At 72.6% G+C, this 54894-nt stretch carries 58 protein-coding genes (1 of these 58 cut by a window edge); 35 read left to right on the forward strand and 23 right to left on the reverse strand.

Features of this window, described 5'->3' with window-relative positions; all coding sequences use genetic code 11:
• On the reverse strand, nt 1–251 hold the start of the coding sequence (locus tag DDJ31_RS21435; RefSeq protein WP_127178715.1) for a bifunctional 3'-5' exonuclease/DNA polymerase. It extends 1462 nt beyond the left edge of the window; only the first 251 of its 1713 coding nucleotides appear in the window; its start codon is at nt 249–251; its stop codon lies off the left edge, out of view.
• Between the two features lie 52 nt (nt 252–303).
• Complete coding sequence (locus DDJ31_RS21440; RefSeq protein WP_127178714.1) at nt 304–1035, reverse strand: Clp protease N-terminal domain-containing protein; 732 nt, start codon at nt 1033–1035, stop codon at nt 304–306.
• 106 nt (nt 1036–1141) lie between these two features.
• Here DDJ31_RS21440 and DDJ31_RS21445 point away from each other — a divergent pair, with 106 nt between their 5' ends.
• Nucleotides 1142–2359 (forward strand): DUF2786 domain-containing protein, encoded by a 1218-nt coding sequence (locus DDJ31_RS21445; protein ID WP_127178713.1) that lies wholly within the window; start codon nt 1142–1144, stop codon nt 2357–2359.
• A 156-nt stretch (nt 2360–2515) separates the two neighbouring features.
• Here DDJ31_RS21445 and DDJ31_RS21450 read toward each other — a convergent pair whose 3' ends face one another.
• Together DDJ31_RS21450 and DDJ31_RS21455 are read right to left on the reverse strand one after the other, a co-directional pair.
• Nucleotides 2516–3034, reverse strand: a complete 519-nt coding sequence (locus DDJ31_RS21450; RefSeq protein ID WP_127178712.1) for a DUF4232 domain-containing protein — start codon at nt 3032–3034, stop codon at nt 2516–2518.
• A gap of 294 nt (nt 3035–3328) precedes the next feature.
• Nucleotides 3329–3865 carry a hypothetical protein gene (locus DDJ31_RS21455; RefSeq protein ID WP_171480867.1) on the reverse strand — a complete coding sequence of 179 codons (537 nt, stop codon included), beginning with the start codon at nt 3863–3865 and terminating at the stop codon, nt 3329–3331.
• A 251-nt stretch (nt 3866–4116) separates the two neighbouring features.
• On the opposite strand from DDJ31_RS21455, the gene DDJ31_RS21465 reads away from it, so the two are divergent.
• Nucleotides 4117–5697 carry a hypothetical protein gene (locus DDJ31_RS21465; protein WP_164784918.1) on the forward strand — a complete coding sequence of 527 codons (1581 nt, stop codon included), beginning with the start codon at nt 4117–4119 and terminating at the stop codon, nt 5695–5697.
• Between the two features lie 163 nt (nt 5698–5860).
• Here DDJ31_RS21465 and rpsN read toward each other — a convergent pair whose 3' ends face one another.
• Together rpsN and rpmB are read right to left on the reverse strand one after the other, a co-directional pair.
• Nucleotides 5861–6166: a 30S ribosomal protein S14 gene (gene rpsN, locus DDJ31_RS21470; protein WP_127178710.1), complete on the reverse strand. Its 306-nt coding sequence runs from the start codon at nt 6164–6166 to the stop codon at nt 5861–5863.
• A complete protein-coding gene (rpmB, locus tag DDJ31_RS21475) occupies nt 6166–6402 on the reverse strand; it encodes a 50S ribosomal protein L28 (RefSeq protein ID WP_127178709.1) in 237 nt (78 codons plus the stop codon). The genes rpsN and rpmB overlap by 1 nt, the downstream gene beginning before the upstream one ends.
• Before the next feature lie 63 nt (nt 6403–6465).
• On the opposite strand from rpmB, the gene rpmG reads away from it, so the two are divergent.
• The 5 genes from rpmG to DDJ31_RS21500 all read left to right on the forward strand — a co-directional run bounded on the left by rpmG (nt 6466) and on the right by DDJ31_RS21500 (nt 8947).
• Nucleotides 6466–6630 carry a 50S ribosomal protein L33 gene (gene rpmG / locus DDJ31_RS21480; RefSeq protein ID WP_127178708.1) on the forward strand — a complete coding sequence of 55 codons (165 nt, stop codon included), beginning with the start codon at nt 6466–6468 and terminating at the stop codon, nt 6628–6630.
• 9 nt (nt 6631–6639) lie between these two features.
• Nucleotides 6640–6894, forward strand: a complete 255-nt coding sequence (locus DDJ31_RS21485; protein WP_127178707.1) for a type B 50S ribosomal protein L31 — start codon at nt 6640–6642, stop codon at nt 6892–6894.
• Entirely contained in the window at nt 6891–8024 is a 1134-nt protein-coding gene (locus DDJ31_RS21490; protein WP_127178706.1) for a CobW family GTP-binding protein, read from the forward strand. Before DDJ31_RS21485 ends, DDJ31_RS21490 begins: the two co-directional genes overlap by 4 nt.
• Entirely contained in the window at nt 8024–8260 is a 237-nt protein-coding gene (rpsR, locus tag DDJ31_RS21495; RefSeq protein ID WP_127178705.1) for a 30S ribosomal protein S18, read from the forward strand. The genes DDJ31_RS21490 and rpsR overlap by 1 nt, the downstream gene beginning before the upstream one ends.
• Before the next feature lie 414 nt (nt 8261–8674).
• Nucleotides 8675–8947 (forward strand): DUF397 domain-containing protein, encoded by a 273-nt coding sequence (locus DDJ31_RS21500; RefSeq protein WP_127178704.1) that lies wholly within the window; start codon nt 8675–8677, stop codon nt 8945–8947.
• Between the two features lie 125 nt (nt 8948–9072).
• Here DDJ31_RS21500 and DDJ31_RS21505 read toward each other — a convergent pair whose 3' ends face one another.
• Complete coding sequence (locus DDJ31_RS21505; RefSeq protein WP_127178703.1) at nt 9073–9588, reverse strand: ATP-binding protein; 516 nt, start codon at nt 9586–9588, stop codon at nt 9073–9075.
• Nucleotides 9589–9918: 330 nt separating this feature from the next.
• Here DDJ31_RS21505 and DDJ31_RS21510 point away from each other — a divergent pair, with 330 nt between their 5' ends.
• The 5 genes from DDJ31_RS21510 to DDJ31_RS21530 all read left to right on the forward strand — a co-directional run bounded on the left by DDJ31_RS21510 (nt 9919) and on the right by DDJ31_RS21530 (nt 14199).
• Nucleotides 9919–10743 (forward strand): helix-turn-helix domain-containing protein, encoded by an 825-nt coding sequence (locus DDJ31_RS21510; protein ID WP_127182665.1) that lies wholly within the window; start codon nt 9919–9921, stop codon nt 10741–10743.
• Nucleotides 10744–10823: 80 nt separating this feature from the next.
• Nucleotides 10824–12284 (forward strand): aldehyde dehydrogenase family protein, encoded by a 1461-nt coding sequence (locus tag DDJ31_RS21515; protein WP_127178702.1) that lies wholly within the window; start codon nt 10824–10826, stop codon nt 12282–12284.
• Between the two features lie 135 nt (nt 12285–12419).
• On the forward strand, nt 12420–12968 hold the full coding sequence (locus DDJ31_RS21520) for a DinB family protein (RefSeq protein WP_127178701.1): 549 nt from the start codon (nt 12420–12422) through the stop codon (nt 12966–12968).
• A 119-nt stretch (nt 12969–13087) separates the two neighbouring features.
• Nucleotides 13088–13933, forward strand: a complete 846-nt coding sequence (locus DDJ31_RS21525) for a helix-turn-helix domain-containing protein (protein ID WP_127178700.1) — start codon at nt 13088–13090, stop codon at nt 13931–13933.
• A complete protein-coding gene (locus DDJ31_RS21530) occupies nt 13915–14199 on the forward strand; it encodes a DUF397 domain-containing protein (protein ID WP_127178699.1) in 285 nt (94 codons plus the stop codon). The genes DDJ31_RS21525 and DDJ31_RS21530 overlap by 19 nt, the downstream gene beginning before the upstream one ends.
• An 8-nt stretch (nt 14200–14207) precedes the next feature.
• On the opposite strand, the gene DDJ31_RS21535 is transcribed toward DDJ31_RS21530, so the two are convergent.
• From DDJ31_RS21535 to DDJ31_RS21545, 3 genes are all read right to left on the reverse strand, one after another.
• Complete coding sequence (locus DDJ31_RS21535) at nt 14208–15620, reverse strand: glutamate decarboxylase (RefSeq protein ID WP_127178698.1); 1413 nt, start codon at nt 15618–15620, stop codon at nt 14208–14210.
• 67 nt (nt 15621–15687) lie between these two features.
• Nucleotides 15688–16998 (reverse strand): ion channel protein, encoded by a 1311-nt coding sequence (locus DDJ31_RS21540; protein ID WP_240678118.1) that lies wholly within the window; start codon nt 16996–16998, stop codon nt 15688–15690.
• A 175-nt stretch (nt 16999–17173) separates the two neighbouring features.
• A complete protein-coding gene (locus DDJ31_RS21545) occupies nt 17174–17539 on the reverse strand; it encodes a YbjQ family protein (RefSeq protein ID WP_127178696.1) in 366 nt (121 codons plus the stop codon).
• Between the two features lie 140 nt (nt 17540–17679).
• Here DDJ31_RS21545 and DDJ31_RS21550 point away from each other — a divergent pair, with 140 nt between their 5' ends.
• Nucleotides 17680–18603 (forward strand): DedA family protein, encoded by a 924-nt coding sequence (locus DDJ31_RS21550; protein ID WP_127178695.1) that lies wholly within the window; start codon nt 17680–17682, stop codon nt 18601–18603.
• A 49-nt stretch (nt 18604–18652) separates the two neighbouring features.
• Here the strand turns inward: DDJ31_RS21550 and DDJ31_RS21555 are convergent, their stop codons facing one another.
• A complete protein-coding gene (locus DDJ31_RS21555) occupies nt 18653–20320 on the reverse strand; it encodes a threonine/serine ThrE exporter family protein (protein ID WP_127178694.1) in 1668 nt (555 codons plus the stop codon).
• Nucleotides 20321–20426: 106 nt separating this feature from the next.
• On the reverse strand, nt 20427–20918 hold the full coding sequence (locus DDJ31_RS21560) for an inorganic diphosphatase (RefSeq protein ID WP_093835817.1): 492 nt from the start codon (nt 20916–20918) through the stop codon (nt 20427–20429).
• A gap of 79 nt (nt 20919–20997) precedes the next feature.
• Here DDJ31_RS21560 and dacB point away from each other — a divergent pair, with 79 nt between their 5' ends.
• The 6 genes from dacB (at nt 20998) to folE (ending at nt 28632) form a co-directional block, all read left to right on the forward strand.
• Nucleotides 20998–22623 (forward strand): D-alanyl-D-alanine carboxypeptidase/D-alanyl-D-alanine endopeptidase, encoded by a 1626-nt coding sequence (gene dacB / locus DDJ31_RS21565; protein ID WP_164784917.1) that lies wholly within the window; start codon nt 20998–21000, stop codon nt 22621–22623.
• 65 nt (nt 22624–22688) lie between these two features.
• Nucleotides 22689–23813 carry a zinc-dependent metalloprotease gene (locus DDJ31_RS21570; protein WP_127178693.1) on the forward strand — a complete coding sequence of 375 codons (1125 nt, stop codon included), beginning with the start codon at nt 22689–22691 and terminating at the stop codon, nt 23811–23813.
• Between the two features lie 192 nt (nt 23814–24005).
• Nucleotides 24006–25028: a tRNA lysidine(34) synthetase TilS gene (tilS, locus tag DDJ31_RS21575; RefSeq protein WP_127178692.1), complete on the forward strand. Its 1023-nt coding sequence runs from the start codon at nt 24006–24008 to the stop codon at nt 25026–25028.
• Between the two features lie 65 nt (nt 25029–25093).
• Nucleotides 25094–25654, forward strand: coding sequence for a hypoxanthine phosphoribosyltransferase (hpt, locus tag DDJ31_RS21580; RefSeq protein ID WP_127178691.1), 561 nt, complete (start codon nt 25094–25096; stop codon nt 25652–25654).
• Between the two features lie 196 nt (nt 25655–25850).
• Nucleotides 25851–27890, forward strand: coding sequence for an ATP-dependent zinc metalloprotease FtsH (ftsH, locus tag DDJ31_RS21585; RefSeq protein ID WP_127178690.1), 2040 nt, complete (start codon nt 25851–25853; stop codon nt 27888–27890).
• A gap of 136 nt (nt 27891–28026) precedes the next feature.
• Complete coding sequence (folE, locus tag DDJ31_RS21590) at nt 28027–28632, forward strand: GTP cyclohydrolase I FolE (RefSeq protein WP_127178689.1); 606 nt, start codon at nt 28027–28029, stop codon at nt 28630–28632.
• A 54-nt stretch (nt 28633–28686) separates the two neighbouring features.
• Here the strand turns inward: folE and DDJ31_RS21595 are convergent, their stop codons facing one another.
• The 6 genes from DDJ31_RS21595 to DDJ31_RS21620 form a co-directional block, all read right to left on the reverse strand.
• A complete protein-coding gene (locus DDJ31_RS21595; RefSeq protein WP_127178688.1) occupies nt 28687–29175 on the reverse strand; it encodes a DUF3180 domain-containing protein in 489 nt (162 codons plus the stop codon).
• A 53-nt stretch (nt 29176–29228) separates the two neighbouring features.
• Complete coding sequence (gene folK, locus DDJ31_RS21600) at nt 29229–29837, reverse strand: 2-amino-4-hydroxy-6-hydroxymethyldihydropteridine diphosphokinase (protein WP_127178687.1); 609 nt, start codon at nt 29835–29837, stop codon at nt 29229–29231.
• Nucleotides 29834–30193, reverse strand: coding sequence for a dihydroneopterin aldolase (gene folB / locus DDJ31_RS21605; RefSeq protein ID WP_127178686.1), 360 nt, complete (start codon nt 30191–30193; stop codon nt 29834–29836). The genes folK and folB overlap by 4 nt, the downstream gene beginning before the upstream one ends.
• A 267-nt stretch (nt 30194–30460) precedes the next feature.
• The gene (locus tag DDJ31_RS21610; RefSeq protein WP_127178685.1) at nt 30461–30982 is read right to left on the reverse strand and encodes a nuclear transport factor 2 family protein; all 522 of its coding nucleotides are present in this window, start codon (nt 30980–30982) and stop codon (nt 30461–30463) included.
• Nucleotides 30979–31875 (reverse strand): dihydropteroate synthase, encoded by an 897-nt coding sequence (folP, locus tag DDJ31_RS21615; protein WP_127178684.1) that lies wholly within the window; start codon nt 31873–31875, stop codon nt 30979–30981. The genes DDJ31_RS21610 and folP overlap by 4 nt, the downstream gene beginning before the upstream one ends.
• 59 nt (nt 31876–31934) lie before the next feature.
• On the reverse strand, nt 31935–33746 hold the full coding sequence (locus DDJ31_RS21620; protein ID WP_127178683.1) for a phosphatidylglycerol lysyltransferase domain-containing protein: 1812 nt from the start codon (nt 33744–33746) through the stop codon (nt 31935–31937).
• A gap of 223 nt (nt 33747–33969) precedes the next feature.
• Here DDJ31_RS21620 and DDJ31_RS21625 point away from each other — a divergent pair, with 223 nt between their 5' ends.
• Both DDJ31_RS21625 and DDJ31_RS21630 read left to right on the forward strand, forming a co-directional pair.
• Entirely contained in the window at nt 33970–35097 is a 1128-nt protein-coding gene (locus tag DDJ31_RS21625) for an alpha/beta hydrolase (RefSeq protein WP_127178682.1), read from the forward strand.
• Between the two features lie 244 nt (nt 35098–35341).
• Nucleotides 35342–36940, forward strand: coding sequence for a hypothetical protein (locus DDJ31_RS21630; RefSeq protein ID WP_127178681.1), 1599 nt, complete (start codon nt 35342–35344; stop codon nt 36938–36940).
• Between the two features lie 114 nt (nt 36941–37054).
• Here the strand turns inward: DDJ31_RS21630 and DDJ31_RS21635 are convergent, their stop codons facing one another.
• Complete coding sequence (locus DDJ31_RS21635; protein ID WP_127178680.1) at nt 37055–38392, reverse strand: PH domain-containing protein; 1338 nt, start codon at nt 38390–38392, stop codon at nt 37055–37057.
• Entirely contained in the window at nt 38389–38919 is a 531-nt protein-coding gene (locus tag DDJ31_RS21640) for a PH domain-containing protein (RefSeq protein ID WP_127178679.1), read from the reverse strand. The genes DDJ31_RS21635 and DDJ31_RS21640 overlap by 4 nt, the downstream gene beginning before the upstream one ends.
• Before the next feature lie 31 nt (nt 38920–38950).
• Between DDJ31_RS21640 and DDJ31_RS21645 the strand changes: the two genes are divergently transcribed.
• A complete protein-coding gene (locus DDJ31_RS21645) occupies nt 38951–40102 on the forward strand; it encodes an NADH-quinone oxidoreductase subunit D (protein ID WP_127178678.1) in 1152 nt (383 codons plus the stop codon).
• Between the two features lie 16 nt (nt 40103–40118).
• On the opposite strand, the gene DDJ31_RS21650 is transcribed toward DDJ31_RS21645, so the two are convergent.
• Nucleotides 40119–41162 carry an SAM-dependent methyltransferase gene (locus tag DDJ31_RS21650; RefSeq protein ID WP_127178677.1) on the reverse strand — a complete coding sequence of 348 codons (1044 nt, stop codon included), beginning with the start codon at nt 41160–41162 and terminating at the stop codon, nt 40119–40121.
• Between the two features lie 154 nt (nt 41163–41316).
• Between DDJ31_RS21650 and DDJ31_RS21655 the strand changes: the two genes are divergently transcribed.
• Nucleotides 41317–42519: a sensor histidine kinase gene (locus tag DDJ31_RS21655; RefSeq protein WP_127178676.1), complete on the forward strand. Its 1203-nt coding sequence runs from the start codon at nt 41317–41319 to the stop codon at nt 42517–42519.
• An 84-nt stretch (nt 42520–42603) separates the two neighbouring features.
• Nucleotides 42604–43275, forward strand: coding sequence for a response regulator (locus tag DDJ31_RS21660; RefSeq protein ID WP_127178675.1), 672 nt, complete (start codon nt 42604–42606; stop codon nt 43273–43275).
• A 127-nt stretch (nt 43276–43402) separates the two neighbouring features.
• On the opposite strand, the gene DDJ31_RS21665 is transcribed toward DDJ31_RS21660, so the two are convergent.
• Nucleotides 43403–44509, reverse strand: a complete 1107-nt coding sequence (locus DDJ31_RS21665) for a DUF5937 family protein (RefSeq protein ID WP_127178674.1) — start codon at nt 44507–44509, stop codon at nt 43403–43405.
• Between the two features lie 249 nt (nt 44510–44758).
• On the opposite strand from DDJ31_RS21665, the gene DDJ31_RS21675 reads away from it, so the two are divergent.
• Complete coding sequence (locus DDJ31_RS21675; protein ID WP_127178673.1) at nt 44759–44980, forward strand: hypothetical protein; 222 nt, start codon at nt 44759–44761, stop codon at nt 44978–44980.
• Here the strand turns inward: DDJ31_RS21675 and DDJ31_RS21680 are convergent.
• On the reverse strand, nt 44949–46247 hold the full coding sequence (locus DDJ31_RS21680; RefSeq protein ID WP_127178672.1) for a threonine aldolase family protein: 1299 nt from the start codon (nt 46245–46247) through the stop codon (nt 44949–44951). The genes DDJ31_RS21675 and DDJ31_RS21680 overlap by 32 nt on opposite strands.
• Nucleotides 46248–46414: 167 nt before the next feature.
• Between DDJ31_RS21680 and DDJ31_RS21685 the strand changes: the two genes are divergently transcribed.
• The 10 genes from DDJ31_RS21685 to DDJ31_RS21730 all read left to right on the forward strand — a co-directional run bounded on the left by DDJ31_RS21685 (nt 46415) and on the right by DDJ31_RS21730 (nt 54868).
• The gene (locus DDJ31_RS21685) at nt 46415–47359 is read left to right on the forward strand and encodes a Rossmann-like and DUF2520 domain-containing protein (protein ID WP_127178671.1); all 945 of its coding nucleotides are present in this window, start codon (nt 46415–46417) and stop codon (nt 47357–47359) included.
• Nucleotides 47356–48348, forward strand: a complete 993-nt coding sequence (panC, locus tag DDJ31_RS21690) for a pantoate--beta-alanine ligase (protein ID WP_127178670.1) — start codon at nt 47356–47358, stop codon at nt 48346–48348. Before DDJ31_RS21685 ends, panC begins: the two co-directional genes overlap by 4 nt.
• Entirely contained in the window at nt 48345–50123 is a 1779-nt protein-coding gene (locus tag DDJ31_RS21695) for an L-aspartate oxidase (protein WP_127178669.1), read from the forward strand. The genes panC and DDJ31_RS21695 overlap by 4 nt, the downstream gene beginning before the upstream one ends.
• Nucleotides 50124–50128: 5 nt before the next feature.
• The gene (gene nadC / locus DDJ31_RS21700; RefSeq protein WP_127178668.1) at nt 50129–51121 is read left to right on the forward strand and encodes a carboxylating nicotinate-nucleotide diphosphorylase; all 993 of its coding nucleotides are present in this window, start codon (nt 50129–50131) and stop codon (nt 51119–51121) included.
• Between the two features lie 6 nt (nt 51122–51127).
• Nucleotides 51128–51925: a type III pantothenate kinase gene (locus DDJ31_RS21705; protein ID WP_127178667.1), complete on the forward strand. Its 798-nt coding sequence runs from the start codon at nt 51128–51130 to the stop codon at nt 51923–51925.
• A 122-nt stretch (nt 51926–52047) separates the two neighbouring features.
• Nucleotides 52048–52800 (forward strand): hypothetical protein, encoded by a 753-nt coding sequence (locus DDJ31_RS21710; protein ID WP_127182663.1) that lies wholly within the window; start codon nt 52048–52050, stop codon nt 52798–52800.
• Between the two features lie 201 nt (nt 52801–53001).
• A complete protein-coding gene (locus DDJ31_RS21715) occupies nt 53002–53184 on the forward strand; it encodes a hypothetical protein (RefSeq protein ID WP_127178666.1) in 183 nt (60 codons plus the stop codon).
• A gap of 163 nt (nt 53185–53347) precedes the next feature.
• Nucleotides 53348–53755, forward strand: a complete 408-nt coding sequence (locus tag DDJ31_RS21720) for a BlaI/MecI/CopY family transcriptional regulator (protein WP_127182662.1) — start codon at nt 53348–53350, stop codon at nt 53753–53755.
• 9 nt (nt 53756–53764) lie between these two features.
• Nucleotides 53765–54307: an amino-acid N-acetyltransferase gene (locus DDJ31_RS21725; RefSeq protein ID WP_127178665.1), complete on the forward strand. Its 543-nt coding sequence runs from the start codon at nt 53765–53767 to the stop codon at nt 54305–54307.
• A 225-nt stretch (nt 54308–54532) separates the two neighbouring features.
• Nucleotides 54533–54868: a histone-like nucleoid-structuring protein Lsr2 gene (locus tag DDJ31_RS21730; protein ID WP_127178664.1), complete on the forward strand. Its 336-nt coding sequence runs from the start codon at nt 54533–54535 to the stop codon at nt 54866–54868.
• Nucleotides 54869–54894 lie beyond the last annotated feature (26 nt).

A 54894-nucleotide genomic window follows, 5' to 3' on the forward strand; every position in this document is an offset into this window, starting at 1 on the left:
TGGCCGAGCAGCAGGGTCTCGGCGTCCTCCAGGTCGTAGCACCGCTCCACCCGCACCCCCGAGGCGAGCAGGCGCGGGTAGACCTCGGCCGTCGACCGCCACACCCACCGGCCGACCTCGGGCCGCTTCCTGACGGCCGCCGCGAGGTCGGGCTCGTGCCGCACGGGCCCCGCGGGCAGCCCGTCCCCGCCGAGGGGGACGACCTCCGCGCCACCGCCCTCGGCCGGAGCGAGCGCCCACCTCTCGGCCATGCCCCCGAGTCTCGCACCGACCACTGACAACAGCCCGTGGCCCGCCCCCGGGCTACTCCTTCTCCTGCGTCCCGAGGTAGACGGCGAGCATCTCGACGACCTTGGCCTCCACCGGTTCCTTGGCGAGGCCGACGTCGGCGAGGACCCCGCTGCCGTGCTCGAACTCCAGCAGGGCCAGCAGGATGTGCTCGGTGCCGATGTAGTTGTGGCCCAGGCGCAGGGCCTCCCTGAAGGTCAGTTCGAGGACCTTCTTGGCGTCCGAGCCGTAGGGCACCAGCTCGGGAACGGTGTCGGCGGCGGCCGGCAGCGCGGCGGTGGCCGCCTCGCGCAGCGCGTCGAGGGTGACGCCCCGCGCGGCGACGGCGTGCGCGGCCAGTGCCTCAGGTTCGGACTCCAGGCCGAGCACCAGGTGCACGGGCTGGACCTCCGTGTTGCCCGCCGCCTTCGCCGCGTTGTGGGCGGCCGCCACCACGTTGCGGGCGCGCGGGGTGTAGCGGCTGAACCCCTGGCTGGGGTCGAGGTCGGCGGACTCCTTGGGCACGAACCGCTTCTGCGCGGCCTGCCGGGTGACGCCCATGCTCCTGCCGATGTCGGTCCAGGAGGCGCCGGAGCGCCTGGCCTGGTCGACGAAGTGGCCGATCAGATGGTCGGCCACCTCGTCGAGGTGGTCGGCGGCGATCACCGCGTCCTCCAGTTGGTCGAGAGGCTCGGCGTGCACCTTCTTGATGGCTTCGATGAGGTCGTCGAGACGTACCGGGGACGTCCCGGCCGGATTCTTCGTCATGTGTCAACCGTAGGTTGACAGTGGGAGGGTGTCAACCTCGCGTTGACACCTCGTCGTCGGGCGGTGGTGGCGTCGGACTGTCAGTGCCCCGTGTCACGATCGAAGGGTGAGCAGCACGCCCAGCGGCGGCGCGACCGTCGACCGCGCCTTCGAAGCCGCCCTCTACGCCGACTCGGGCCCCGCCCTGGACACGGGTGCCTCCGTGCTGGCCGCCGACCCCGCCGCCGACGGCGAACTGTCCCGCAGGGGAAGGGAGTTCGTGGCCGCGCTGTGGCGGCGCGGCTGGCAGCCCGCCGACGTCGTGCGGATCGTCCGGCGCGATCTGGACGACGTCCACGTGCGGCTGGCGGCCCGGCTGATCCGCGCGCAGGCGCCCGACGACCGTCCGCGCGGCCCCCGTTGGGCGGCGCAGATACAGGCGCTGCCCGGCGAACCCTCGTCAGGCAGCGGCGACGACGGCGGCGGCAGCGGCGGCGGCGGCACCGGACGCGCCGACCGGGCTGCCCGCGCCGATCGTGCCGCCCGCGCCGACCGTTCCGCCCGCACCGACCGCTTCTCGCACGCGACCGCCGTCCTTGAGCTGTACCGCCTGCTGCTGCGGCTCCCCGCGCTCGAACCCCTGGACGAGGAGCGGTCGGCCGGGCCGCCGAGACCGGCGTCCAAGATGCTCACCCGGATCAGGGCGCTGCTCGTGAAGGCGGAGGCCACGGGGTTCCCCGAGGAGGCGGAGGCGCTGACCGCCAAGGCGCAGGAGCTGATGGCCAGGCACAGTGTCGACGAGGCGCTGCTCGCCTCCCACGCGCCCGCGCCCGACGCCCCCGGGGCCTGCCGGATCGGCGTCGAGCCGCCGTACGAGCAGGCCAAGGCTGTGCTGCTGGACGCGGTGGCGGACGCCAACCACTGCCGGGCCGTGTGGAACGAGGCGTTCGGTTTCTCCACGGTCGTCGGGTTCGAGGCCGATCTGGAGGTCGTGGAGCTGCTGTTCACGTCCCTGCTGGTGCAGGCGACGACGGCGATGACGAAGGCGGAGGCGGCGCAGCGCGCGGGCGGGCGCAAGCGGACCAAGACGTTCCGGCAGTCGTTCCTGGCCGCCTACGCGCACCGGGTCGGCGCCCGCCTGGCGAAGGCCGCCGAGACGCAGGTGAGCGACGACCTGCTGCCGGTGCTCGCCTCCCGCGAGGTGGCGGTCGGTTCGGCGACGGACCGGATGTTCCCGCAGACGACCAGCACCCGGCTGCGCGGGGTGACGGACGAGGCGGGCTGGACGGAGGGAGCCGAGGCGGCGGACCGGGCCCAGGTCGCCCACCGCCCCCGTCTGCCCTGACCCGCGGAGAACCCCGCCGCCGGCCCTCGGTCCCCACTTGCCCTGACCCCCGACGTCCCGAGCCGCCTCCGACCCTCAGCCCCCGACGCTCAGCCCCCGACCTCAGCCCCCGACCTCAGCCCCCGACGCTCAGCCCCGACCCTCAGCCCCCGAACCTCAGTCCCCGGCCTGCTGGAACGGCGTCACCGAGGCGTCCGGCGTCTTCGCCCCGCCCTTCAGCGCGACATCGCCGTACGACCACGGGAAGGTGTGCTTCGCGGTGGCGCCCGGCAGCGAGAACTCCCCGTTGCGCACCGCCAGGCTGCCGGACCCGCCGGTCGCGCCCCTGACATAGGTGAGCGTGAAGGAGGCGGTCGCGTCCTTGGCGAGCGTCACCTTCTGCGGCTTGGCGGCCTTGTCCTCGGGGACGTCCGCGGTGGTGCCGCCCGCCTTCAGGTGGACGGCGGGGAAGCCGGTCACGGTGCACTCGGCGCCGTGGTTGGTGATCGTCACGGTGACGTTGCCGGTGTCGCCGGCCGCCGGCGCGGCGCTGGCGTCGACCTGGACGCCGACGCCGGTCAGCGCGCAGGCGCCGCCGACCTCGCTCTTGGAGTCGTCGCCCGAGTCGTTGGCGTCGCAGGCGGTGAGCAGGAGGGCCGCGGCGAGGGCGGCGACGGTGAGGCGGGTGGCGCGCATGAGGGGTTCCTTGGGTGGTGCGGGGGAGGGACGCGGGTGCTCGTGTCCATGGATCATCACGCACGAACCCGTGGGCCGGTTGCCACCCCGGAGAAACCCCGAGAAGTCCCACCACCACGCGCCGCCCGCGAAGCCGCGCGCCCCCACGCCCCACCGAACCGAGCCCTGCCCGCGAAGCCACGCGCCCCAAATCCAGTTGAGCCGAGGTCACTCCCACCGAACCGAGCCGCGCCCGCGAAGCCACGCGCCCCCAAATCCAGTTGAGCCGAGGCCACTCCCGCAGGGGCGTGTCCGCTACTGCCCGAGTCCCGCCGTCGGCAGACCGCTCGGTAGTTTGCCGCCCTCCGCTCGGGTGTACGTCTCCGTCCCCAGCTTTCCCGACCAGGTCACCTTCAGGGCCGACTTGTCCACCGAGTCGACCATCCCGGTCGCCCGTGAGCCGTCGCCCTTCGTGCAGGTGAGGTGGATCATCCGCATGCCCGCCTCCTCGCCCGCGCTCCCGCTGCACACGGTTCCGCCGGTGACGAAGAGACCGGCCTGCTTGCCGGTGATGACCAGGGCCACGGCCTTGCCGTCGGTGGTGGCGAGCCAGCTCCCCTGGAGCCCGTCGGACGCGGTCGTCGTGCCGCCGCCCCCGCTGCCGCCGCCCCCGCTGCCGCCGTCGGCGCTCGCCGACGCGCTCGCGGCCGGGCTCGACGCCGAGCCCGAGGCGTCCCCGTCACCGCCCCCGCTCCCGCTCCCGCCTCCGTCGTCCCCGCCGCCACAGGCCGTCAGCACCAACGCGCCCACCAGCCCGGCGCCCGCCAGCACCACACGTCGTACTGGTCCCACGCACCCCACGCGCCCCACCCGTCGCGCCGGGTCCTCCCGGCCCGCCCGGTCCTCCCGGCCCGCCCGGTTCTCCGGGTCCTCCCGGTCCGCCGAGCCCGTCGAATCCGAATTCGCCCACGTCACCGGAAGCCCCCAAGCAGCTAGCTGTAGCGGGTTGGCCTGAACACGCCCGCAGCAAGCTACCAGGGACCCCCGTCACCGCCATGGGGGTCAGCTGTGAGACGTGGACGTCGTTCGGGCAAGGTGGTCCGATGAACGTCACTGGTTCCAGGGGCCGTTGGGCGGCCGTCGTGGTGGCCGCGGCCCTCGTCGCGCTGCTCGGCGGCTGCGGTGGCGCGTCCGGCGGATCGCGGTTGCGGCTGCACGTGCCCTCGGTCGTCTACGTCTCGACGGACCCGGACCGGGCCCTCAGTTCCGAGAACGATCTCGACGTCAGCCAGGAGCTGACCGGTGGCGGGCCGGCCGACGTCTCGGTCACGTTCGATGTCCGTGGCCTCGCGGGAGTCGCCGTGCTGAAGAGGGGCGCGGAGCGGTGCCACATCGAGCGGATCAGGCGACCGGTGTTCGGCTGCACCATGCGCACGGACCGGCAGAACTCCGCGTCGCAGAAGTTCCACGTCGTGCCGGCCGAGGGCAGCCGCGCCGGTGACTCCGGCGTCGTGCGCTACACGGTGCGCGCGCCTGGCGTCCGGGCGGTCACCGGCCGGACCACCGTCGTGGTGGGGACCCCGGAACTGGAGGTGGCGCGGTGGCCCGACCGTACGACCGTGGCCCCGGGCGGCACGGTCGGTGTCCGGGTCGTCGTGCGCAACACCGGGGAGGTGCCCGCGCGGGGTGTGGTCCTGCGGATGGCGGCGAGGGACGGATTCTCCTTCGACGGCACGCACCGCAACTGCCGTTATCACGGCGGGTCGGCGTGGTGCCCGCTGCCGGCCTCCGAAGCGGTCATCGCGCCCGGCGAGGCGTACGCGCTCGCCGCTCCCGAGCGGCTGCGCGCGTCGGCCGACGCGATGTACCCCGGCGTCGCCTACTCCGCCGACGCCCTCGCGGGGGAGTACGTGGAGCCGCCGGGGAGCGGGGCGCGCTCCACGGCGGGTTCCGGCCCCGCCCTACGGCTGGTCCCGACGACCCCGACCACTCCAACCACTCCGACCACCCCGACCACTCCGACCACCCCGACGACCCCGACCACTCCGACGACCCCGCCCGCCGATCCGCCGGGCCCCGACCTCCGGGTCGCCGTCGCCAACCACGCGGACCTCGCCGCCGTGGGCGCCACCGTCAAGGGCCCGGTCGGCAGTCGGCAGGAGCTGCGGATCGGCTTCCGCACCCGTGGCCCGGGGTCACCGCGCGGCGCGCGCGTCACCGTCGATCTCACCGTGCCGGCGGGCACGAGCGTCGTGCGGTCCCCGTACGACCCGGAACGGGACGAGGAAGTGCTCGACCAGGACTGCCGGGCCCTGCGCCCGGACGGCACCCCGCTGACCGAGTCGGCCGCCGACCGGCAGCCGTCCGCCCGCCGCTACGCGTGCTCGGCTCCGGGCGGCAGGGCCGGCGGACTGACCCTGTTCCCCTTCACCTTGCGCATCGACCGGGAGATGGCGGAGCGCGGCGGCGAGGTCACCGTGCGGGGCGCGGACCCGGGGCACCCCGGCCACGACGACCGGCCGGCGAACGACACGGCCGGTGTCGCCGTACGGGTCTGGCCGGGGCCCGCCTGGGCGACGGCGACGTTCTACGCCACGGCGACCGCCGGTCTCGTCCTGGTGCTGCTCCTGGCCGCCGCCGTCGTCCTACGCCGTCGCGCGCGGAGGGGCATGACGACGGGATGAGACGTCCCGGCCGGGGGAGAGGGTCGGCGGAGCCCCCGACCCGAGGCCGACGACAGGACGGCGCCCCCGCCACCACCCCCCGAAGGCCACTCCCCCCGGAGGGCCACCCCCATCACCGCCCCCGAAGGGCCGCTACCCCATCACCGCCCCCCGAAGGCCCCCGTCACCAAGACGACTTACGCACCCCCGGCAGGAAGCCCGCGTGTGCCTGGCCCCGGAGGGAGATGCGGGACAGGCCGAAGCGGCGGACGTAGCCGCGCGGGCGGCCGTCCACCTGGTCGCGGTTGCGTACCCGGGTGGCGCTCGCGTCGCGTGGCTGGCGTCCCAACTCCCGCTGCGCGCCCAGGCGTTCCGCCTCCGTCGAGGAGGGCCTGCGGATGATCTCCTTCAGTTCCGCGCGCCGTACGGCGTGCCGGGCCACGATCTCGCGGCGCCGTTCGTTCTTCGCGATCTTGCTCTTCTTCGCCATCAGACCCGCACCCCCCGCGCCCGGATGCGGGCCACGGCCGCCTCGACGCCGATCGTGTCGACGGTCCTGATCCCGCGCACGCTCAGCCGCAGCCTGACGTGCCGGTTCTCGCTCTCCAGCCAGTAGCGCCTGGACTGGATGTTGGGGTCGAAGCGGCGGGACGTGCGCCGGTGGGAGTGGGAGACGCGGTTGCCGAAGCCGGGCTTCGCGCCGGTCAGCATGCAGTGCGCGGACATGGGTGACGTACCTCTCTGGAAGCCATTGTCGCTAATGGATGTCATTTTCAGTAAGGTATCAGCATGGCACGCAACGAACTCCGTCCGGTCGTCAGGCTGCGGTCCACCGCGGGGACCGGTTTCACCTATGTGACCCGTAAGAACCGGCGCAACGACCCCGACCGGATGGTCCTGCGCAAGTACGACCCGGTCGCCCGCCGCCACGTCGACTTCCGAGAGGAGCGCTGAACCCCCGCCATGCGCAAGGAGATCCACCCGTCCTACGGCCCGGTCGTCTTCCGTGACCGGGCCGCGGGCCACGCCTTCCTGACCCGTTCGACGATGACCAGCGAGAAGACGATCGCCTGGGAGGACGGCGAGACCTACCCGGTGGTCGACGTCGAGATCTCGAACGTCAGCCACCCCTTCTACACCGGCACCGCCCGCGTCCTGGACACCGCCGGCCGCGTCGAGCGCTTCGAGCGCAGGTACGGCAAGCGGGGCGAGGCGTGAGCCTGTCCGTGGCGATCGTCGGCGGCCTGCACGCTGACGCCCGCCGCGCCACGGTCGCCGCCCTCCTCGCCGAGGTGCCCGGCAGCGTCGTCCTCCACCACGACCTCGCGACGGCGGTGGCGGGCACCGTCGTGCGGACGGTCAGGGACGCCGAGGGCGTCGTCTCGGCGGGCGAGGCGCCCCTGGTCAACGACTGCGCCTGCTGCGCCCTGCGCGAGGACCTGGTCCCCGAGCTGCGCCGGCTCGCCGATGCGGGGCTGACCCGGCTCGCCGTGGTCGAGCTGTGGGACTCGGTCGAGCCCAAGGCGATGGCGGAGGTGGTCGCGGCCGGCGGACTCACCGTCACCTCGGTGATCACCGCCGTCGATCCGGCCCTGCTGCTGCCGTACTTGGGCAACGGCGACGATCTCGCCGAGCGCGGTCTCGCCGCCGCCGCGACCGATCAGCGCACGGTCGCCGACACCTTCGCCAGGCAGTTGGAGTACGCCCCGGTGCTCGCGGTCGTCGACTCACCCGAGGCGGACGAGGAGGACCGCGAGCTGCTGGCCCAACTGCACCCCACGGCACGGCAGGTGCCGCTCGCGGGCGGCGGGTCCGCGCTGGCGCTCGCCGCGCTGGCCGGGTTCGACGTCGAGGCCGCCGCAGCCGCCCAGCACCCGGCGTGCGCGCTGCTGCCCGCCGAGGCCGACGCGCACGGCGTCGCCACCCTCGTCTGGCACCGCAGGCGGCCGTTCCACCCGGCGCGGCTGTACGCGGCGCTGGAGGATCTGACCTGCGCCGCCGCCCGCAGCCGGGGCCGGTTCTGGCTCGCCGACAAGCCGGACGCGCTGCTGCACTGGGACGCGGCGGGCGGCGCGCTGTGCGTGGAGAGCGCCGGGCCGTGGCTGGCCTCGCTGCCCGACGCGGCCTGGGAGATGGTGCCCCCGGTGCGCCGGGCCGCCGCCGCCCTCGACTGGCACGCGGTGCACGGCGACTGCTGCCAGCACCTGGTCTTCACCTCCCCGGGCCTGGACCGCGACGGGCTCGAACACCTGCTGGAGTCCTGCCTGTTGACCGACACCGAGTACGCCGCCGGGCGGGACGCCTGGGCCGGGCTCTCGTCCGACTTCGACACCCTTCTGGAGATCTGATGCCGCGCAGGAGCGACCCGAACAGGCCCGTCAAGAACCGGCCCAACCCGCTGCACCAGGCCCGCGTCGAGTACATCGACTACAAGGACACCGATCTGCTGCGGAAGTTCCTCTCCGACCGGGGCAAGATCCGCAGCCGCCGCGTCACCCGGGTCACTGCCCGGCAGCAGCGGCTGCTGGCCCGCGCGATCAAGAACGCCCGGGAGATGGCGCTGCTGCCCTACGCGAGCCGCTGAGAACCGCGAGCCAGATGGGAACCGCGAGCCGCTGAGAACCGCGAGCCAGATGAGAACCGCGTGCGCCGGGAACCGAGGGCGCCGGGAACCGAGGGCCATGAGAACCGCGAGCGTCGGGAACCGCGTGCGCGGAACTCCGCTTCGGTGACGCACAGTTGACCCCGCGGCCGGCCGAACTTTTCCGGGCCGCGGGCCGTGCAGGTTGATGACTACGTTGTCCGGCATGTTCGGGCAGGTCGGGGGCAGACGCGGAACCAGTTCCGGTAAAGGGAGCGTCAAAACTGTAACCGTGGGACCACTACGCGTGCACGTGCATCTGCTCACGCATCTGCACATGAACAGAGTTATGATCCGGGTCAGTTGACCACTGCATCAATGGCCACACCAGCCAGTTGCACCACCGGGGAGCTACCTGTGGACCACGACGTGTACGACCTGTACGGCGTTCAAGGCGCGTCCGGCCCCTACAACGGCATGGACGCCGCCGAGCTGTCCGTGGCGTGGCAGAAGAGTCGGCACAGCAACTCGCAGGGATCGTGCGTGGAGTTCGCCCGGCTGCCCGGCGGCGAGGTCGCCGTGCGCAACTCCCGGTTTCCCGACGGTCCCGCGCTCGTCTACACCCGCGCGGAGATCGAGGCGATGCTGCTGGGCGTCAAGGACGGCGAGTTCGACCACCTGGTCGGCTGACCGCCCCCTCGGCCTCTCCGCTCGGGCCACCTGGTCGGCCGACCGCCCGCCCCCGCCGGGAACGCCCGGTCAGGGGAGGGCGGTTACGCGCGTAGAAGGCACCTCTGAGAGCGCGCCCCCGGCGATCAGTCGGCGCAGGCCGGTGCGGTCATCGGCAGTCGGAAGAGGGCCCAGACCACCTTGCCGCCGAGTCCGCCGGCCAGCGGGTGCCACCCCCAGCTGTCGCTGAACGAGTCGACCAGGAACAGCCCGCGCCCCGACTCGGCGGAGAAGTCGTCCTCCGCGTCCCGGGTCACCGGTGTCTCCCTGCTGGGGTCGCGCACCGCGCACACCATCCGCTCCGCCCAGCGCAGCAGGTGCAGCCGCACGGGCGGGCAGTGCTCGGGGAGCAGGCCGTCCATCGGGGGCAGCGCGTGCCGCAGGGCGTTGGTCACCAGCTCCGAGACGACGAGGCAGACATCGTCGGTCCGCTCGCCCGTGTCCCATCCGTCCAGTGTCTTGCGCGTGAACCCCCGTGCCTCGCCGACCGCTTCGTAGTGGGCGGGAAGCGCACAGGAGGCGGCGTCGGACACGGCCGCGGGATCGAGCGGCGGAAGGCCCTGCCGTAACGGCTGGAGCATGGTCGATCCATTCGTCCCCATGCGAGGCACTCCCGGGAATTCGCGGTCGTTGCGATACAGCGGTTGCGCGGGACCATGGTTTCGGATGCGTTCGGCAGATGCAAGGGCAGATGCACGTGCACGTGACCGAATTGGACCCTCCCGTACCGCTTCCGCGCTATTTTTTCCGCCAACTTTCCGTCCGGCCCTTGCCAAGTCTCCGCGAAACCTGCGCGGAATCTTGGTTCTTTTCCGTATCTGTAATCGGACGAGTACTGCTCGAAGTGTTTTAGTGGCAGACTGCGGCGCCTGGAAACGTTGGGGAGGCTGGCGAACGTGAGTGCGGGAGAGCCAGGATCGGTGGTGCGGCGCATGCTGCTCGGCTCGCAACTCAGGCGGCTGCGCGAGGCTCGCGGCATCACGCGTGAGGCGGCGGGCTACTCGATCCGTGCGTCCGAGTCGAAGATCAGCCGGATGGAGCTGGGCCGGGTGAGCTTCAAGACGCGCGATGTCGAGGACCTGCTGACGCTGTACGGGATCACCGACGAGGCGGAGCGCACCTCGCTGCTCTCCCTCGCCCGTGAGGCCAACGTCGCGGGCTGGTGGCACAGTTACTCGGACGTCCTGCCGAGCTGGTTCCCCACCTATGTCGGTCTCGAGGGCGCGGCCTCGCTGATCCGCGTCTACGAGGTGCAGTTCGTGCACGGCCTGCTCCAGACCGAGGAGTACGCCCGCGCGGTGGTCGCGCGCGGGATGCGCGGCGCGAGCGCGGCCGACGTCGAGAAGCGGGTGGCGCTCCGGCTCGAACGGCAGAAGTACCTGCTGTCGGAGAACGCCCCCGAGTTCCACATCGTGCTGGACGAGGCCGCCCTGCGCCGGCCCTACGGCGACCGCGAGGTGATGCGAGGCCAGCTCCAGCACCTGATCGACGTCTCCGCGCGCCCCAACGTCCGGCTCCAGATCATGCCGTTCGGCTTCGGCGGGCACTCGGGGGAGAGCGGCGCGTTCACGATCCTCTCCTTCCCCGAGTCGGACCTCTCGGACGTGGTCTACCTGGAGCAGCTCTCCAGCGCGCTCTACCTCGACAAGGCCGAGGACGTGGCCCAGTACGAGAGCGCGCTCAAGGAGCTCCAGCAGGACAGTCCGGGGCCGGACGAGAGCCGCGATCTTCTCCGGGGACTCCTCCAACTCTCTTGAAACACCCGTACGATGACATGTGATCAGACCGTGACGCAGATCGAGAGATCTTGTGTGTCTGCTAGTGATTGAGGGATCACATGTCGCCGTATTTCACCGAACTGGCACAGCAGTACATCGACGGCGCATGGCGCCAGGGCACCGGCTCCTGGGACATCATCGACTTCAATCCGTACGACGGTGAGAAGCTCGCCTCGATCACGATCGCCACGGTCGACGAGGTCGACGAGGCGTACCGGGCGGCCGCCGCCGCGCAGCGCGCCTGGGCCGCCACCAACGCCTACGCCCGCCGCGCGGTCTTCGAGCGGGCGCTGCGGCTGGTCGAGGAGCGCGAGTCGGAGATCACCGACGTGATCATCGCCGAGCTGGGCGGCACCCATGTGAAGGCCGGTTTCGAGATCCACCTCGCCAAGGAGTTCCTGCGCGAGTCGATCCACCTGGCGCTGCGTCCCGAGGGCAAGATCCTGCCGTCGCCGATCGACGGCAAGGAGAACCGCGTCTACCGCGAGCCGGTCGGCGTGGTGGGCGTGATCAGCCCCTTCAACTTCCCGTTCCTGCTCTCCCTCAAGTCGGTCGCGCCGGCCCTCGCGCTCGGCAACGGCGTGGTCCTCAAGCCGCACCAGAACACCCCGATCGCGGGCGGTTCGCTGGTCGCGAAGATCTTCGAGGACGCGGGTCTGCCGGGCGGTCTGCTCAACGTCGTGATCACCGACATCGCGGAGATCGGCGACGCCTTCATCGAGCACCCGATCCCCAAGGTCATCTCCTTCACCGGCTCCGACAAGGTCGGCCGGCACGTCGCGACCGTCTGCGCCGGGCAGTTCAAGCGGACCGTCCTCGAACTCGGCGGCAACAGCGCGGTCGTGGTCCTGGACGACGCCGACATCGACTACGCGGTCGACGCGGCGGTCTTCAGCCGGTACGTGCACCAGGGCCAGGTCTGCATGGCCGCGAACCGGGTCCTCGTGGACCGCTCGATCGCCGACGAGTTCACCGAGAAGTTCGTCGCCAAGGTGAAGTCCCTCAAGGTCGGCGACCCGCGCGACCCGCGGACCATCATCGGCCCGGTCATCAACTCCTCGCAGGCGGAGTCGCTCTCGGCCGTCGTCGAGCAGGCCGTCGAGCAGGGCGCGACCGCCCTGGTGCGCGGCACGACCACCGACAACCTGGTCGAGCCCTCGGTCCTCGCCGGGGTCCCCGCGGACTCCGCGCTGCTGCGCCAGGAGGTCTTCGGACCGGTCGCCTTCCTGATCACCTTCGACGGCGAGGAGGAGGCCGTCCGCCTCGTCAACGACACCCCGTACGGGCTCAGCGGCGCCGTCCACACCGGGGACGTCGAGCGCGGGGTGGCCTTCGCGAAGCGCATCGACACCGGCATGTTCCACGTCAACGACGGCACCGTGCACGACGAGCCGCTGGTGCCCTTCGGCGGCGAGAAGAGTTCGGGGGTGGGCCGCCTCAACGGCGAGACGACCGCGGACGCCTTCACCACGCTGAAGTGGATCTCGGTGCAGCACGGCCGCAGCGGCTTCCCCTTCTAGCGGCGCCGCCGAGGCTCCGGATCTTCCTTCCCCGCCACGGGCCAATGAGGACATCCCCTGTCCTCGTTGGCCCGTAGTTTCGTCGGTGTCGGGCAGCGCGAGCTGGCCGGAAAGCACCGGTGAAAGGCGGCGGTCATGGTGGCACACGTAGGGGCGGAGGCACCCGGTGACGAGCGCGGGGCGCTGCTCTCCTTCATCGAGGAGCAGCGCGGCGGCGTCCGGCGGTCCCTGCTCGGACTGACCGACGAGCAGGCGGCGGCCCGCCCGAGCGCGAGCGAGCTGTCCCTCGGCGGGCTGCTCAAGCACGTCGCCGAGGTCGAGCAGAGCTGGCTGGCGCGCGCCAAGGGCGAGCCGCCCGCCGTCCGCCGCGACCAGTCGAACTGGCACGAGTCCTTCGTCCTCCTCGACGACGAGAGCGTCGCCTCGCAGTTCGCCTACTGGGAGAAGGTCGCGGCCGAGACCGAGCAGTACGTGAGGTCGGTGCCGAGCCTGGACGACACGTTCCCGCTGCCCCCCGACCCCTGGTTCCCGCCGGAGGGGCGGGTGTCGGTGCGCTGGCTCTGTCTGCACCTGATCAGGGAGACGGCCAGGCACGCCGGCCACGCCGACATCATCCGCGAGTCCCTCGACGGGAAGACCGCGTTCGAGCTGGTCGCGCTGGAGCGGGGCACGGGCTGGGGGTGACCCGCCAGGGTCCTGCGCGGGGCATACACGTTCGAGGGAGAGGGGAAGGCTTTTCGGGGCGTTCTCAACTGACCGTCATTACTCTCCGCGTTCATGGACCTCATGGAGGGAACGATGCGATGCCACGGAGAAGGGTGATCACGGGGCGGAGCCAGGAGCCACGACGGCGCTACGCCGAAGAGATCCGGTTGCTTCGTAATGAACGCGGTTTCAGCCTGCGGCAGTTGTCGGAGGAAGTGGGTTGGGACCCTTCTCTGTTCGGCAAGTTGGAGAGCGGGGCGACGCTGGGGAGCCCCGAGGTAGCGCAGGCTCTCGATCACTACTACGAGACGCCAGGGCTGCTACTGGCCTTGTGGGAACTGGCAGTTAGTGACCCCACGCAGTTCAAGGAGCAGTACCGGCGGTACATGATTTTGGAGAGTGAGGCAGCGAGCCTGTGGCAGTACTCCGTGAGCATCGTGCCGGGTCTGCTTCAGACAGACGCCTACGCCCGCGAAGTCCTCGCTCTGGGCGGCTGGAAGGGCAAGGACCTGGAGCGGCAGGTTGAGGCGCGCACCGGGCGACGGAAGCTGCTGGAGGGGTGTGAGGACGTCCCGCCATTCCGCGCGCTCCTCGCGGAAGCAGTGCTGCGTACACCGCTGCAAGACCGCCAGGCGTGGCGCGAACAACTGGAGTTCTTGGCGGAGGTGGGGGAGCGGAAGCACATCAAGCTTCAGGTGATGCCGCAAAGCGCCGGACTCGGCGGGCTGGTGAACACCGACGTGATGTTCCTGCGTCTGCTGGACGGTGTCACTGTGGCCTACACGGAGAACTCGCATCGCGGCGAACTGATCGAAGAATCAGCCTCAGTTGAGCCGCTGCTACTTGCGTACGATGCGATGCGGGACGCGGCCATGAACTTGGACGCGTCGCGGGCGTTCATCCTGCGGCTGTTGGAGGAAGTACCGTGCGAGCCATCGACCTGAATAACGTGACGTGGCGCAAGAGCAGCTACAGCAATCCGGACGGCGGCAACTGCATCGAGGTCTCCCACGACTTCCTGGGCGGCGCCGCCTGGCGTAAGAGCAGCCACAGCAACCCTGACGGCGGCCAGTGCCTGGAGTTCGCCGACAACCTGCCCGTCGTCCCCGTCCGGGACAGCAAGGACCCCGCCCGCACCCCCCTCGTCTTCGAAGCCGGCGCCTGGTCCGTCTTCGCCGACGCCGTCGCGCGGGGCGACCTCGGCCGCTGAGCGAGGCCCTAGTGGTGGAAGCCGGTCGCCGCACCCCTGTCACGCGTCAACGGGTGCGGCTGCCTGCGCAGTTCGGGCAGCAGACGGCTCAGATCCTCGATGAACAGGTCCGCCAGGTCCTCCGAGAAGCCGTTGCGGCACACCACCCGCACCACCGACAGATCCTCCCGGTTCGGCGGGAACGTGTACGCGGGCACCAGCCAGCCGTTCTCCCGCAGCCGCCTGGCGACGTCGAACACGTCGTAGGACGTCACGTCGTCGGCCGTGGTGAAGGCGAAGACGGGCAGCTCGTCCCCGCGGGTGAGGAGCCGGAAGTCGCCAAGGCCCTCCACCCGGGAGGCGAGTGAGCGGGCCACGTCCCTGGTCGACTGCTGCACGGCCCTGAAGCCCTCCCGGCCGAGCCGCAGCAGCGTGTAGTACTGCGCGACGACCTGCGCGCCCGGACGCGAGAAGTTCAGCGCGAACGTCGGCATGTCACCGCCCAAATAGTTGACGCGGAAGACGAGTTCCTCGGGCAGCGCGTCCTTGTCCCGCCACAGCGCCCAGCCGACGCCCGGGTAGACCAGGCCGTACTTGTGGCCCGACGTGTTGACGGACGCCACCCGGGGGAGCCTGAAGTCCCAGACCAGGTCGGGGTCGAGGAAGGGCGCGATCATCGCGCCGGACGCGCCGTCGACGTGCACCGGGATGTCGAGTCCGGTGCGCTCCTGGAGGGCGTCGAGGGCCGCGCACAGGTCGGCGACCGGCTCGTAGGACCCGTCGAAGGTGGAGCCGAGGATGCCGACGACCCCGATGGTGTTCTCGTCGCAGAGATCGGCGGCGGCCTGCGGATCGAGGTGGAAGCGGTCGCCCTCCATGGGCACCGTGCGGGCCTCCACCTCCCAGAAGTTGCAGAACTTCTCCCAGCACACCTGGACGTTGACGCCCATGACCAGGTTGGGCCGCACGTCGTGCGCCGGGTAGCGGTCGGCGTTGCGCTGCGCCCAGCGCCGCTTCATGGCGAGCCCGGCGAGCATGCACGCCTCGCTTGAGCCGGTCGTGGAACAGCCCACCGCGGCGGCCGGGTCGGGCGCGTTCCACAGGTCGGCGAGCATCGCCACACAGCGCCGCTCCAGCTCGGCGGTGCGCGGGTACTCGTCCTTGTCGATCATGTTCTTGTCCCGGCACTCCGCCATCAGCACCCCGGCCTGCGGCTCCATCCAGGTGGTGACGAACGTGGCGAGGTTGAGCCGCGAGTTGCCGTCCAGCATCAGCTCGTCGTGGACGAGCTGGTACGCCGTCGACGGCGGCAGCGGCTGGTCGGGCAGCCGGTGCTTGGGCGGCGCGTCGGTCATGCCCGCGACCGGGTTCGCCTCCCCGAAGAACGGATTGACGGAGAGCGCGTGCCCGTCGTCGTGCTCGGAACCCTTGTGCAGCGCCATGAACGATCTCTCCTCCTGGTCTCGTGCGCGGTCGTTGTCTCGTCCTCGGGAACCGGTGGTCGCACGGTCACACGACCGGGCTCCCGTCGTCGTGGAGCTGCATCTGGGGGCGGCCGGTCACCAGCAGCCAGGCGGGCAGTGACGCGAAGCACAGCAGGGCGAGGATCGCCGGGGAGTCCACCAGGACGGCGGCCGTGAACAGACTCACCCAGCCCTGCCGGGTGACGGCCAGCAGCATGCCGAGCACCCCGCACGCGACACCGAGCGACGGGTCGACGGCGGGCACCAGCTGGTGCGCGGCGAGACCGAAGGACGCGCCGACGAACACCGCGGGGAAGATCCGGCCGCCCCTGAACCCGCTGGACGCGGCGACCAGCAGCGCGGCCAGCTTCACCACCGCCATCGTCAGGAACTGCCCGGCCGTCCAGCCGTCCGGGTCCCGGGCCAGCTCCCCGACCTCGTCCAGGCCCTTGAACAACGTCAGATGGCCGCCCAGGGCCCCCAGCAGACCCAGCACGACCCCGCCCGCGGGCAGCATCAGCATCGGATGGCGCAGCCGCCTGAAGGCGCCGTGCACGAAGGGGAAGGCGTGCACGGCGGCCATCCCGAGGACCGCCGCGAGCGAGGCCACCACGAGCGAGGCCAGCAGATCGCCCCAGTGGGGTCCGCCGAACGGGGGCAGATGGAGATCGAACGTCGGATGCGCCACCAGGGTGGTGGTCAGCGCCCCCACCGCCGCCGCGGCCAGCGGCGCGAACAGGCTGTCCCACAGCCGCCCCTTCGCCCCCCGGCCGGCCAGCGCCTCGGAGATGACCAGGGCCGCCGCCACCGGCGTGCCGAACAGCGCGCCGATCGTCGCCGACTCCGCGAGCACCGGCCAGATCGCGCCGGGCGCCCGCGGCAGGAACCGGCTGCCCAGCCAGAACGCCAGCCCCACGTTGACCGCGATGATCGGGTTCTCCGGGCCGAGACTGGGACCGCCCGCCAGCATCAGCGCCGTCGCCAGCACCAGACCGGGCAGCACCCTGGGCGGCAGCACCGGCGCGTCCAGGCCGAGGGTGGCCGGATCGGGGCCCGCGTGCCCGGGGACCCTCCACACCACCAGGCCCACCGCGACGCCGGTCGCGGTGAGCATGACCATCATCCACAGCACCGAGTACCGGCCCACCCCGAGGGCGTCGGGCAGGTTCTTCCACAGCACGCCCTGCAACAGCTCGGCGGCCTCGCTCACCCCGACGAACAGCAGACTCGCCAGCACGCCCACGGCCACCGCGGGCAGCAGCGACGCGAGCAGCACCCGGGCCGAGGGCGCGGCGGGCGCCGACGGCGGGCCGGGCGCGGGCGGGCCGGCCGCCGGCCGGGCCGTGTCAGGGGGCACGCGATCACCACAAGCCGTCATAAGGGGCCGTCGAGGCCATGAGGGGCATGGGGGCAGGAGGGGCAGGAGGGGTATGGGGGGCAGGAAGGGTATGGGGGCACGAGGCGCAGCGGGGGTCTCGGCAAGCGCGGCATCCGGCTCGGGAGGCGCCGGCCGCCGTGGCGCGGGGCCGGGGTCACTCCCGGGCCAGCACCACCGCCGTCCCGTACGCGCACACCTCGGTGCCCAGGTCCGCCGCCTCCGTCACGTCGAAGCGGAACATCAGCACCGCGTTCGCGCCCCGCGCGCGTGCCTGCTCGACGAGCCGCTCCATCGCCTGGTTGCGGGTCTGCACCAGCGTCTTGGTCAGCCCCTTCAGCTCGCCGCCGACCATCGACTTCAGACCCGCGCCGATCTGGCTGCCCAGATGGCGCGAGCGCACCGTCAGACCGAAGACCTCACCGATGACCTCCTGGACGCGGTGGCCCGGGACGTCGTTCGTCGTGACGACCAGTACATCCGGCCGGGGCCCCTGGCCGCCGCCGTACTCTTCGATGCCCATGGGCCACAGCTTGCTCCCAGGGCCCGCACAGCGCATCCCGGAGCCACCCGTGGAACCTGGGACGGGCACATTCCGTTGATAGCTTTGTGCGGCCTCACACTGGACGCCGTATCCGCACCCACCCCCTGGAGCCCGGAACCGTGACGACGCTTGCCCTCGGCCCGAGCTGGCTCGATCCGAACTACCTCCTGGACACGTTCGGCATCTGGGGCCTGCTCCTCATCGTCTTCGCGGAATCGGGCCTGCTCATCGGCTTCTTCCTGCCCGGCGACTCGCTGCTGTTCACGGCCGGTCTGCTGATCACCTCCCACCAGCTGAACTTCCCGCTCTGGGGCGCCATCGCGCTGATCTGCGTCGCCGCGATCCTCGGCGACCAGGCGGGCTACATGTTCGGCAAGAAGGTCGGCCCCTCTCTCTTCAGCCGCCCCGACTCCCGCCTCTTCAAGCAGGAGAACGTGGTCAAGGCCCACGAGTTCTTCGAGAAGTACGGCCCCAAGTCGCTGGTCCTGGCCCGCTTCGTGCCGGTGGTGCGCACCTTCACGCCGATCATCGCGGGCGTCAGCGGCATGAAGTACCGCTCGTTCCTGATCTTCAATGTGATCGGCGGCGTCCTGTGGGGCGCGGGCGTCACCCTGCTCGGCTCGTGGCTCGGCAAGATCGACTTTGTCAAGCAGAACATCGAGGCGATCCTGATCCTGATCGTCCTCGTGTCGGTCGTGCCGATCATCATCGAGTTCCTGCGGGCCCGCTCGAAGAACAAGAAGGCCGCGGCCGAGGCCCCCGAGCAGCAGTACCCGCAGCCCCAGGAGTGGGCGCCCGCCCCGCCGATGGACGACGCCACGACCCAGCTGCGCCGCATCCCGCCGGCCGAGCACCAGCAGTCCTACCCCCCGCAGCACCAGCAGCCGCAGGCCCAGCCGCACCCCCAGCACCAGCAGCCGCAGCAGCCGTACGACCCGAACCAGGACTACTACGCCCCGCAGTACCCGCAGCAGCAGCCGTACCCGCCGCAGCAGCCGAACCAGCAGCAGTACCCGTACAACAACAACGGCGGCGGCTACTGAGGACCGCGGACCACGGGCGGGCCGGGGGGCGGACGGGTCGAGGGGCTCTCTAGAAGCCCCGGGTCCGCTTCGCCGCCCTGCGGCCCGCCGCGCTCTCGCCGCCCGGCAGCCGCAGGAACAGCCGCGAGATCTCCGACCCGAGGTTCACCCCGATCGCGATGGCCATCGCCAGCGCCGCCGCCTTAGACAGCGACACCAGACCGCTGTCGACGTCGTTCTGGGCGATGGCCAGCAGCCCGAAGTACGTCGCCGAACCGGGCAGCAGCGGCCCGATCGCGGCCGTCGTGTACGGCAGCGCCGACGCGAACCGGTACCGGGACAGCAACTGCCCGAACAGCCCCACGAGCCCCGCCGCGACGGCCGTGGACGCCACCGGCGAGATCTCGCCGGTGACATGCATCGCGCCGTACACCGACCAGGCCACCCCGCCGTTCAGGGTCACCGCGAGCACGGTGGATCGTTCCTGCTGGAGCAGGACCGCGAAGGTCAGCGACAGCAGCATCGAGGCGCCGATCTGCCACAGCGGCTGTTTCGAACTGCCCAGCGCCGCGTCCGGGTTGAGATGCGCGCCCAACTGCACCCCGACGTAGAGCATCACCAGCACGCCGATGACGATGCCCACGAAGAAGTACATGACTTCGAGGAGCCGCGCGGCGGCCGTGATGTAGAAGCCCGTCAGGCCGTCCTGCACCCCCGCCACCAGGGCCCGCCCCGGCAGCAGCGCGAACAGCCCACCGGTGATCACCGCGGACGCCTTCACGTCCACGTGCGCCAGCGTCAGCGCGACGCCCATCGCGGCCGGCGGCATCGCGGCCACCGTGAACTGGTAGAACTCCGGCAGCCCGCGCCCCGCGCACAGCCACGCCAGCCGGTCGCCGAGCATCGCGCCGAGCGCCGCCGCGACGAACACCACCAGGTCACCGCCGACCAGCACCGAGGCGCCGCCCGCGAGCAGCCCGCTCGCCAGCGTCAGCACCCAGGTCGGGTACGGGTGCCGGTTGCGCCGTATCTCCGCCAGCCGCCGGTAGGCGTCCTCGAGGGAGATGTGCGTCTCCGGGTCGCTCAGGTCGTCCACCAACTGGAACACGGACGCCAGCCGGGTGTAGTCGGTCACCCGCCGCCGTACCGTCCGCGACGCCGTCACCGGATCGTCCACCAGGGACGGCTGGTAGGAGATCGACAGCAGCGTGAAGGTGACGGTCGGCTCGCACCGGTCGAGGCCGTAGGAGCGGCACACCGCGAACATCGCGGCCTCCACGTCCTCCGCGCCCTCGCCGCCCGCGAGCAGCAACTCCCCGATGCGCAGCGTCAGGTCGAGCACCCGGGGGACGGCGGGACCCGAGTCGTCGGCCTTCTGCGCCTGCTCGGGCGCCGGCCGGTCGGCCACCGGCATCCGCAGCATCGTGCGCATCCGGTCCTGCCACGGCACGTTCTTGGTCAGACTGACCATCGGCACACCGGAGGCGGGCGTGAACGCGCTCGGCGCCTCCCTGGCGCTGTACGTGGCGGGCGTGTTGAACGCCGACCCCTCCGTCTCGGCCGCCGACTGCGCCACCTCGAGCCCGGCCGGGACCGTGAACTCCGACGTCGTCTCCGGCTCCGCCGCGGCTCCCCGCGCCAGGGCGAGCCCCGTCGGGATCGCGAACTCGGACGTGATCTCCGGGTCGTAGCCCCGCGCCTCGTCCGACCGCGGCTTTCGGTCCTCCGCCTCCGTCACTGACGCAACGCTCCTCGAACGACGCCTTCGGTCAGCCTCAGTATGCGCACAGACACGCCGACGGGCCGCACGCCCACGCGTACGGCCCGTCCGGAGAGCGGGGAGGTCAGTGGCCGCCCTGCTCCTTGAAGCGCTTGTAGGACTTCTCGATCTCCGCCTCGGCGTCCGTACGGCCCACCCAGTCGGCGCCCTCGACGGACTTGCCCGGCTCCAGGTCCTTGTAGACCTCGAAGAAGTGCTGGATCTCCAGGCGGTCGAACTCCGAGACGTGGTGGATGTCCCTGAGGTGCTCCACCCGCGGGTCGGTGGCCGGCACGCACAGCAGCTTGTCGTCGCCGCCCGCCTCGTCCGTCATGCGGAACATGCCGATCGCACGGCACTTGATGAGGCAGCCCGGGAACGTGGGCTCGTCCAGGATGACGAGCGCGTCCAACGGGTCGCCGTCCTCGCCGAGGGTGTTCTCGACGAAGCCGTAGTCGGTCGGGTAGGCGGTCGAGGTGAAGAGGCGACGGTCCAGGCGGATCCGACCGGTCTCGTGGTCCACCTCGTACTTGTTCCGCGAACCCTTCGGGATCTCGATCGTGACGTCGAACTCCACCGGTGGCTCCTCCATGATCAGCACATAGTTCTGGTGGTTAAGTGTCCCTCACGCCGCAGTGTGATCGCGAAAGGGGCTGGTGGTCGTGCCAGAACTGAGGCCGTGGCGGGCCGCGAGACCGCACCTGGTGCGGGCCGCGAACGCCGTTCGACCGCGTCTGGCGCGTGCCGAAGAGGCCGTACGACCACAGGTCGCACGCGCCGTGGAGGCCGTGAAGCCGCGTCTCGCACGGGCCGTCGACGTCACGAAACCGCAGCTCACACGGTTGGCGACGGTCAGGCCCCGCAAGACCTGGCAGTACACGGCGACCGCCGCCGGCGCCGGCCTGGCGCTGACCGCCGTCGTGGTGACCGCCGCGGGTCCCTGGGACTCCACGGGTCAGCGTACGGCCGAGCGGGACCGCGCGGTCGCCCTCCAGGGCACGGGTGGCGCAGATCACGGCGGCGCGCTCGGCGGATCGGGCGCCCCCGCGCCCGCGCCGAGCGCCGGGTCCGTCCTCGCCGGGCTCGGCACCGCGGCCGGCGCCGCGCGCGCCACCCCCACCACCGCCTCCCTCGCCGGTGTCCTCGGCCCGCTCCTGAAGAACCCCGCCCTCGGCTCCCGGCACACCGCCGTCGTCACCGACCTCGCCACCGGCGAACGCCTCTACGGCGCGGGGGCGGGCGAGGCCCTCACCCCGGCCTCCACCACCAAGATCGCCACCGCCGTCGCCGCGCTCTCCGCCCTCGGCGCCGACCACCGCTTCACCACCAGGACCGCCCTGGAACCCGACACCCGGGAACTCGTCCTGGTCGGCGGCGGCGACCCCACCCTCACCGCGCACGCCGACGCCGACGGCTGGGCGGACCTGCGCGACCTGGCCGAGCGGACCGCGAAAGCCCTCAAGAAACGCGGCCTCGACGACATCACCCTGTCCTACGACACCACCCTCTTCACCGGGTCCCAGGTTCACCCCATCGGGGTCAACGACAACCTCGCCCCCGTCACCGCCCTGACCGCCGACGAGGGCCGCACCGACGACTCCACCAGCGGCCCCGTCACCCGGGTGGCCGATCCGGCGGCCGACGCCACCAAGAAGTTCGCGTCGTTCCTGCGCGGACACGGCGTCAAGACCAGCGCGCCAGGACCCTCCAAGGCCACCGGCCGCTCCGAGAACCTCGCCGAGGTCACCTCCCCGCCGCTGTCCACCCTCGTCGAGCGGATGCTGACCAACAGCGACAACGACATCGCGGAGGCCCTCGCCCGCCAGGTCGCCGTCGCCACCGGCACCCGCGCCGACTTCGCGGGCGCCGGCCGGGCCGTCGCCGCCGCCCTCACCCGGCTCGGGCTGCCCCTCAAGGGCGCCAGGTTCCGGGACGGCAGCGGCCTCGACCGCGCCGACCGGCTCACCGCCGACCTCCTCACCGCCCTCCTCGTCAAGGCGGGCGACCCCGCCAGGCCCGAACTGCGCGCCGTCCTCACCGGCCTCCCGGTCGCGGGCTTCACCGGCACCCTGGCCGGCCGCTACAGCGACGGCGCCGCCGGTGTCGTCCGCGCCAAGACCGGCACCCTGACCGGCGTCAACACCCTCGCCGGTACCGTCGTCGACCGGGACGGCCGGATGCTGGCCTTCGCGTTCCTCACCGCCGACACCACCGACCCGGCCGAGGCCCAGGCCGCCCTCGACCGGGCGGCCACCGCGCTCGCCGGCTGCGGCTGCGGCTGACCTCCGGCCACCCGCCCGCCTCCCACGGCCTGCCCCAAGGGGGAACGCTCACGTACCGTTGACGCATGACGAGCATCGGTGGTGTCGAGATGGTCGACTGGAATCTCGCGGTCGCGACCGCGACCCGGCTCGCGCGGCCGGGCCCCGAGGTCAGCCGGGACGAGGCGCGCGCGGTCGTCGCCGAGCTGCGCAGGCACGCCAAGGCCGCCGAGGAGCACGTGCGCGGCTTCACCCTGATGGGCACCGAGGAGACCCACGACACCCCGGTCCTCGTGGTGGACAGGCCCGGCTGGGTCCGGGCCAACGTCGCCGGGTTCCGCGAGATCCTCAAACCCCTCCTGGAGAAGATGCAGGAACGCCGCGGCGGCGGCCCCGGCGGCGCGGTGCTCGGCGCCGTCGGCGGCAAGGTCACCGGCGTCGAACTGGGCATGCTGCTGTCGTTCCTGTCCTCCCGCGTCCTCGGCCAGTACGAGACGTTCGCCCCGCCCGCCCGCGACCTCCCGGCCGGCCAGGGCGGCGCGGGCAGGCTGCTCCTCGTCGCGCCGAACATCGTCCACGTGGAGCGCGAACTCGACGTCCAGCCGCACGACTTCCGCCTCTGGGTCTGCCTCCACGAGGAGACCCACCGCACCCAGTTCTCCGCCGTGCCCTGGCTGCGCGACCACCTGGAGGGCGAGATCCAGTCGTTCCTGGGGGAGACCGACGTCGACCCCATGACCGTCCTCGAACGCGTCCGCGAGGCCGCCCAGTCGCTCTCCGGTGCCCGCCCCGACTCCGAGGAGGACGACGGCGGCCGCTCCTTCGTGGAACTGGTGCAGACGCCGTCCCAGCGCGAGATCCTCGCCCGCCTCACCGCCGTGATGTCCCTCCTGGAGGGCCACGCCGACTTCGTCATGGACGGCGTCGGACCCGCCGTCGTGCCGTCCGTCGCCGAGATCCGCGAGAAGTTCCAGCAGCGCCGCGCCCAGGGCGCGTCCCGGCTCGACAGCGCCCTGCGCAAGCTCCTCGGCCTCGACGCCAAGCTCCGCCAGTACCGCGACGGCGAACGCTTCGTGCGGGCCGTCGTCGAGGAGGTCGGCATGGAGGGCTTCAACCGCGTCTGGACCTCGCCCAACACCCTCCCCACCAAGAAGGAGATCGCCAAACCGGCGGACTGGGTCGCGCGGGTGCACCGCAGGAGCGATTCGTGAAGACCGGGGCACGGTCGTGAAGGTATTCCGGCCGACGGCAGGCGAACGCCCCTGCAATCACCCGTCCGAGGGACCGTGAGCCAGGGGTAGGCGTGCAATGCTCGGGGAACGTCCCGGTTCTGTCACCATCTACACACTCTGCGTGACCGAACCGGGCTCACACCCCCGAAAACTTCATGAAGGGAACCGGACATGGGTCCCCATCCTGCGGTCGCGGCGATACGCCTGGCGGTACGCCGCGTCCTCCACGACATCCTCACCGGCCACCCGGCCCCCCCTGACCCCCCGCACGGGCGCACGCCGACGCCGCTCGTGCTCGTCGCGTGCTCCGGCGGCGCCGACTCCACCGCCCTCGCCTCCGCTCTCGCGTTCGAGGCCCCCAAGCTGGGCATCCGGGCCGGCGGTGTCACCGTCGACCACGGCCTCCAGCCGGGCTCCGATCTGCGCGCCGAGGAAGTCGTCCTGCGCATGCGGCGGTTGGGCCTCGACCCGGTCGAGGCCGTCGCCGTGACCGTCGGCCGCGAGGGCGGCCCCGAAGCGGCCGCCCGCGACGCCAGGTACGCCGCCCTCGACGACGCCGCCGCCCGGCACGGCGCCACCGCGGTCCTGCTCGGCCACACCCGCGACGACCAGGCCGAGACCGTCCTGCTCGGCCTCGCCCGCGGCTCGGGCATCCGCTCCCTCTCCGGAATGGCCGCGGTCTCGGGGGCCGACGGCCGTTACCGGCGCCCCTTCCTGAGCCTCGACCGGCAGACCGCCCGCAAGGCCTGCCTCGTCCAGTCGCTGCCCGTCTGGGACGACCCCCACAACGCCGACCCCGCCTACACCCGCTCCCGGCTGCGCCATGAAGGGCTGCCCGCGCTGGAGAAGGCGCTCGGCAGGGGGGTCGTGCAGGCACTGGCCCGCACCGCCCAGCTCTCCCGCGACGACGCGGACGCCCTCGACACCTGGGCCCGCCAGGCCGAGGCGTCCGTCCGTGACGCGACCGGCGTGCTGGAGTGCGCCAAGCTGTACGCCCTCCCGCCCGCCGTGCGCCGCCGGATCCTGCGCCGGGCGGCCATCGAGGCGGGCGCTCCCGCTGGTTCGCTGTTCGCCCGGCACATCGAGGAAGTCGACCGGCTGATCACCGGTTGGCGAGGTCAGAAGGCCATCAACCTGCCGGGCCGGGTCGTCGCCCAGCGGCAGGGTGGCAGACTGGTCATCCGGCAAGGCTGAGTCGCGGTGCCAGGAGCAACCCTCCGACGGCACGGGCAGGCCGGTGGGACGACCGACCGAAAGTGATGCGGGTGGACGCGAAAGACATGGGTGCCGACCTCGAGAAGGTACTCATCACGAAGGAAGAGATCGACGCCAAGCTCGCCGAGCTGGCCGCGAAGATCGACGCGGAGTACGCGGGCAAGGATCTGCTCATCGTCGGTGTCCTCAAGGGCGCGGTGATGGTCATGGCCGACCTCGCGCGGGCGCTGTCCACCCCCGTCACCATGGACTGGATGGCCGTGTCCTCGTACGGCGCGGGCACCCAGTCCTCCGGCGTGGTGCGGATCCTCAAGGACCTCGACACCGACATCAAGGGCCGCGACGTCCTGATCGTCGAGGACATCATCGACTCGGGACTGACCCTGTCCTGGCTGATCTCCAACCTCGGCTCCCGGGAGCCCGCCTCCCTCAAGGTGTGCACGCTGCTGCGCAAGCCCGAGGCCGCGAAGGTCGCCATCGACGTGGAATGGGTCGGCTTCGACATCCCCAGCGAGTTCGTCGTCGGCTACGGCCTCGACTACGCGGAGAAGTACCGCAACCTGCCGTTCGTGGGTACGCTCGCGCCCCACGTCTACGGCGGCTGAGCCCCCGGGGCAACCCGAAGGGCCCAAACCAGTAGGACGATCGGGAACCCCGGCGGGGTTCGCGCCGTTGGAGCATGCAGACGGGTCTGCCAGCCCGCCCGTGCGTCTTCGGGCGACGATGCTGGGGTACCGTCAGAAGAACTGTCTTATCAAACTCACTATGGCAGGAGGGACGGGGCGGATTCGCTCCGTATGGATGGACGTGAAGCGATACTTCCGTGGGCCGGTCATGTGGATCGTGCTGGCCGTCCTTGCCGTGGTCGTGTTGATGCAGGTCGTCGGCTCGTCCGGCGGCTACAAGACGGTGGACACCGGCCAGGTCGTCCAGGCGATCAATGACAACAAGGTCGAACAGGCCAAACTGACCACCGGTGACGAGCAGACCATCAAGGTCCAGCTCAAGTCCGGCGAAAAGGTCGAGGGCAGCTCGAAGATCCAGGCGAGCTACATCGGCGATCAGGGCGTGGCCCTCGCCAACACCCTTCAGACGAAGTTCCAGGACAAGCAGATCACCGACGGCTACACCGTCTCGCCGACCAAGCAGAACGCTTTCGTCGGCATCCTGCTCTCCCTGCTCCCCTTCGTCCTCATCGTCGTCGTGTTCCTGTTCCTGATGAATCAGATGCAGGGCGGCGGCTCCCGCGTCATGAACTTCGGCAAGTCCAAGGCGAAGCTCATCACCAAGGACACCCCCAAGACGACGTTCTCGGACGTCGCCGGGTGCGACGAGGCCGTCGAGGAACTCCACGAGATCAAGGAGTTCCTCCAGGAGCCGGCGAAGTTCCAGGCCGTCGGCGCCAAGATCCCCAAGGGCGTGCTCCTGTACGGCCGTCCCGGTACCGGCAAGACGCTCCTCGCGCGTGCCGTCGCCGGTGAGGCCGGAGTCCCCTTCTACTCGATCTCCGGTTCCGACTTCGTCGAGATGTTCGTCGGCGTCGGCGCCTCCCGGGTCCGCGACCTCTTCGAGCAGGCCAAGGCGAACGCCCCGGCGATCGTCTTCGTCGACGAGATCGACGCGGTCGGCCGCCACCGCGGCGCCGGCCTCGGCGGCGGACACGACGAGCGCGAGCAGACCCTCAACCAGCTGCTCGTCGAGATGGACGGCTTCGACGTCAAGGGCGGCGTGATCCTCATCGCCGCGACGAACCGGCCCGACATCCTCGACCCGGCGCTGCTGCGTCCCGGCCGCTTCGACCGGCAGATCGCGGTCGACCCGCCGGACCTCCAGGGCCGCCTGGAGATCCTGAAGGTCCACCAGAAGGGCAAGCCCGTCGCCCCGGACGTCGACCTCGCGGCCGTCGCCCGGCGCACCCCGGGCTTCACCGGCGCCGACCTGAGCAACGTGCTCAACGAGGCCGCCCTGCTGACCGCCCGCAGCGACAAGAAGCTGATCGACAACTCCATGCTGGACGAGGCGATCGACCGCGTGGTGGCGGGCCCGCAGAAGCGGACCCGGATCATGTCGGACAAGGAGAAGAAGATCACCGCGTACCACGAGGGCGGACACGCCCTGGTCGCGGCGGCCTCACCGAACTCCGACCCGGTCCACAAGATCACCATCCTGTCGCGCGGCCGTGCCCTCGGCTACACGATGGTCCTGCCGGACGAGGACAAGTACTCGACCACCCGCAACGAGATGCTGGACCAGCTCGCCTACATGCTGGGCGGGCGCGCGGCGGAGGAACTGGTCTTCCACGACCCGACCACCGGCGCGGCCAACGACATCGAGAAGGCCACCACCACGGCCCGCGCGATGGTCACCCAGTACGGCATGACCGAGCGGCTCGGCGCCATCAAGTTCGGCGGCGACAACACCGAGCCCTTCCTCGGCCGTGAGATGGCTCACCAGCGCGACTACTCGGAAGAGGTCGCCGCGCTGGTGGACGAGGAAGTCAAGAAGCTCATCGAGAACGCGCACAACGAGGCCTGGGAGATCCTGGTCGAGAACCGCGACGTCCTCGACAACCTGGTCCTCCAGCTGCTGGAGCGGGAGACGCTGGGCAAGGAGGAGATCGCCGAGGTCTTCGCCACCATCGTCAAGCGCCCGCCCCGGCCCGCCTGGACCGGCTCCTCGCGCCGCACGCCGTCCACCCGTCCGCCGGTCCTCTCCCCCAAGGAGCTGGCCCTGACGAACGGCGCCAACGGCACCGCCCCCGCGGTCAGCACCACCAAGGCCCCGGCCCCGGAAGCCGCTCCGGCACCCGAGGCCGCCCCGGAGGAGCGACCCGAGAGCTGACCCGCTCCCGACGCCCGCCAGGGCCCGGAATGGATGCCGCGCCCCCCAGGTTTTAGCCTGGGGGGCGCGGCGTTTGCGTAGGGCCGCAGATCAGAGGCGTGACGTCCACGCGACCCGTACAGGAACGAGGCACCAGATGACCGACCCCGTGATGCTCGGCGGAGAGGCATCGATCGGCGAGTTCGACGAGAAGCGCGCCGAGAACGCCGTCCGCGAGCTGCTGATAGCGGTCGGCGAGGACCCCGACCGCGAGGGTCTGCGGGAGACGCCCGGCCGGGTGGCCCGCGCCTACAAGGAGATCTTCGCCGGTCTGTGGCAGACCCCCGAGGACGTGCTGACGACGACGTTCGACCTCGGCCACGACGAGATGGTCCTGGTGAAGGACATCGAGGTCCTCAGCAGCTGCGAGCACCACTTGGTGCCGTTCGTCGGCGTCGCCCACGTCGGCTACATCCCGTCCGCCGACGGGAAGATCACCGGACTGTCCAAGCTGGCCAGGCTGGTGGACGTCTACGCCCGCAGGCCGCAGGTGCAGGAACGACTCACCACGCAGATCGCCGAGTCGCTGATGACGGTCCTCGAACCGCGCGGGGTGATCGTCGTCGTGGAGTGCGAGCACATGTGCATGTCGATGCGGGGGGTCCGCAAGCCGGGCGCCAAGACCATCACGTCGGCCGTCCGCGGCCAGCTGCGGGACCCGGCGACCCGCGCGGAGGCGATGAGCCTCATCATGGCGCGCTGAGCCGCCCCGGCAGGGCCCGCCGGGGCCCGCTGAGCGGCTCCCGGCCCCTCGGGGTCAGGCGGTGGGGGCCGCCGCGCCGTTGTTGTGGTCGTCGTCCTCGGGGAGCCGGCAGACCCGCTCCAGGAAGAGGGCGGCGACTATGACCGCGATGCCCGCCACCACCGAGAGGCCCGCCCAGACGGCCTGGTCGCGGCGGGGCGACATGTCGAGGATCTCCAGCAGGAACACGCCCGTGCCGCCGTACATCCCGGCGACCAGCGCGGCGACCAGGGCACTGGCCTGACCGAAGACGACCGCGCGGGCCGCCACCAGCGGATCGACGCCCTTGGCCCCCGGCTGCCGCTCGCGCTGCGCCTTGAGGCGGGCGCGCAGCGAGAGCGCCGTGGCGAACAGCACCACCGCGATCAGGGCCAGGACGACGGGGGCGGCCAGCGGGACGCTGGGCAGGGTCCCGACCGAGTTCCACAGGCGGGCCCCCGCCCAGGACAGGACACCCGCGACGACGAAGACGCCGACCAGCACCCTGATGCGCAGCTCTCTCACGGTCTTCCCTCAGCTCCCCCGGTCCCGGACAGTGGTCGTCTCGACCTTAACGACTACTCGGGCAGGTGAAGTTCCAGGTCCTTGCGGGCGGCGACGCCGTCGAGGGTGACGAGGTCGAGCAGCTCGGCGACCGTGCCGCGGCCCGGCACCTGGGCGTGCGGTTCCACGTCGTGCCAGGGGGCCAGCACGAAGGCCCGTTCGTGGGCGCGCGGGTGGGGGAGCGTCAACTGCGGGTCGTCGTCCACGACATCGGCGTACGCGACGATGTCGACGTCGAGGGTGCGGGCGCCCCACCGCTCGTCACGGACCCGGTAGAACGCCTCCTCGATGGCGTGCGCGCGCTCCAGCAGCGACGACGGCGGCAGCGTCGTCTTCAGCAGCACCACCGCGTTGAAGTACGCGGGCTGGCTGCCGGGCTCGACGCCCCACGGCTCGGTCTCGTACACCGGGGAGACGGCCTTGACGCGGACCCCCGGGGTGTCCTCCAGGGCGTCGATGGCGCCCTGGAGGGTCTCCAGGCGGTTGCCCAGGTTGGCGCCGAGGGCGACCACGGCCCGTTTCGGGTTGTGCAGGGTGGTGTCGGCCGCGTCCACCTGCTGGACGACGGAGGCGGGCACCGGCTGAACGGTCGGGTCGCTGTGACCCTGGGTGAACGCGGTCATACTCGGCTCCGGGTGATCGTGACGGTCACGTCGTCGAACGGGACGGTGATCGGCGCGTCCGGCTTGTGGACACAGACCTCGACCTCCTCGACCCCGTCGTGCTTCAGACAGGTCTGGGCGATGCGCTCGGCGAGGGTCTCGATGAGGTTCACCGCCTCGCCCTGGACGACGGCCACCACCTCCTCGGCGACGATGCCGTAGTGCGCCGTCTTCGTCAGGTCGTCGTCGACGGCGGCCGGCCGGGTGTCCAGGCCGAGGACGAGGTCCACGATGAAGGTCTGGCCCTCCTCGCGTTCCTTGGGGAACACCCCGTGGTGCCCGCGGGCCTTGAGGCCGCGCAGCGCGACACGATCCACGCGAATCACTCCTACGTCGTCGGTGGCGGCCGGTCGGTACCGGGTGCGGGCGGCACCCCGGCCTCGAACGAATCTACCTTCGGGCACCGACAGGGCCGGGCCTCGGGGGCGCGGCCCGTGCCGGGGCCAGGAGGTCTCATCGCGGGTCTTTGCTGGGGAACCCGGCGGCTCGCGGGTCGGTAGCCGCCCCTACCCACGGGTTCGTGATTCCAACCACTCTTTGGTCCCGACGGGGGCCGGGAGTCGTCCGTCCGGACGCCTACCCGCTCAGGCCGGAGTGCTGTCCCCGTCGGCCCCGCCGCCGTCGTCGTCCCCGTCGGTTTCGGTCAGTACCGGCGACGCGTGGTGCGACCACAGCTTCCAGCCCTGGCCGGTGCGCCTGAACACGTTGGTGGCGACGACCAGCTGGCCCACCAGCGGGCCGAGTTCCTCGTCGCCCTCGGGGGCCGGGCCGCCGCTGAGGATGTTCTCCGTGCAGGTCACCACGGCGGTGTCGCCGGTGACGGAGACATGCACGTCGGTCAGGAAGAACTGGATGTAGTCCGTGTTCGCCATGATCAGGGCGTACGACCTGAGCACCTCGCCGCGTCCGGTGAGCACCGGCCACCCCGGGTGCACGCAGGAGATCACCCCGGCGTCGGCCGGATCGTGGTACTCCTCGTCGACGCCCAGATCGGCCGGGACGAGCCAGAGCGAGGACACCGTCTCGAAGTCGCCGCGCTCCATCGCCTCGTAGAAGGCGGTGTTGGCGGCCTCCACCTGCTCGACGTCGAGGTGCGGGGCGCTCACGGGGTGACCTCCGTGCTTCCGGCGCCGCCGGCGTGGCGCGCGCCCTCCACGGCGCGCGCGACGCGCACCGCGTCCGCCGTCGCGCGGACCTCGTGCACGCGGACCGCCCACGCGCCGGCCCGCGCCGCGAGCGCGGAGACGGCGGCGGTGGCCGCGTCCCGCTCGCGGGCCGGCGGCGGCGCGCCCTGCGGACCCGCCAGGACATGGCCGAGGAACCTCTTGCGGGACGCGGCGACGAGCAGCGGGTGGCCGAGACCGAGCAGCCGGTCCAGATGGGCGAGGAGCACCAGGTCGTGCTCGGCGTCCTTGGAGAAGCCGAGCCCCGGGTCGACGACGATCCGGTCCGCTGCGACCCCGCCCGCCAGCACGGCGTCCACGCGCGCGTGCAGCTCGTCGACGACCTCGGTGACGACGTCGTCGTAGACCCCCCGGACGGTGGCGCCCGCCAGGAACCCGCGCCAGTGCATGACCACGAAGGGCGCGCCCGACGCGGCCACGACCGGGATCATCGCCGGGTCGGCGAGGCCGCCGCTGACGTCGTTGACCAGGGCCGCGCCGGCCGCGAGCGACTGCTCGGCGACCGAGGCGCGCATGGTGTCGACGGAGACGGTGACGCCCTCGGAGGCGAGGCCGCGGACGACCGGCACGACCCGCTTCAGCTCCTCCGCCTCGTCCACCCGGGCCGCGCCGGGCCGGGTGGACTCGCCGCCCACGTCGACCAGGTCCGCGCCCTGGGCGACCAGGTCGAGGCCGTGCTTGACGGCGGCCGTGGTGTCGAAGAAGCGGCCACCGTCGGAGAAGGAGTCCGGCGTGACGTTCACGACGCCCATGACCGCGCAGCGGTCCCACTCCGGAAGCCCGGCGACGCGCCCGCGTCCGCTCTGCTTGCTCATGCGTTCAGCCTAGGCCCCGTACCGGGGCGGGTCCGGCATCGCGGCGGTGACCGACGTGGTCAGGCGGCTCGCGCGCCGGGTTCCGCGACCGTGTGGGCGCAGGGCGCCGCCGTCCGGCCGCGGCGGCGCAGGAAGCGGGGGAGCGGGATCGCGACGTCGACGAACCCCTCCGCCTGCATCGCGGCGAAGCCGATGCGCGGCAGGTCGGACGAGGCCCGGTAGACGACGAACCGGGGCTCCCAGCGTGGCTGGAACTTGGCGTTGAACTTGTACAGCGACTCGATCTGGAACCAGCGGGACAGGAAGACCAGCAGCCCGCGCCAGGCGCGCAGCACCGGGCCCGCGCCGATCTTCTCCCCGCGCGCGAGGGCCGCGCGGAACATCGCGAAGTTGAGGGACACGCGCGTGACGCCCAGTTTCGGCGCGGCCTGGAGCGCGGCGACGATCAGCAGCTCGTTCATGCCGGGGTCGGCGGACCGGTCGCGGCGCATCAGGTCGAGGGAGACGCCGTCGGTGCCCCACGGCACGAAGTGCAGGACCGCCTTCAGGTCGCCGTAGGGGCCGCCGTGCTCGTCCGCCTTGTGCGCGGTGGCGATCAGGCAGTCGCCGTCGGAGGGGTCGCCGACCCGGCCGAGCGCCATCGAGAAGCCGCGCTCGGTGTCGGTGCCGCGCCAGTCGTCCGCGGCCTGCCTGATCCGCTCCAGCTCGGCGTCGCCGAGGTCACGGACACGTCGGACCCGGGTCTCGTAACCGGCGCGCTCGATGCGCTTGACCATCTGGCGCACGTTGCGCATCGCACGGCCGGCGAGAGAGAAATCCGCGACGTCCACCACCGCCTCGTCGCCCAGTTCGAGGGCGTCGAGTCCGGTCTCGCGGGTCCACACCTCGCCGCCCGTCTCCGAGCAGCCCATCACCGCGGGCGTCCAGGAGTGCGCCTTGGCCTCGTCCATGAACCGCTCGATCGCGCCCGGCCACGCCTCGACGTCGCCGATCGGGTCGCCGCTGGCCAGCATCACGCCGGACACCACACGGTAGGTGACGGCCGCCTTGCCGCTGGGCGAGAAGACCACGGCCTTGTCGCGGCGGAGCGCGAAGTGCCCCAGGGAGTCGCGTCCGCCGTGCTTGGCCAGCAGGGCGCGCAATCGCGTCTCGTCCTCCGCCGTGAGCCGCGCGGCCGGGTGCTCGGGCCGGAACGCGAGGTAGATCGTGGTGACCGCGGTGAGCAGCCCGAGGGCGCCCAGGGAGACGGCGACCGTCCACGACGTGGTGCCCTGGTAGTCGACCGGACCCTCGAATCCGAACAGTCCGTAGAGCACATGGGTAATGCGATCGGCCAGGCTCGGGTCGCCGACCATGCGTTTCGGGTGGACGCTGACGATGATCAGTCCGAGGACGAGGGAACCCGCTCCCATGAGGACGAAGTTGGCCAGCGCGCGCCACCGGCTGCGCGGATCGGGCAGGGCCGCGAACTGGTCGCGGTGGATGAGCAGCGGTGCGAGGAGGGCGAGCGAGATGACCACCCCGATGACGGAGTGGCGGTACGTGAACTGCGCGACCGCGCCCGCGGGCAGCAGCACGGCCGCCGCCCGCCAGGCCCGCCGCTTGCGGCGCCTGAGCCCGTGCGCCAGCAGCAGCAACAGCACCCCTGAGCTGAGCGACAGCGCGGCCGCGAACGGCCCGAGCGCTCCCGGCAGCACCTCCGCGAGGGTGTGCATACGGCTGTGACGGAAGCGCGGGAAGACGCCCGCGGCGATGTCCAGCAGGCTCACCAGCGCGGCGGCCCGTGCGACGAGGACGGGCACGGCCTCGGCGCGCGGCCCGCGCAGGACGCGCCGAGCCCTGCTTGTTCGAGGCGGAACCCCACCCGACATTTCCTCATCTGTCTTGACAGACATCGCATCCCGTAGTTCCGCGAGTGACCCTGGACCCGGGCCCGATTCGGGCATCCGGCGACATTGCGCCCTCTAGGACGTAGTCCTGGCGAGTGAGGTTCACTCTCCTCCTCAAAGCTGGTTCAAAGGCCCGGGAAAGTCCCGGGCAAGCCCTCGCGTCGAGCTGGGGGGCGACGGAGAAAGTACAGGCAGGAAACAGTCCATGGGTCTGACGAGCAACAAGGTGCTGGTACTGGCGATCTTGTTCGCCGTACTGCTGTTCGGTGGCACGGTGTGGCTGTGGCCGAGGCTGGCCGGGCGGACCTGGCGGTCCGTCAGCGGGCGCGTCGGCCTGCTGCTCGCCACCCAGTTGGCCCTCTTCATGTCGCTCGGCCTCGCCGCGAACCAGGCCTTCGGGTTCTACGCGAGCTGGGCGGACCTGTTCGGCCGCGAGAAGGACCAGGGCGTCGTCGTCAACCACACGGCGCTCGGCGGCTCCGGCGGTCCCCTCCAGGTCGTCGACACCACCCGGGTGGCCGGTCCCGACGGCTCCCGCCCGCAGGTCGGCGGCGAGATCCAGAAGGTCGACATCGTGGGCACCACCACCCACATCGCGACCCCCGCCTACGTGTACCTGCCCCCGGAGTACTTCCAGGCCCGCTTCCGCACCCGGACGTTCCCCGCGGCCGTCGTCCTCACCGGGTACCCGGGCACCGCGGAGGCCCTCTACAGCAAGCTGCACTACCCGCGCACCGCGCAGCAGCTCACCAAGGACGGCCGGATGCAGCCGATGATCCTGGTGATGATGCGGCCGACCGTGGCGCCGCCCCGGGACACCGAGTGCGTCGACATCCCCGGCGGCCCGCAGACCGAGACGTTCTTCGCCAAGGACCTCCCCGACGCCGTCCTCGCGCACTACCGGGTGGGCCGCGAGCCGGGCAGCTGGGGCATCATCGGCGACTCCACCGGCGGCTACTGCGCGCTGAAGCTCGCCATGCACCACCCGCGGGTGTACGCGGCGGGCGTCGGCCTCTCGCCGTACTACAAGGCGCCGATCGACCCCACCACGGGCGATCTGTTCCAGGGCGACAAGGGCGTGCGCGACCGCTCCGACCTCTGGTGGTGCCTCAAGCACATGCCGGCGCCGAACACTTCACTGCTCGTCAGCAGCAGCCGTATCGGGGAATCCAACTACGCGGACACGATGAAGTTCATAGGGCGTGTGGAGGCCACCGGCGTCACCCGGATCTCGTCGATCATCCTGGAAAGCGGCGGCCACAACTTCAACACCTGGCGGCGCGAGATTCCGCCCGCTCTCCAGTGGCTCAGCGGACGGCTCAGCGACCGCTGAGACCCGTACGGCGCGGGGGCTCCGGGGCCGGGCCCCGGCCCGCGCCGAACCCGTTCACCGGGCGTTGCGCGGCCCGCTCACCGCCGTCCGACTCGGCGAATTCGGCGGCCGGTAATTCCTGATGCCCCGTGAACGTTTCGTTATGGCTGTGTTTTGCGGGGCGGGGAGCCAACGTTCGCCTACGCGCGGTAAGTTTCTGGCCATGCCACGTGGACGTCATCGTCATTCCCCGCCCTTGCACCGGATGCTGCCACCGTCGGCGATAGCGGGCGTCTCCCTAGCCTGCGCGTTCGCCCCGTGGGTCTTCACCGCACCGGCCGTGCTGCGCGTCTTCGCCGCGCTCGCCGCCGCCGTCGCGATCGTCGGGGCGGCCGTCATGCGCCGCTGGGACATGTACGCCGGTAAACAGGTCGCCGACCTCGCACGCGCGCGGGCGAGCGACGAGTGGCGCAGCGAGGAGCGGATCGCCGAGCTGGAGTCCGACCTCGACGAATCACGGGACCTGCGCGGCAAGTTGGAGCAGCGACTTCGCGCCAAGCGCGCCGAACTGGCCGGGCTGCGCAACGAACACGCGGCGCTGCTGCGCCGGTACGCCACCGCCGAGACCGAGCGGGCGACCGCCCTCGAAGGACGCAGGCTGCTGGAGATCGAGGCCGCTCCGGACCCCGAACCGCCGGCCGGGACGACGGCCGCCGATGCCGGTGCCGCTGTCGACGCCGGCAGCGCTGCCGCTCCCGTGGCCGAGGCCGCAGCCGAGACCGGGGCTGTGGCTGCCTCGGGCGCGGCGGACGGCGACGGCGACGAGGACGGGACGCCCGCCGTCTTCTCCCCCGAGGGCTCCCGGCTGTTCCTGCGCGCCGAGGCCGCGATGCTGCGGCTCGCGGGGGACTCGGCGGCGGACGGGTCGGGGCACGGGTCGGGGGACGCGTCGGACGGCCCGGCTGGTGGCGCGTCGGACGGCGCGTCGGACAGCGCGGAGACGGCGGACGGTTCTGAGGCTGCCGAGACGGTTGAGGCCGCCGAGAAGACCGGGACGGCTGGGACGGCCGAGGCCGTCGAGGCTCCGGAGGGTTCTGACGCTCCCGAGGCCGCCGAGGCCGCCGAGGCTGTCGAGGACGGCGGCGACGGGGACGGGCCCGACGGCGGCGGTGGCGGCGACGGCGCTCCGAAGGGCGAGGACGGCCCGCGGGACGGGGCCGCGCCCGCGCAGGGCGCCACCGTGAAGGTCGGCGCCCCCCGGGGCAGCTTCGACGCGCCCGAGGGCGCGCCGGTGCCCGCAGGCGCGACGGCCGCCGCGGCGAACGCCGAGCCGGCCGAGCCGACCGAGGCCGGCGAGGCGGGCGCGACGGGCGAGGCCGACGGGGCGGAGGGGAAGCCCGTGGCGGTCGAGGGACACGCGCGCGCGACCGCCGCCCCGGCCAGGAGCGCGCGCAACCAGCGGGCGGGCCACTTCGTCGCGCCGACCGCGGTGGCCGTCGTCCCGGGCAGCCCCGCGCGGCGCCCGTCGGTCGAGGGCGGGTTCGACTTCTTCGGCACGAAGGCCGAGGACGCCGACGGCCACAGCGACGGCGCCACCGACGCCGACACCGAAGGTGAACCCGCGGGCGCCGAGGGCGCCGGACACGGTGAGGGCCCGCGGGGGACCGCCGAGGCGACCGTGCGCAACGAGGATCTCGCCGACGTCGTCGGGCAGGAGGCGCTCGCGCTGCACAAGGCCGAGGCGGAGTCCGGGTTCAAGCCCGCCGACGAGGAGGCGCGCGGCGCGGGCCAGGTCATCGACCTGACCGCGCACGACGAGACCGAGCACATCGACCTCGACGGACTGCGCAGCGCCGTCTCCTGACGGCGCCTCGCACCAGAACGGCGGAGGGACGCGCACGGGCCGGGCCCGCACGCGTCCCTCCGCCGTTCCCGTGCCCGTTCCCGTGCCCGGGACCGCGCCCGTTCCCGCGCTTCTCTAGGACGCCATCCAGCGGTCGGGGCGGGCGTCCCGGCGGCCCGTGCGGGATCGTTCCGCCTGGGCGCGCAGCAGGGCGGCGGCCTCGTCGGCGTCCCGCAGCCGGGCCGTGACGGTCTTGTTGGCCCCGGTGTCCACATGGACGTCCGCGAGCCGCCACAGCCGCCGCCACGGCCCCTGGGAGACCCGTACGCTCTGCACCTTCGCGTGCGGCACCAGCGCCAGCCTGCCGCGCAGCAGCCCGTGCCGGGTGACGAACACCGCGTCGGACACCGCGATCCCCTGCCCCCGCCACCACAGCGGCACGGACGGCCAGGCCCGGCGCGGCGGCCGGGAGAGCGCGGAGCGCGCGGGCACCGCCACCCCGGGATGCACCCGCGCGACGACGGCCTCGGCGACCGCGCGCGGCGCCACCGGCACCAGCACGGAGTTCGACGAGCCGGCCACGTCGAGCTCCACCCGCACCCAGCCGCGCCACCGCCACAGCAGCGGCTCCACGATCCGCACGGTCTGCACCCGGCCGGGCGGCACGGTCTCGTGGACGCGGTCGAGCAGCCCGTGGTCGATGCGCAGCCCGTCGGGCGACTCGCCGACCGTCCAGTCGTACTCGGAGACGAACCGGCCCACGCTGCTCGCGCCCGCCGTGCCCAGCAGCGGCAGTGCGGTCGCCAGGACCGTCCACACGTTGTGGGTGGCCAGCCAGAGCAGCGGCGGCACGACCAGGGCCGCGGCCAGCGAACCCCAGGTGGCGCCGGTCAGCAGCAGGGCGAACACCAGATCACGCGGGGGCGTGCGGAGGATCTCGCGCGCCGGCGCCTCACCGACCTCGCGCGCCGTCTCGGGCGCGAAACCGGCGGCGCGCGCCAGGAGTTCCGCGCGCAGCGCCCGCGCCTCGTCCGCCCCGAGGAAGGCCAGCTCGTCCTTCTTGGCCGCGCCTATGACGTCGAGCTTCAGCTTGGCGACGCCCGCCACCCGGGCCAGGAGCGGCTGGGTGATGTCGATCGCCTGGACGCGTTCGAGCCGGATGTGCGCGGTGCGCCTGAACAACAGCCCGGTGCGGATGCGCAGTTCGGAGTCGGTCACCGAGAAGTGGGTGAACCACCAGCTGAGGAAGCCGTACAGGGCGGCGGCCGGGATCAGCACGGCGAGCGCGATCAGCAGCGTGGTGGTGGTCAGCCGGGTCAGCTGCCGCTGCGCCTGGTCCGGGTCGTGCACGGCCCAGCCGATGAGCACGGTCACCGGCGCCCAGGCCCGCCGCAGCGGCGTCACCGGGTGCAGCCTGCGCTCGCCCGCGGGCTTCTCGACCGCGACGGCGTCCGCGACGCCCGGCGTCGTCACAGCCCCGCCGATCGGGCCTCGCCCAGCTCGGTGAGCCGGTCGCGGAGCCGTTCCGCCTCCCGCGGGTCGAGGCCGGGGATGGTCGCGTCGGTGGCCGCCGCGGCGGTGTGCAGCTGCACGCTGGCCAGCCCGAAGTGCCGTTCCACGGGACCCGACGTCACCTCGACCAACTGCATCCGCCCGTACGGCACGACCGTCTCGGTGCGCCACAGCACACCCCGGCTCAGCAGCAGGTCGTCGGCGCGCTCGGCGTACCGCCAGGAGCGCCAGTTGCGGCCGAGCAGCGTCCAGCCCCACGCCATCAGGGCCAGCGGGAGCAGCGCGAACGCGGCCCACGCGGGCCCGGCGAAGAAGCCGGGCAGCAGCCCCGCCGCGACCGCGAGCAGTCCCAGCCACACCACGAGCAGCAGCCGCCGCATCCGCAGCAGCCCCGGTGGCAGCCCCGTCCAGCCCGGCTCGTCCGCTCCGCCCGGCTCGTCCGTTCCGCCCTGCGCCCCGCCCGTGTCCCGCGCGCTCCCCGTATCCATGGGGCCAGCGTACGTAGGGGAGACTGGGGCCATGACTCCTACGACGGAGACGACCGTCGGCATCGGCGGCGCCGCGGAGAGCACCGACATGGTGCTCAACATCGGCCCGCAGCACCCCTCCACGCACGGCGTGCTGCGGCTGCGGCTGGTCCTCGACGGCGAGCGCGTCACGCGCGCGGAGCCGGTGATCGGCTATATGCACCGGGGTGCCGAGAAGCTGTTCGAGGCCCGCGACTACCGGCAGATCATCATGCTGGCCAACCGCCACGACTGGCTGTCGGCCTTCTCCAACGAGCTGGGCGTGGTCCTCGCCGTGGAGCGGATGCTCGGCATGGAGGTGCCGCCCCGCGCGGTGTGGACGCGCACGCTGCTCGCCGAGCTGAACCGGGTCCTCAACCACCTGATGTTCCTCGGCTCCTACCCGCTGGAACTCGGCGGGATCACCCCGGTCTTCCACGCCTTCCGGGAGCGGGAGGTCCTCCAGAACGTCATGGAGGAGGTGTCGGGCGGCCGGATGCACTACATGTTCAACCGGGTCGGCGGCCTCAAGGAGGACCTGCCCGCGGGCTGGACGTCCCGCGCGCGGGACGCCGTCGCCGCCGTCCGCTCCCGCATGGACGTCTACGACGACCTGGTGCTCGGCAACGAGATCTTCCGGGCGCGCACCCGGGGCGTGGGCGTCCTCACGCCGGAGGCCGTGCACGCGTACGGGGTGAGCGGGCCCATCGCGCGCGCCTCGGGCGTCGACTTCGACCTGCGCCGCGACGAGCCGTACCTCGCCTACGGGGAACTGGCCGGCACGCTGCGGGTCGCCGGGCGGCGGGAGGGCGACTGCCTGGCCCGCTTCGAGGTGCTCCTCGAACAGACCCACGCCGCGCTCGACCTCGCCGACGCCTGCCTCGACCGGATCGCCGACCTACCGCCCGGCCCGATCAACCAGCGGCTGCCGAAGGTCCTCAAGGCCCCCGAGGGCCACACCTACGCGTGGACCGAGAACCCGCTCGGTATCAACGGCTACTACCTCGTCAGCCGGGGCGAGAAGACCCCGTACCGGCTGAAGCTGCGCTCGGCGTCGTTCAACAACATCCAGGCCCTGGCTGAGCTGCTGCCGGGGACGCTGGTGTCGGACATGGTGGCGATCCTGGGCTCGCTGTTCTTCGTGGTCGGCGACATCGACAAGTAGCCCGGCCGGCGGGTGCTCAGCCGCCGGTGGGGAACAGCTCCCGGGGGTCCGGCACGGCGACCGGTTGCAGCAGCCAGCCGAAGTCGCCCAGGCCGCCGGTGGCGGTCAGCTCCGCCGCCTCACCGGCGCTCGCGAGGGCGCGGAGGTAGGCGGCGGGGTGTGTGGAGGCGAGCGCCAGCGGGGGGCGTGCGCCGTCGATACCGAGGGCGCGCAGGGCGTCCCGCTGGGGCAGCAGCCGGGGCGCGGGGAGCGGGCCGGCGGGGGCGTGCGCGCAGGCGTCGAGCGCCACATGGGCGGTGAGGTCGCACGAGCCGTCCGGCACCGGGGCCGTCCCGCGCCCGTCCCGGAAGCCGGTCAGGGTGCCGAACGGCGGGCGGGCGTCCACGGTGTGCGCGTAGTCGACGGCGACCGCGAGGCCGCGTTCGAGGCCGCCGACCGCCGCCGCCCAGGCCAGGTCCCTCGGCAGCCCGATCTCCGCCCGCAGCCCCCGCTCCGACGGCAGCGGCCACCAGCGCGCCAGCCAGTCGGCGGCGGCCCCGGTGACCGGCTCCCCGAGGCGCTCGGCGCCGTCCGCGCGCACCAGCACCCGGCGGGGCACGCCCGCCGCGTCGGTCTCCGCGACGTCGACGGGCACGTTGTCCAGCCACTCGTTGGCGAACAGCAGCCCGGTGGCGCCCTGGGGCGGCGCCGACCGCCAGTGGACCCGGGCGTCCAGGCCGGCGGGTCTCGCGGCGCGCTCCACCGCGTGGACCCGGGTGCGGGCCGCGACCTGGGCGGGCAGCGCGGCCAGCACGCCGACGGCGAGTTCACCGCGGCCCGCCGCCATGTCGACGAAGTCGAGCGCGGAGGGCCGCCCGAGCACGTCGTCCACCCGGCACAGCAGCCGGGCCACGGCCGCGGCGAACAGCGGCGAGGCGTGCACCGAGGTACGGAAGTGCCCGGCGGGACCCTCGTCCCTGTGGTAGAAACCGCCCGGCCCGTACAGCGCCTCCTCGGCTGCCTCCCGCCAGCCGCGCCACCCCTGCCACCCGCGTGTACCGCCCGCAGTCCCGTCGATCACCGCCCCAGGCTAGGGCCTCGCGTCCGGGGCGGACGGAGCCGGTCAGCGGTGCCCCGAAAGAGTGTGGCCTCCACCTTGGGGAGTACGCGCGCGGGATGCGGATCGGCCCTCCGGTTGACCCCCGCACGCATTCCGCTTCCCTACGCTGGGTCACGTGCAGCGTCTCTATGACTACCTCCGCAGACACCCGACCAGGGTCGACACCTTCTGGGCCGTCGTCCTGTTCGGGATGTCGGTGGTGGGGGAAGCGGCCCGCGCGGACGTGCGGGGCACCGGCGACCCGCTCCTCGGCGTGCCGATCGCGCTGCTGCTCTGCCTGGTCATCGCGCTGCGGCGGCGGATGCCCGAGAAGATGCTGCTGCTGTCGATCGTGATCGGCGTGGCCCAGGTGCTGCTGAACGTCGCGGCCGGGCCCGCCGACTTCGCGATGCTGGTCATCGTCTACACGGTCGCGGCGACCGGCGCCCGCTGGGCCTCCCGCACCGCGCTCGCCCTCGGGCTGTGCGCCGCGCCGCTCGCCCAACTGCGCTGGCCCAACGACCAGACGAGCTTCCTCGGCAACATCGCGATCATGGTCTTCCAGACCGTGCCGTTCGCGCTCGCCTGGGTGCTCGGCGACTCCATCCGCACCCGTCGCGCCTACTTCGCGCAGCTGGAGGAGCGCGCCGCCCGCCTGGAGAAGGAGCGCGAGGCGCAGGCCAAGGTCGCCGTCGCCGCCGAGCGCGCCCGCATCGCCCGCGAACTGCACGACGTCGTCGCCCACAACGTGTCCGTGATGGTGGTCCAGGCCGACGGCGCCGCCTACGTCCTGGACGCCGCCCCCGACCAGGCCAAGAAGGCCCTGGAGACGATCTCCTCCACCGGCAGGCAGGCCCTCGCCGAGATGCGCCGCCTGCTGGGCGTGCTGCGCACCGGCGAGCACCAGGAGGCCGGCGAGTACGTCCCGCAGCCCGACGTCGAGCAGATGGGCGACCTGATCGAGCAGTGCCGCACCTCGGGCCTGCCCGTCGACTTCAAGGTGGAGGGCACCCCGCGCCCGCTGCCCAGCGGCGTCGAGCTGACGGCGTACCGCATCGTGCAGGAGGCGCTCACCAACACCCGCAAGCACGGCGGCCCCAACACCGGCGCGAGCGTCCGGCTCGTCTACTTCGACGACGGCCTCGGACTCCTCGTCGAGGACGACGGCAAGGGCGCCCCGCACGAGCTGTACGAGGAGGGCGGGCCCGACGGCCAGGGACACGGTCTGATCGGCATGCGCGAGCGGGTCGGTATGGTCGGCGGCACGCTCGACGCGGGGCCGCGGCCGGGCGGGGGGTTCCGGATCAGCGCCCTGCTCCCGCTCAAACCCGCGCACTGACATCGACGCACGCCCTCTGTTGACACCTGTCACGCCCCCGGCGACGACCGCCGACGCCCCGACGCAAGAGAACGGAAGACCGCGATGACGATCCGCGTGATGCTCGTGGACGACCAGGTGCTGCTGCGCACCGGATTCCGCATGGTGCTCGCCGCGCAGCCGGACATGGAGGTCGTCGCCGAGGCCGGGGACGGCGTCGAGGCCCTCCAGGTGCTGGCCGCGACCGCCGTCGACGTCGTCCTGATGGACGTCCGGATGCCGAAGCTCGACGGCGTGGAGACCACCCGGCGGATCTGCCTCGAACCGGAGCCGCCGAAGGTGCTCATTCTGACCACCTTCGACCTCGACGAGTACGCGTTCTCCGGTCTCAAGGCGGGCGCGTCCGGCTTCATGCTGAAGGACGTGCCGCCCGGCGAACTCCTCACCGCGATCCGCTCCGTGCACAGCGGCGACGCCGTGGTGGCGCCCTCGACCACCCGGCGGCTGCTCGACCGGTTCGCGCCGATGCTGCCCAGCACCGGCAAGGAGCCGAAGCACAAGGGGATCGAGCGGCTCACCGAGCGGGAGCGCGAGGTGATGATCCTGGTCGCGCAGGGCCTGTCGAACGGCGAGATCGCCGCCGGGCTCGTCCTCTCCGAGGCGACCGTGAAGACGCATGTGGGCCGCATCCTCACCAAGCTGGGGCTGCGCGACCGGGTCCAGGTGGTGGTCCTCGCCTACGAGACGGGCCTGGTGCGCGCGGGCGGCCTCGGCTGACACGGGGGCGCGGTGCGGCGCCGGGCGGTGCCGTGCGGTTCTGTGAGGTGCGGTGCTGTGACGTGAGCTGGGTCGGGCTGGGCTGAGCCGAGCCGAGGCGCCGCCCGGGGTGCCGGGCGGGGCGCCGTCAGCGCAGGATGCCCTCGAGGAAGTCGCTGCCCAGCCTCGCCACCACCGTCACATCCAGCTGGTGCAGGACGTACCGGCCGCGGCGGCGGGTGGTCAGCAGGCCCGCCTTCTTCAGCACGCCCAGGTGCCGGGATATCTCGGGGGCGGTCATGCCGTGCGCCCGCGCCAGCTCGCTCGTGGTGTACGCGCTGCGCGCCAGATGCCGGCAGATCCGCATCCGCACCGGGTGGGAGAGCGCCGTCATCCGCAGCGCCAACTGCTCGACCGACGGCGGGGACGCCAGCTCGGGTGAGCCGACCGGATAGTGCAGCACCGGCTGCCAGCCGTACCGGTGCAGCACGCTCAGATGCGGCCAGCCCATGCTGGTCGGGACGAGCAGCAGCCCGCCGTCACCCGTGCTCGTCCGGCCGTCGCCGAGCTTGTCGACCGTGATGCGGGTCCCGCCCGCGTCGACCATGGCGGCCGGGGACACCGCGGCGAGCGCCTCCGCCATCCCCCTGCGGCGCAGCAGCTCCGTCTTGTGGCGGGCGTCCGCCGCGAGCTGGTGGCCCATACGGGCCCAGGTCTCGGCGTAGAACGACTCGTCGCAGTCCTCCACGAACTGGCGGAACCAGGCCCGGATGCGCGGCGGGTCGGTCAGCAGCCGCTGACTGAAGCGGACCTGGCGGGGCCCGCGCGCAGCCGCCAGCTCAAGGGCCCGCCTGCGCAGCTCGGGGTCGCCGAGGAGCATCGGTCCCGGCGCGCCGTACGACAGGGCGCAGGTGAACTCCAGGGCCGCTTCCACGAACTGTTCGTCGCTCAGCTTGTCCAGCAGGTCGAGGTCCTCGGCGATCGTCCCGCCGGGGAGCGTGGTGCGGCCGGGGACGCCCGCGAACGGCATGAACAGGTCGGAGAACGTCGTCCGCCAGAGGAAGTCGGCCTCGCTCATCCGGTCCGCCAGGTGCGGGTCGAGGCGGGCCGTCACGCCCGTCGCCCACGCCTGGAGGCCGGGGTGGTGGCCCGGCTCGGACATCGCGTGCAGCGCCATGCCCAGCTCGGCCAGCGGAGAGGGCACGACGGCGACCCTCTCCGGCCGCAGCCCCGCGATGTCGATGTGCACGCTCATGACCTCATGGTGCACCCCGCCACTGACAACGACGTCCACGATTGACGACGCCCGTCAATCGACGCGACCGCGCGGGCGACCCGGGCGCAGGGTGGGACCACCGGGACCACCGGGATCACTCGACATCCTCGGCCCGCCGGGACCACCCGGCCCGCCGGGACCACCCGGCCCGCCGGGACCACCCGGCCCGCCGGGACCACCCGGCCCGCCGGGACGGGCCGGGGCGCAGCGAGCGGAAGGCGAACCGTCATGAGCGTCACCCAGCAGTACCTCCTCGACACCTACCGCGCCCAGCGGCTCGGGACGCCCGCGCCGCCCGCGCCCGGCAGCGGCGACCGGCTGCTGCTGCGCGGCCTGCGCGAGCGGCGCGCGTTCCGGCGGGTCCTCGCGGGGCGCGCCGTCGGCGGATGGCGGCGGCTGCTCCCGCGCCGCGCGCCGCTCACCCGCGCCGCGCGCCGGCCTCCCCGGTGAGCCGGGCCACGAAGTCCGCGACGGCCGCCCGCACGTCCTGGTCGCTCCACTCCAGGCCCTCGCCGCGCACCCCGACCTCCGTGACGGCGAGCCCAGGACCCCGCGCGTCCCAGTGGCCGTCGAACAGCAGCGTCCCCGTCTCCGCGGCCTGCGCGATGGCCGCCTCCGCGAGCACGTCGGCGTCGTACGGCAGCCAGACCTGGAACTCGTGCGTGTGCGGGCGCTCGGGGTGCACCCGCGACCACGGCACCCCGGCCGCCGCCAGCCCCTCCCGCAGCGCCTCGGCGACCAGCCGCGCCTGCGCCACGTACCCGGGCAGCCTGGGCAGCTCACGATCGAGCCCGGCCAGCGCCGACAGCGCGGTCGGGAACTGCTGGAAGATCTGGCCGCCGTACCGGTGGCGCCAGGTCCTCGCCTCCTCGACGAGCGACGCGGGACCCGCGAGGGCGGCGCCCCCGAAGCCGTCGAGGGACTTGTAGAACGACACGTACACGCTGTCCGCGAGGTCCGCGATCTCGGCCAGCGGGCGCCCGAAGTGGACGGTCGTCTCCCACAGCCGCGCGCCGTCGAAGTGCACCACCGCGTCCCGCTCCCTGGCCGCCCCGACCAGCTCGGTCAGCTCCCGCCAGGTCGGCAGCACGAAACCGGCGTCCCGCAGCGGCAGCTCCAGCATCAGCGTCCCGAACGGCTCGGGGAACGCGCGCACCTCCGCCGCCGTCGGCAGCCGCGGCTCGGCCGTGAGCCGTACCGGGCGCAACCCGCTGACCTGGCTGAGCGCGTCGCGCTCGTGCACCGCGGGGTGCGACAGCGCGTGCAGGGCGACCGCCGGGTTCCCGGTCCTGCCCGCCCAGCAGCGCAGCGCCACCTGCTGCGCCATCGTGCCGGACGGGAAGAACGCGGCGGCCTCCGTGCCGAGCAGCCGGGCCACCCGCTCCTCCAGGGCCGCGACGACGCCGTTGCCGTAGACGTCGACCCGCTCGTCGAGGTCGTACACGGCGCCCGCAGGCTTTGCGCCGGTCCCGTTCCCGATGCTGCCGTCCACCAGCGGGGCGAGGCGTTCGCGGAGGGTGTCCAGATGGCCGGGGCGCGCGAGGACGCGCTCGGCCGCCCGGTGCGCGCGCACCCGCCGCGCGCGGCGCCGCCGCCGCTCCTCGTCGAGGGTGACGTCCTCGTTCCTCTCGGGGCTGTCTGGGCCGGCAGGACTGCCAGGATTGGCAGGGCCGTCAGGGCTGGCAGTGCTGCTCGGGGACTCCGGTCGGTCGCTCATCCACCGGATCATGCCGTGCGACCCGCCCTCGGGGCACCCGCGTTTCCGCCGACGCCCGTGAGCGACCGGACGGCACCACGACCTGACCCCTCGGGAACAGATCGCGTTAACATGACGAGAAATCGTCCGGTACCCAGAGCGGACTGGAACGGGAAGGCCACCGTCGCGTGAGTACAGTCCAACCACCAGATCCCCGGGACCGCCCCGCGCGGCTCACCGTCGGCGTCGTCGGCGCCGGCCGGGTGGGCCCCGCGCTCGCCGCGTCCCTCCAGCTCGCCGGGCACCGCCCGGTCGCCGTCTCCGGAGTCTCCGACGCCTCCAGGCGCCGCGCCGCGCACCTGCTGCCCGGCGTGCCCCTGGTACCGCCCGCCGAGGTCCTCGGACGGGCCGACCTGGTCCTGCTCACCGTCCCCGACGACGCGCTGCCCGCGCTCGTCGAGGGCCTCGCCGAGACCGGCGCCGTCCGCCCCGGCCAGCTCCTCGTGCACACCTCAGGGCGGTACGGCGCGAAGATCCTGGAGCCCGCCCTGCGCGCGGGCGCCCTGCCGCTCGCCCTGCACCCCGCGATGACGTTCACCGGCACCCCCGTCGACGTCCAGCGGCTGGCGGGCTGCTCCTTCGGCGTCACCGCCCCCGAGGAGCTGCGCCTCGCCGCCGAGGCCCTGGTGGTCGAGATGGGCGGCGAGCCCGAGTGGATCGCCGAGGAGCACCGCCCGCTCTACCACGCGGCCCTCGCGCTCGGCGCCAACCACCTGGTCACGCTGGTCGCCCAGTCCATGGAGCTGCTGCGCGAGGCCGGCGTCGACGCCCCCGCCCGGATGCTCGGACCGCTGCTCGGCGCCGCCCTGGACAACGCCCTGCGCTCCGGTGACGCGGCGCTCACCGGGCCCGTCGCGCGCGGCGACGCCGGCACGGTCGCCGCGCACATCTCCGAGCTGCGCGCGCACGCCCCGCAGACCGTCGCCGGGTACCTGGCGATGGCCCGCGCCACCGCCGACCGCGCGCTCGCCCACGGCATGCTCAAGCCGGAGCTGGCCGAGGACCTCCTCGGCGTGCTCGCCGACGGCAGCGACAAGGACCGCGGGACCGGCGCCGAGGGAGACAACCGATGACCACCGCCCTGCTGCGCACCGCCGACGCCCTGCACGCGCGTACGCGCGCGGGCCGCCGCGCCGTCGTGATGACCATGGGAGCCCTGCACGAGGGCCACGCCACCCTCATCCGCACCGCCCGCGACCTCGCGGGCCCTGACGGCGAGGTCGTCGTCACCGTCTTCGTCAACCCCCTCCAGTTCGGCGCGGGCGAGGACCTCGACCGCTACCCGCGCACCCTCGACGCCGACCTGGAGATCGCCGAGCGGTGCGGCGCGGACGTCGTGTTCGCGCCCTCCGTCGACGAGGTCTACCCCGGCGGCGACCCCCAGGTCCGGATCAGCGCCGGCCCGATGGGCGACCGCCTGGAGGGCGCCTCGCGGCCCGGCCACTTCGACGGCGTCCTCACCGTCGTCGGCAAGCTCCTGCACCTCACCCGCCCCGACGCCGCCCTGTTCGGGCAGAAGGACGCCCAGCAGGTCGCCCTGGTCAGGCGCATGGTGCGGGACCTGAACTTCGGCATCGACATCGTCGCCGTGCCCACCGTCAGGGAGCCCGACGGACTGGCCCTGTCCAGCCGCAACCGCTTCCTGTCGGCCGAGGAGCGGCGCACCGCGCTCGCGCTGTCCCGCGCCCTGTTCGCCGGCCGCGACCGGCACGCCGCGCAGGAGGCCCTCCGCGCGCGTGCCATCGAGGTGCCCGCCACGCACGCGCGTGCCGAGGCGCTCAGCGCGCTCGGCGAACCCCGCGCCGCCGCCGACGCGCACGCCGTCGCGACCGCCCTGCCGGGCACCGCGTCCGCCGTCCGGGCCGCCGCCCGCCAGGTCCTCGACGAGGCCGCCCGGCTCACCCCGCCGCTCGCCCTCGACTACCTGGCGCTCGTCGACCCCGCCGACTTCACCGAGATCGGGGACGACCACGCGGGCGAGGCCGTCCTCGCCGTCGCCGCCCGGGTCGGCGCGACCCGGCTGATCGACAACCTCCCCCTGACCTTCGGAGCCGCCTCGTGACCAGCACAGGCATACGTCTGCACGCGCCCGCACCCGGCTGGTCCATCGCCGCGGACGTGGTCGTCGTCGGCTCGGGCGTCGCGGGGCTCACCGCCGCGCTGCGCTGCGAGGCGGCCGGGCTGCGCACGGTCGTCGTCACCAAGGCCCGCCTCGACGACGGCTCCACCCGCTGGGCCCAGGGCGGCATCGCCGCCGCCCTCGGCGAGGGCGACACCCCGCAGCAGCACCTGGACGACACCCTGGTGGCGGGCGTCGGCCTGTGCGACGAGGACGCGGTACGGCTCCTGGTGACCGAGGGCCCCGACGCCGTCCACCGGCTCATCGACACCGGCGCCCACTTCGACGAGTCCGCCGAAGGGCGCCTCGCGCTGACCCGCGAGGGCGGCCACCACCGGCGCCGGATCGCGCACGCGGGCGGCGACGCCACCGGCGCCGAGATCTCCCGCGCGCTCGTCGAGGCCGTCGTCGCGCACGCCACCGGCGAGCCGCCCGCGCCCCCGGACGGCGCCGGCGGCCCCCGCCCGGCGGGACCGCGCATCATCGAGAACGCGCTCGTCCTCGACCTGCTCACCGACGCCGAGGGCGCCGCGGCCGGCGTCTCCCTGCATGTGATGGGCGAGGGCCAGCACGACGGCGTGGGCGCCGTGCACGCCCCCGTGGTGGTCCTCGCGACCGGCGGCATGGGCCAGGTGTTCTCCGCCACCACCAACCCCTCCGTCTCCACCGGGGACGGCGTGGCGCTCGCGCTGCGGGCCGGCGCCGAGGTCTCCGACCTGGAGTTCGTGCAGTTCCACCCGACCGTGCTGTTCCTCGGCCTGGGCGCCGAGGGCCAGCAGCCGCTGGTCTCCGAGGCGGTCCGCGGCGAGGGCGCCCACCTGGTCGACGCCGACGGCACCCGCTTCATGGTGGGCGCCCACGAACTGGCCGAACTGGCGCCCCGTGACATCGTCGCCAAGGGCATCACCCGCCGGATGCTCGAACAGGGCGCCGACCACATGTTCCTCGACGCCAGGCACTTCGGCGCCGCCATGTGGGAGCAGCGGTTCCCGACGATCCTGGCCGCCTGCCGCGCCCACGGCATCGACCCGGTGACCGAGCCGATCCCGGTCGCCCCGGCCGCGCACTACGCCTCAGGGGGCGTGCGCACCGACGACCGCGGCCGCACCACCGTGCCCGGCCTGTACGCGTGCGGCGAGGTCGCCTGCACCGGCGTGCACGGCGCGAACCGGCTCGCCTCCAACTCCCTCCTCGAAGGGCTCGTCTACGCCGAGCGGATCGCCGCCGACATCACCGCCCGGCACACCGCGGGCGGCCTCCCCGCGCGCGTGCCCGTCGCCCACCCCGCCCCCGCCGACCGCCCCGCCCACCCGCTGCTCGCCCCCGAGGCCCGCCTCGCCGTCCAGCGGATCATGTCCGAGGGCGCGGGCGTCCTGCGCTCCGCCGACTCCCTCACCCGCGCCGCCGACCAGCTCGATCAGCTGCACACCGAGGCGCGCGTCGCCCTGGAGGAGAACGGCAAGACCGCCGAGCCCGGCGTCGACACCTGGGAGGCCACCAACCTGCTGTCGGTGGCCAGGGTGCTGGTCGCCGCGGCCCTGCTGCGCGAGGAGACCCGCGGCTGCCACTGGCGCGAGGACCACGCCGAGCGCGACGACACCCGGTGGCGCCGGCACATCGTCGTACGGCTGAATCCCGACCGGTCACTGGCCGTGCGGACCACGGACACCTCAGACTTCCCCCCTACCCGGCCGTCCCAGCGCCCCCAGGAGCAGTGACAGAAGTGAGCACCCCCGACCTTCCCCTCGTGTCGTCAGGCGGCTGTGGCGACGGCTGTGCCTGTGGCGCGGACGGCGACCCCGACGCGGGGTACGCCGAGTACATGGAGTGCGGGCTCGACCCCGCCCTCGCCGAGCTGCTGACCGAAGCCGGACTCGACCCCGTCGAGGTCGAGGACATCGCCAACGTCGCCCTCCAGGAGGACCTGGCCGGCGGGGTGGACGTGACGACGGTCGCGACCATCCCCGAGGACGCCGTCGCCACCGCCGACTTCACCGCCAGGGAGGCGGGCGTCGTCGCCGGGCTGCGGGTCGCCGAGGCGGTCCTCTCCGTGGTGTGCGAGGACGAGTTCGAGGTGGAGCGGCACGTCGAGGACGGCGCGAGCGTGGCGGCCGGACAGAAGCTCCTGTCGGTCACCACCCGCACCCGCGACCTGCTCACCGCCGAACGCAGCGCGCTCAACCTGCTGTGCCGGATGTCCGGCATCGCGACCGCCACGCGCGCGTGGGCGCGGGCCCTCGAGGGCACCCGCGCGCAGGTGCGCGACACCCGCAAGACCACGCCCGGCCTGCGCGCCCTGGAGAAGTACGCGGTGCGCTGCGGCGGCGGCGTCAACCACCGCATGTCGCTGTCCGACGCCGCGCTGGTCAAGGACAACCACGTGGTCGCCGCCGGCGGGGTCGCGCAGGCCTTCAAGGCGGTGCGCGAGGCGTTCCCCGAGCTGGCGATCGAGGTCGAGGTCGACACCCTGCACCAGCTGCGCGAGGTCGTCGACGCGGGCGCCGATCTCATCCTTCTGGACAACTTCACCCCCGGCGAGTGCGAGGAGGCGGTGGCCGTCGTGCACGGCCGCGCCGCCCTGGAGGCGTCGGGACGGCTGACCCTCGGCAACGCCGCCGCGTACGCCGCCACCGGCGTCGACTACCTCGCCGTCGGAGCACTGACCCACTCCTCGCCGATCCTGGACATCGGCCTCGACCTGCGCGCGGCGGAGTAGCCGGCCATGCTGCTCACCATCGACGTGGGGAACACCCAGACCACCCTCGGCCTCTTCGACGGCGAGGACATCGTCGAGCACTGGCGGATCTCCACGGACCCCCGCCGCACCGCCGACGAGCTGGCCGTCCTCCTCCAGGGCCTGATGGGCATGCACCCGCTGCTCGGCGACGAGCTGGGCGACGGCATCGACGGCATCGCCATCTGCGCCACCGTGCCGTCCGTGCTGCACGAGCTGCGCGAGGTGACCCGCCGCTACTACGGTGACGTGCCCGCCGTCCTCGTCGAACCCGGCGTCAAGACCGGCGTGCCGATCCTCACGGACAACCCGAAGGAGGTCGGCGCCGACCGCATCATCAACGCGGTGGCGGCGGTCGAGCTGTACGGCGGCCCGGCGATCGTCGTCGACTTCGGCACGGCGACCACGTTCGACGCGGTCAGCGCGCGCGGCGAGTACGTCGGCGGGGTGATCTCGCCCGGCATCGAGATCTCCGTCGAGGCGCTCGGCGCGCGCGGCGCCCAGCTCCGCAAGATCGAGGTGGCCCGGCCGCGCAGCGTGATCGGCAAGAACACCGTCGAGGCCATGCAGGCGGGCATCGTCTTCGGCTTCGCGGGCCAGGTCGACGGCGTCGTCGCCCGGATGGCCCGCGAACTCGCCACCGACCCCGACGAGGTCACGGTGATCGCCACCGGCGGGCTCGCCCCCATGGTGCTGGGCGAGGCGTCGGTGATCGACGAGCACGAGCCCTGGCTGACCCTGATCGGACTGCGGCTGGTCTACGAGCGGAACGTCTCCCGGATGTGACGCGGGGGCGGCGCGGCCCGACCGGGTGGCGGGGGCCGCGCCACACCCGTCCGCTATGTCGAGTTTGTCTGATTAGCGCGTATCGTCGGCACATGCCCACGCCATACGGATCCCGCGGCGGCATGGCGTTCGGTGCGGAGGAGCTGCGTGTGCTCCGCCGCGCGCTCGCCCTCGCCCTGAACCCCGCCCCCGCTTCGGCCGAGGACGTCCAGGACTGCCATCGCCTCGCCGAGTCGCTCGACGAAGCCCTGCACGAGGGCGTCAGACTGCGCGCCTTCCTGGTGGCCGACCTCGCCCGCTACCGCGCCGCGCTGCCCGGCACCGCCGCCGGGTACCTCACCCTTCTGGAGGAGGCGCTGCGCGCGGGGTACCGGCCGGGCGCCGACGACCTCGCCGCCCTGCGGGCGCTGCGCGGCAACCCGGTCGCGGCGACGCTGCTCGACCACTGCCAGGTGGCCGCCGAGCACGACGTGCGGACCCGCCTCGCGCGCGCCACGGCCCGCCAGGTCACCGCGCACGTCCCCGCCTCCCGGACCCGCCTGACGGCCCTCCCGGGCGGTCTGGGCGCCGGACGCGGCGCATCCGGACAGCCCGGTGAGCGCGGTCAGCACCTCGATCGCGGTCAGTACGGTGAGCGCGGTCAGCTCAGCGAGCGCGGTCAGCTCAGTGAACGCGCCGAACCGGACGGCAGTCCGGCCGGGAAGCCGGGTGAGAAGCCCGCGCAGCGTCCGCCCGCGCCCGCACCCGCGCCGTCGCCCGCCCCCGCCCCCGCGAAGCCGGGCCGCCCCATCCCCACCCCTGGCGAGGTCTTCCCCCGGCGCAAACCCTCCCCGCCGCAGACCGCCGCCCCGGCCCGCGAACTGGCCGCCGGCTGAGCGGGCCGAGAGGCTGATCCGGTCAGGGGGCCGATCCGGCCGGGCGGGCCGATCCGTCCGGCCGGGGACGTCCGATGCGCGGGACGAACGCGGCCACGGGCGGAATCCGGTGCCCAGGATCGGGAAAAGGTTCCGCCCGCCGGTGCCCGAATCACCCGACCCCGCTCCCCGGCCGCCCGCCCCCGTAGCTACCCTGGGGCCATGGACTACGTCTCCGCGCTCGTGCCCCCGGTCGTCATGGCCGTGTTCTTCATCGGTGTGATCAGGGTGATCGTGAAGACCCAGGGCGGGGCGAACAAGACCAAGGAGGACGCGGCCGTCGACGCCGTGCTCGCGCGCGCCGACGGCACCCGGCAGGGCGGCCCGGCGGCCGACGGCGGCTGACGACCGCGGCTGACCGAGGGCGGCGACGACCGCCCGCAGGGCGTACGACACCGGGCATCCCGAGGTCGTACGCCCCTTTTTGATCCTGTTTGCCAGTGAACGCGCACGTCCGGCACGCCAATGCCGGTATCTCCCACTATTGTGCTGTGCTGTGCCTCGCCCATTGGGAGAACTCGAAGACGCGGTCATGACGCGGGTGTGGAAGTGGAACCGCCCGGTGACCGTTCGAGAAGTCCTGGAAGACCTTCAGCAGGAACGGACCATCGCCTACACCACGGTGATGACCGTTTTGGACAATCTCCATCAGAAGGGCTGGGTGCGCCGTGAGGCGGAAGGCCGGGCCTATCGATATGAGGCCGTCTCCACCAGGGCCGCCTACGCCGCCGCCCTGATGAACGACGCCTGGTCGCACAGTGACAACCCGGCCGCCGCTCTCGTCGCGTTCTTCGGGATGATGAGCGACGAACAGCGACAGGCCCTCAGCGACGCCGTACGGATCGTCCAGGGACCGGAAACCCCGGAAGCCGAGAACCAGAACCCCGGCTCGGCACCCGTCGACCCCGGGCGATAGCGTCCGCACATGTCAGCAGAGCGCCCCGAAGGCACCGAAGTCAGCGCTAAAGCCATCACCGTCAGGCGGGCCCGCACCAGCGATGTCACGGCCGTACGACGTCTCCTAGACGCCTACGTCCGCGACCGCATCCTGCTCGACAAAGCGACGGTCACGCTTTACGAGGACATCCAGGAGTTCTGGGTCGCCGAACGGGACGACAACGCCGAGGTGGTCGGCGCCGGCGCCCTGCACGTGATGTGGGAAGACCTCGCGGAAGTGCGCACTCTGGCCGTGAAGCCGGGGCTGAAGGGCGCAGGTGTGGGGCACCAGCTGCTGGAGAAGTTGCTGCACACCGCGCGATGGCTCGGCGTTCGGCGCGTTTTCTGCCTCACCTTCGAAGTCGACTTCTTCGGCAAGCACGGCTTCGTCGAGATCGGCGAGACGCCCGTCGACACGGATGTCTACGCGGAGCTGCTGCGTTCCTATGACGAGGGCGTGGCGGAGTTCCTCGGTCTCGAACGGGTGAAACCGAACACCTTGGGCAACAGCCGGATGCTTCTGCATCTGTGATCGCCACCGAGTATTCGACCCCGCCGCCCTGCCCACGTTCCCTATGTCCGAAACGCGCATGTTTCCGGACCCGGTCCAGGCTGCTGGTCTCTCCGGGGGGTTTGTGTTTTTCCCGCAAAAGCGGTTTGCTTTCCGACGTACTGCTGTACTGCATATAACAGGGGACGGCGAAACGGCGGACGCCGCAGGCATCCGGCCCTCACGTTATGGATGAAAGGAAATCCGGTGGCACAGAAGGTTCAGGTCCTTCTTGTCGATGACCTCGACGGCGGCGAGGCGGACGAGACCGTGACGTTCGCGTTGGACGGCAAGACGTACGAGATTGATCTCACGACCGCCAATGCGGACAAGCTCCGCGGTCTTCTGGACGCTTACGTGAAGGGCGGCCGGCGTACCGGTGGCCGTTCCTCGGGCGGCCGTGGAAAGGCGCGCGTCGCCGCGGGCGGCAGCCAGGACACCGCGCTGATCCGCGCCTGGGCGAAGGAGAACGGCTACGAGGTCAACGACCGCGGCCGCGTCCCGGCGTCCATCCGCGAGGCCTACGAGAAGGCCAACGGCTGATCAGGGATCTGCGGCGGGGTCTGCGG

Source organism: Streptomyces griseoviridis, assembly GCF_005222485.1.
GTDB classification, from domain to species: Bacteria; Actinomycetota; Actinomycetes; order Streptomycetales; family Streptomycetaceae; genus Streptomyces; species Streptomyces hintoniae.

Bases quoted from the DNA above. Each gene is read 5' to 3' on its own strand.
- DDJ31_RS21510 (WP_127182665.1), top strand. From the start codon at position 9,919: ATGCTGCTCGGCTCGCAACTCAGGCGGCTGCGCGAGGCTCGCGGCATC.
- DDJ31_RS21710 (WP_127182663.1), top strand. From the start codon at position 52,048: ATGGCGTTCGGTGCGGAGGAGCTGCGTGTGCTCCGCCGCGCGCTCGCC.
- DDJ31_RS21450 (WP_127178712.1), bottom strand. From the start codon at position 3,034: ATGCGCGCCACCCGCCTCACCGTCGCCGCCCTCGCCGCGGCCCTCCTG.
- panC (WP_127178670.1), top strand. From the start codon at position 47,356: ATGACCACCGCCCTGCTGCGCACCGCCGACGCCCTGCACGCGCGTACG.
- folP (WP_127178684.1), bottom strand. From the start codon at position 31,875: ATGAGCAAGCAGAGCGGACGCGGGCGCGTCGCCGGGCTTCCGGAGTGG.
- DDJ31_RS21520 (WP_127178701.1), top strand. From the start codon at position 12,420: ATGGTGGCACACGTAGGGGCGGAGGCACCCGGTGACGAGCGCGGGGCG.
- DDJ31_RS21715 (WP_127178666.1), top strand. From the start codon at position 53,002: ATGGACTACGTCTCCGCGCTCGTGCCCCCGGTCGTCATGGCCGTGTTC.
- DDJ31_RS21645 (WP_127178678.1), top strand. From the start codon at position 38,951: ATGACTCCTACGACGGAGACGACCGTCGGCATCGGCGGCGCCGCGGAG.
- folK (WP_127178687.1), bottom strand. From the start codon at position 29,837: ATGACCGCGTTCACCCAGGGTCACAGCGACCCGACCGTTCAGCCGGTG.
- DDJ31_RS21485 (WP_127178707.1), top strand. From the start codon at position 6,640: ATGCGCAAGGAGATCCACCCGTCCTACGGCCCGGTCGTCTTCCGTGAC.
- DDJ31_RS21515 (WP_127178702.1), top strand. From the start codon at position 10,824: ATGTCGCCGTATTTCACCGAACTGGCACAGCAGTACATCGACGGCGCA.
- DDJ31_RS21630 (WP_127178681.1), top strand. From the start codon at position 35,342: ATGCTGCCACCGTCGGCGATAGCGGGCGTCTCCCTAGCCTGCGCGTTC.
- rpsN (WP_127178710.1), bottom strand. From the start codon at position 6,166: ATGGCGAAGAAGAGCAAGATCGCGAAGAACGAACGGCGCCGCGAGATC.
- DDJ31_RS21660 (WP_127178675.1), top strand. From the start codon at position 42,604: ATGACGATCCGCGTGATGCTCGTGGACGACCAGGTGCTGCTGCGCACC.
- DDJ31_RS21535 (WP_127178698.1), bottom strand. From the start codon at position 15,620: ATGGCGCTGCACAAGGGTTCCGAGCACGACGACGGGCACGCGCTCTCC.
- DDJ31_RS21620 (WP_127178683.1), bottom strand. From the start codon at position 33,746: ATGTCGGGTGGGGTTCCGCCTCGAACAAGCAGGGCTCGGCGCGTCCTG.
- rpmG (WP_127178708.1), top strand. From the start codon at position 6,466: ATGGCACGCAACGAACTCCGTCCGGTCGTCAGGCTGCGGTCCACCGCG.
- DDJ31_RS21725 (WP_127178665.1), top strand. From the start codon at position 53,765: ATGTCAGCAGAGCGCCCCGAAGGCACCGAAGTCAGCGCTAAAGCCATC.
- hpt (WP_127178691.1), top strand. From the start codon at position 25,094: ATGCGGGTGGACGCGAAAGACATGGGTGCCGACCTCGAGAAGGTACTC.
- DDJ31_RS21525 (WP_127178700.1), top strand. From the start codon at position 13,088: ATGCCACGGAGAAGGGTGATCACGGGGCGGAGCCAGGAGCCACGACGG.
- DDJ31_RS21665 (WP_127178674.1), bottom strand. From the start codon at position 44,509: ATGAGCGTGCACATCGACATCGCGGGGCTGCGGCCGGAGAGGGTCGCC.
- DDJ31_RS21545 (WP_127178696.1), bottom strand. From the start codon at position 17,539: ATGGGCATCGAAGAGTACGGCGGCGGCCAGGGGCCCCGGCCGGATGTA.
- rpmB (WP_127178709.1), bottom strand. From the start codon at position 6,402: ATGTCCGCGCACTGCATGCTGACCGGCGCGAAGCCCGGCTTCGGCAAC.
- folE (WP_127178689.1), top strand. From the start codon at position 28,027: ATGACCGACCCCGTGATGCTCGGCGGAGAGGCATCGATCGGCGAGTTC.
- DDJ31_RS21440 (WP_127178714.1), bottom strand. From the start codon at position 1,035: ATGACGAAGAATCCGGCCGGGACGTCCCCGGTACGTCTCGACGACCTC.
- rpsR (WP_127178705.1), top strand. From the start codon at position 8,024: ATGCCGCGCAGGAGCGACCCGAACAGGCCCGTCAAGAACCGGCCCAAC.
- DDJ31_RS21625 (WP_127178682.1), top strand. From the start codon at position 33,970: ATGGGTCTGACGAGCAACAAGGTGCTGGTACTGGCGATCTTGTTCGCC.
- DDJ31_RS21570 (WP_127178693.1), top strand. From the start codon at position 22,689: ATGACGAGCATCGGTGGTGTCGAGATGGTCGACTGGAATCTCGCGGTC.
- DDJ31_RS21505 (WP_127178703.1), bottom strand. From the start codon at position 9,588: ATGGGGACGAATGGATCGACCATGCTCCAGCCGTTACGGCAGGGCCTT.
- DDJ31_RS21675 (WP_127178673.1), top strand. From the start codon at position 44,759: ATGAGCGTCACCCAGCAGTACCTCCTCGACACCTACCGCGCCCAGCGG.
- tilS (WP_127178692.1), top strand. From the start codon at position 24,006: ATGGGTCCCCATCCTGCGGTCGCGGCGATACGCCTGGCGGTACGCCGC.
- ftsH (WP_127178690.1), top strand. From the start codon at position 25,851: ATGGACGTGAAGCGATACTTCCGTGGGCCGGTCATGTGGATCGTGCTG.
- DDJ31_RS21705 (WP_127178667.1), top strand. From the start codon at position 51,128: ATGCTGCTCACCATCGACGTGGGGAACACCCAGACCACCCTCGGCCTC.
- DDJ31_RS21640 (WP_127178679.1), bottom strand. From the start codon at position 38,919: ATGGATACGGGGAGCGCGCGGGACACGGGCGGGGCGCAGGGCGGAACG.
- DDJ31_RS21680 (WP_127178672.1), bottom strand. From the start codon at position 46,247: ATGAGCGACCGACCGGAGTCCCCGAGCAGCACTGCCAGCCCTGACGGC.
- DDJ31_RS21465 (WP_164784918.1), top strand. From the start codon at position 4,117: ATGAACGTCACTGGTTCCAGGGGCCGTTGGGCGGCCGTCGTGGTGGCC.